Consider the following 57,031-nt stretch of genomic DNA (forward strand, 5'->3'; position numbering starts at 1 on the left):
AGCGCAGGTTGTGCTCGACGGTCCCGGAGAACAGGTACGGCCGCTGCGGCACCATGGCCACGCGCTGCGTAATCTCCGCGCGGTCCAGATTGGTAACGGGGACGCCGTCGAGCAGCACCTCACCCGATTCTGCGTCGTAGAGGCGGGGCAGCAGGGACAACAGGCTGGTCTTGCCGGCGCCGGTGGAGCCGATGATCGCGACCGTCTGCCCGGGCTCGGCGGTGAAGCTGATCCCGCTCAGCACCGGCGCTTCGGCGCCGGGGTAGGCGAAGGAAACGTTCCGGAACTCGACCCGGCCGGCTTTCCTGGCCGGCGTCACCGGGGTGAGGGCCTCGCGGATGGAGGGTTCGACGTCGAGCACCTCACCAATGCGGTCCGCGCACACCGACGCACGGGGAATCATCATCGCCATAAAGGTGCCCATCATTACGGCCATCAGGATCTGCAGGAGGTACTGCAGGAATGCCGTCAGCGAGCCGACCTGCATCTCGCCCGCGTCGACCCGCTGGCCGCCGAACCACAGCACGGCCGCGGTGGAGATGTGCAGGATCATGCCGATGGCGGGGAACATAAGCACAAACAAGGCACCGATCTTCAGCGACACGTCGGTGAGTTCCTTGTTCCCGGCGCCGAACCGTTCCGCCTCATGCGGTTCGCGGACGAACGCGCGGACAACGCGGATGCCGATGATCTGCTCGCGCAGGATGCCGTTGAGCCGGTCAATCTTCTTCTGCATGGTGCGGAACAGCGGCATCAGCCGGACCACAAGGTAGCCCACGACAGCCACAAGCACCGGAACGGCAACCCACACCAGCCAGGACAGGCTGAGGTCTTCGCGGAGGGCCATTATGATCCCGCCGATGCACATGATGGGTGTGGCCACCATAAAGTTCAGCCCCAGCAGCATAAGCATCTGCACCTGTTGGACATCGTTGGTGCCGCGCGTGATCAGGGTTGGGGCGCCAAAGACGTTGACGTCCTTTGCGGAGAAGCCCGTGACCTTCCGGAACACGCCGCGGCGCAGGTCTCGGCCGAACGCCATCGCCACCTTGGATCCGAAGTAAACTCCGGCGATCGCGGTGACCACCTGGACCAGTGCGACGACGAGCATCACCCCGCCGGTCCGCCAGATGTAGTCCGTATCGCCGCGCGAAACGCCCTCGTCAATGATCTGGGCATTCAGGCTGGGAAGATACAGCGCCGCGATGGTGGATGCGAGCTGGAAGAAAATGACTGCACCGATGGATGGCAGATACGGCCTCGAGTAGCGCCGGATGAGGGTGACAAGCATGCCCACGAGTCCTTAGGAATGATGAATAGTTGCGGCTGGAAATGAGTCCGGGAAGGGGACATTGTCTCGATGTACCCAGTATTAGCAGAGGGGGCTGACAGCCGTCGTCATCCCACTCTACGAAATGACCCGCCAGCGCGGAACAGCGGCGAGGAAAAATCATCCAATCGGCGTACTCTTCGGCCGGCTGCACGACTGAAGGCTCCGCCGCCGCCCCTGGTGGGGGCAGGCGCGGAGCCTTCAGCCGACGTTACCGGCAGGACCTGCCCGGCCGCTGCGCGTTCCTGCTGCTAGTCGGTCCGGTGCCGTCCGTGGGTGGCGATGTAATCGGCCGCAGCGCGCTGCAGCTTGCGCTGTTTGGCCAGCTGCCGGCCCAACGCCGTGAGTTCCCCGGCGACACGGGCTTGCTCCGCCGCAATCACACGCTGCTCGGCAGCCTGTTCGTTCACGGCGTGCAGCGCCTCGGCCAGTTGGAGTTGCTGCTCGGCAAGCAGCCGTTGGGTCTGCAGCAACACGGGTACTACGTCGGCTGCCTCAGGCCGGTCCTCGGCGAGCAGGGTCCGGGACCGCTGGCGGCCGCCTTCCCTATCGCCGGGCTCGGCGGACTCCCCCGGGCGGGGCGAGGAATTGGCAGCCACACCGGCCTCCCGGCGGGCGGCGTCGGGAAACCGGGATTCGGCGCGCTCCCGGCTGAGGACCTCGATAAACTCCCGGTCCAAGTCGACGATGCCGGATCCGACGGCGGGGCCAATCGTGCCAGCGTCCTTCGGACCATTCCGCGGAGCATGCCCCAGGGCAGCGTCCGCAGCTGCGTCTCCTGCCTGCGCGGCGGGCTCAGGCCGGATATCAACGGTGCGACGCAGGGGGCGTTCCTTGATAAACAGGACGGCTACAAGAGCCACGAGGCCGACGATGGCCGAAATCAGGAAAACCTCCGCGATCGCGTCACCGTATGCCGCCCGCATAATCTCACGCAGCGGTGCCGGCATGTCCTTGAGGTCCATGGTGGCCCCCGCCGACCCCGCCGGCACCTGGATTCCGGCGGAAGCGAGCCCCTCGGTGACGAGCTGCTTGACCCGGTTGCCCAGGACGGCGCCAAGGACCGAGACGCCGATGGCGCCGCCTACGGACCGGAAGAAGGCCACGGAGGCGCTGGCCGTACCGATGTCCTTGGCCTGGACAGTGTTCTGCACGGCGAGGACGAGGTTCTGCATCAGCAGGCCCAGGCCCAAGCCCAGGATGGCCGTAAAAATACCGGTCATCCACAGGTCGGTGGTGTGGTCCATGCTGCCGGCAAGGCCGAGGCCGCCCACCAGGAGGATGGAGCCGGCGGTCAGGTACCGTTTCCACTTGCCGGTGCGGCTGATGAGCATACCCGAGGCAACCGAACCGATCAGGTTGCCCGCGATCATGGGCAGGGTCAGCAGGCCGGCTTCGGTGGGGCTGGCACCGCGTGCCACCTGGAAGTACTGGCCAAGGAACGTCGAGGAGCCGAACATGCCCACGCCGACCGCTACCGAGGCGAGGATCGCGAGGGCTGTGGTCCGCTCGGAGATGATCTTGAGCGGGATGATCGGCTGGGATACCCGAGATTCCACCAGTACCAACAGGCCAAGGAGCACAACGCCGCCGCCCACCATGGCGACCGACTGCCATGACCACCAGTCGTAGTAGTCGGGGTTGCCGGCGAAGGAAACCCAGATGAGCAGCAGGCTGACGCCCGAGGTCAACAGGATCGAGCCGAGCCAGTCGATCTTGGCCGGGCGCTTGACGTGCTGGATCTTCAAGGTGACCTGGAGCAGGATCAGGGCGACGACGGCGAGCGGGACGCAGACGAAGAAGGTCCAGCGCCAGCCCAGCGGACTGTCCACAATAAAACCGCCGAGCAGCGGGCCGCCGGCTGTGCCGACGGCCATCACGCCGCCCATGTAGCCGGAGTACTTTCCGCGGTCACGTGGCGGAATCATGGAGCCGATGATGGCCTGGGCCAGGGCGGTGAGGCCACCCATGGCGATGCCCTGGATGACCCGGGCGGTCAGCAGCAGCGGGATGGTCTCCGACAGCCCGGCCATCACGGAGCCGGCCACAAAGATCACGATGCTGAGCTGGACCAGGACCTTTTTGTTAAAGAGGTCCGCCAGCTTGCCCCAGATCGGGGTGGTGGCCGCGTTGGCCAGGAGGGCAGCCGTAATCACCCAGGCGAAGTCCGTCTGGGTGCCCTTGAGCTCGGACATAATGGTGGGAAGCGCGTTGGCAACAATCGTGCTGCTCAGGATGGCGGTGAAGAAGGCAGCCAGCAGACCCGTCAGTGCTTCCATGATCTGGCGGTGGGTCATTGCCGCAGGTTCTCCGGCGGGATGGGACGGGCGCGGGGACCCCGGCTGATCATCCGACCGGGCCGGGGACGGCCCTGTCGCGGCAGCGTGGTTAGCCATGTATCTACTCCTTAACAGTTTCGGTCGTATTCGTGGGTCCGGCCGTCGTTGCCCGGGCTGAGGTCCTGAGGGACTCAGCAAGTTTCTTCAGGGTCCGCGCCGTGAGTTCGACGTCGTCCTGGTTCCAGTCCTGCAGCAGGCCCTGGATGGTTGCAGTGCGGTGGTCCTCGATGACCCGCAGCTTCTCCGCACCGGCCGCCGAGAGGGCGATCAGCTGGGCGCGGCCATCCTCGGGGTCCGGCCGGCGGACCACGTAACCTTGCTCTTCGAGCTCGGCGATATGCCGGCTGAGCACGGGGGCGCTGACGCCGAGCCGCTCCGCAAGGTGGGTGGCCCGGGATTCGCCCTCCCCGACAAAACGGAGCACTCCCTGCAGGGCCACCCCGGTGTCCTGGCCGCGAAGGTTGGCTGCGGCAACACAGCGGACGGCGCGCTGAAGGTCAAAGATCTGGTAAACGAGTTTGGCTGCGGCATTGGATTCAACGGTCATGGCGGACACCCCTCTTTTGTTTGCCCTAGGCAACTATATAGCAAAATTGGTTACTTCGGGAAACTAACCCTGTTCGGAGCGGCCCCAGGGGCGCCATAACGCGCTGGCGCGTCGAAAGAAGTGCCCGTTAAACGCCAAACGCGGGCCGGCCGCGTCGACCCATCATTTAATGAGGGAGGACGCGGCCGGTCCGCGCAGTGTGTTTACCGATTTCCGGCGTTCCGGCCGGCGTTCCGGCCGGCCGCGCTAGTCGTCCAGGTGGGTGGGGGCGAACATCTTCAGCAGGGTCTCGACGACGACCACGTTCGGGCCGTCCGCCGCAAACCCGGCCCTGAGCGCATCCCCGATGTCCTCGGGGGCAACCCGGACGGCCGGGACGCCGAAGGCCTCCGCCAGCTTGACGAAGTCAGGACGGGCGAGTTCGGTCGCGGTGGCCTTGCCGAAGGCGCCGACCATGTATTCACGCAGGATGCCGTAACCGCCGTCGTCCACAATCAGCCACGTGACCGGAACGTTGTGCTGCTTGGCGGTGGCCAGTTCGGAAATGGAGTACATCGCCGATCCGTCGCCGGAGACGGCCAACACCCTGGCAGACCCGCCGGGCTTGCCGGTGGTTTCCAGGCCAACAGCGCCGCCGATTGCCGCAGGAAAGCCGAAGCCGAGGCCGCCGGCGCCCTGGGCAGAGTGGAACTGGCCCTGGCGGGCATCCCAGCAGCTCCAAGCCCAGTACGCGGAGATGGTCATGTCCCAGAATGTCTGCATGGCGGCGGGGACGGCCTCGCGGATGTCCGCCATAAACTTCAGTTCCTTGCCGAGATCCTGGGATTCGAGGCGGGCAGTGACCTTCGCGAGGGTTTTTTTGACCAGATCTTCCGGCGAAGTGCCGTGCCAGTTGGTGCGATCGCCATATGGTTCCCGCAGGGCATCGAGGGCATCGTCGAGGGCGGCGAGCGCCTGGCCGGCGTCGGCCCGGATGCCCAGACCGGGACGGTTGGATTCGAGGACGCGAGGTTCGGCGTCGATCTGGATGATCCGGCCCCGCGGCGCAAAGGTGAAGTAGTTTGATGTGACTTCGCCGAGTGAGGAACCGATCACAATCAGCACGTCGGCGTCCTCAAGGAGCTCCGTCATGTACTGGTCCTCGATCCAGGACTGGAGTGAGAGTTCGTGGTTCCACGGGAACGCGCCGTTGCCGCCGGGCGTGCAAATCACCGGCGCCCGGAGCTTCTCCGCGATGGCGAGCAGCGACTTCTCGGCCCGGCCGCGGCGGGCTCCCCCGCCGGCGATGATGGCGGGACGTTCCGCCGACGCCAGCCATTTGACGGCTTCGCGGACCAGTTCGATCCGCGGCGGATTATCGGCGGCCTCGGCGAGTGCATCCTCCACCGGGGGCACCATAATCGGATCCAGCAGCACGTTCTGCGGAATCTCCAACCACACGGGGCCCTGCGGCGAGGAAATCGCCTCCGTCCAGGCATCCTGGATAGCCGAAGGGATGCCGGAGGCGTGCTGGATGAGGCGCTGGCTCTTGGTGACGTTGGCGGCCGAAGCCTTCTGGTCATCGAGTTGGTGCAGCATTCCCTTGCGGCGCGCACCGAGTCCTTCGAGCGGGATCTGGCTCGCGATGACCACCATGGGAACGCCGGTGGCATACGCTTCCTGCAGCCCGGCCAGGGACGTCAGCGCTCCCGGTCCGGTGGAGAGGAAAAGGACACCGACCTCGCCGGTGGCCCGGGAGTAGCCGTCCGCGGCAAAGGCGGAGTTGTTCTCCACCCGGGAGGAGACGAAGTGCAGGTTGCCCCGGCCCATCGCATCAAAAAGCCCCAGGGCGTGCTGCCCCGGAATCCCGAAGACCGTTTTGGCGCCGAGCGCTTCGAGCGTCTCGACAACGAGGTCCCCGCCATTGCGCACTCCGGTCACTGGGCGACCCCGCCCCCGACGCGGGCTGCGGCCGGAGTGGCGAAGCCGGCCGGACGGCGGGATTCCTGGCCGAGCGCCTGCGCAGCGTACCCGTTGGCCGCGCCGAAGCGGTCGCCCCCAACCGCGCTGTCCGCCATCAGGGTGACCAGTTCGTAGGCCACGTGGCTTGCGGCGACGCCGGTAATGTCCGCATGGTCGTACGCGGGGGCCACCTCCACAATGTCCGCCCCCACCAGGTTCATGCCGCGGAAGCCGCGGATGATTTCGAGCAGCTCGCGGCTGGTGATGCCGCCGGCTTCCGGGGTGCCGGTGCCGGGGGCGTGCGCGGGGTCGAGGACGTCGATGTCGACCGAGATGTAGAGCGGGCGGTTGCCGATCCGGTCACGCACCTTCGCTACTGTTTCGAGCACACCCTGGTAGTAGACGTCGGCGGAGGTCACAATGCCGAAGCCGAAGCGGTGGTCGTCGTCGAGGTCCTTTTTGCCGTACAGCGGGCCACGGGTGCCGATGTGGCTAATCGCCTCGGTGTCCAGGATGCCTTCCTCAACCGCCCGGCGGAACGGGGTGCCATGGGTGTATTCGGCACCGAAGTACGTGTCCCAGGTGTCCAGGTGCGCGTCAAAGTGCAGCATGGCGACGGGCTGGCCGGCGCGTTCGGCGGCGGCGCGCAGCAGCGGCAGCGCAATGGTGTGGTCCCCGCCGAGGGTCAGCAGCTTGCTGCCGGCGGCGGTCAGGTCCAGGGCATTCTGCTGGATTGTCTCGATCGCTTCATTGATATTAAAGGGGTTGACGGCCATATCGCCGGCGTCGGCCACCTGGATGTTCTCGAAGGGGCTGACATCCCAGGCCGGGTTGTACGGGCGCAGCAGCCGGCTGGCCTCGCGGATGTGGTTGGACCCGAAGCGGGCACCGGGGCGGTAGGAGACGCCCGAGTCGAAGGGCACGCCCACCACCGTAACGTCGGCCTTGGCGACCTGGTCCAGCCGCGGCAGGCGCGCATAGGTAGCGGCCCCCGCGTAACGGGGGATGCGGGATGAATCAATAGGGCCAAGGTTGCCATTGGCCTCGATGCGCAGCTCTTCCAAAAGAAAGCCTCTCCTTCGAGGATTGACCGACGGGTGTGATAGCCATCATACACTCGAAGTTGTCTCTTGAGCATCAAATGTTTACAAAAGGGCCATCCACGGCATCCCGACCGGCCCCCGGGCCGCACTACGCAGTGACCCGGGCCGGAACGCTAGCGGCTTGCGGCGGGGACCAGGACCCAGAGGACTTCGACGGCTTCGTCGGTCGGGTTGATCCACGTGTGCGGCTCACGGCCCGGGAAAGTCACCGTGTCGCCCGTGTGGAGTTCAAGTTCCTCGTTGGTGAGGATCAGCCGGATGCGCCCCTGCACCACATGCAGCACGTCAACGTCGCAGTCCACGGCATACAGTTCCGATTCACCGCGGCCGCGGGGCTCAATCACGGCCTGGATAATCTGCACCCGCCGTTCCGAGCGCGCGGTCAGCAGCCGCTCCACAATCCCGTCACCGCCGAGCGAGATCCTCGGTCCTTCGTCCTTCTTGGTGTGATGGGTTTCCGGGGCGGCAAACAGCTCGCCGATCGAGATGGAAAGCACTTGGCACAGCGTCACAAGCGATGCTACCGAGGGCGAAGTGAGGTCGCGTTCGACCCGGCTGAGGAATCCCTTGGTCAGCCCGGTGGCGTCGGCGACCTGCTCGATCGTGAGCCGCTGCGACTGCCGCGCGGCGCGGATCCGGGAACCGATGGCAACCGGAACATTGCTCGGTTCAACTGGCAAAGCTTTCATTTTTTGGAACCTTTCACGGCCGGCCGCTCGGCCCCATCGTTTGAGCAATACTAGCGGGACGGCCTCCCCGGCTGGCCAGATCCGGCCCTGACGCGGAATGCGTCTTGACTGTTACCAGCATCACAACATAGGGTTTGGCAACAAGTGTTGCCTATTGGGCAAAAAACCGCACCGGCTGCGGTGGTGTTGCCCGGTCCGGGACACCTTCACCGGCAACTAGTGACCGTACCCATCAGGAAGCAGCTGGATCCCGTGCGAGCCGCAATCGCGCCGACGGGTTTCAGCCCAGCTCAGAACAGCTCAAGGAGCCCTTTATGGACGCAAGTCTCGTCAACATCGCCATCGTGGTGGTGTACCTGGTCGCCATGCTGGCGTTCGGATGGTGGGGTAAATCCCGCACCAAAAACAACAGCGACTTCCTGGTGGCCGGCCGCCGCCTCGGCCCGTTCCTCTACACCGGGACCATGGCTGCCGTCGTTCTCGGTGGCGCCTCAACCGTCGGCGGTGTGGGTCTCGGCTACAAGTTCGGCATCTCCGGGATGTGGCTCGTGGTCGCGATCGGCGCCGGCGTGCTGCTCCTGAGCCTGCTCTTCGCCAGCACCATCCAGAAGCTCAAGATCTACACGGTTTCCCAGATGCTGAGCCTGCGGTACGGCAGCCACGCCACCCAGACCTCGGGCATCGTAATGCTCGCCTACACGCTGATGCTGTGCGCAACGTCCACCGGCGCCTACGCCACAATTTTTGTTGTGCTCTTCGGCTGGGACCGCGCACTCGCCGTCGCCATCGGCGGCGCAATCGTCCTGGTCTACTCGACGATCGGCGGGATGTGGTCCATCACCCTGGCCGACCAGGTTCAGTTTGTCATCAAAACAGTCGGTATCTTCTTGCTGATGCTGCCGCTGACCCTCAATGCCGCCGGCGGCTTCGAAGGGATCCGCAGCCGCGTGGACGCCAGCTTCTTCCAGATCGACGGCATCGGCATCCAGACGATCATCACCTACTTCGTCGTCTATACCCTGGGCCTGCTGATCGGCCAGGACATCTGGCAGCGGGTGTTCACCGCCAAAACGCCCACGGTCGCACGATGGGGCGGCGCGACGGCCGGAATCTACTGCATTCTCTACGGTGCCGCCGGCGCCCTGATCGGCCTGGGTGCGCGCGTTGCCTTGCCGAATATCGACGTCAAGGCCCTCGGCAAGGATGTTGTCTACGCCGAAGTTGCCACTAACCTGCTTCCGGTCGGCATTGGCGGCCTGGTGCTCGCCGCGGCCGTCGCCGCGATGATGTCCACCGCCTCCGGCGCCCTGATCGCCGCCGCCACAGTGGCCCGGGCCGACGTCGTACCGTTTGTCGCCGGCTGGTTCGGCAAAACCATCAACACCGATGACACCGAGAACCCCGAGCACGACGTCCGGGCCAACCGCATGTGGGTCCTGGGCCTCGGCATCGTCGCGATCGTCATCGCCATCGTCACCAAGGACGTCGTCGCGGCGCTCACCATCGCCTATGACATCCTCGTCGGCGGACTCCTTGTTGCCATCCTCGGCGGACTCGTCTGGAAGCGCGGCACCGGCATTGCCGCGGCTGCCTCCATGGCGGTGGGCTCCGTCATCACACTCGGCACCATGATCGTGCTGGAAATCAATGCCGAAGTCCCGCTGGACGGGATCTACGCCAACGAACCGATCTACTACGGCCTGGTGGCCTCCGCGGTGGTCTACATCGCGGTGTCCCTCCTGACCAAACCGACGGATCCCGCGGTCATGGCCAACTGGCACCGCAGGGTCGCCGGCGATGCCGCCGTGGAAGAAAAAGTACCGGCCGTCGCGCACTGAGGTCCTGAGAGCGAGTTAACGTTCGACGGCGGCGCTCCCGTCCGGGGGCGCCGCCGTCGATCGTTGCGGCCGGTGGGAGTCTTCAGTCCTCGTCCCCGGGTTCGAGGAATTCCTCCCGGTCCAGGGGCAGCACAGGCTTGTTGTCGGCCAGGAAGTCCTCTTTGTCGAGCGGAACGAGCCGATCCGCCTCTTCCAGGAGCTCGTCCTCTTCGGTCTCCGTGGCATCGCTGACCGGCGCGTCCTGGGCATAGTCGTAAGCAGGATCGGACTCAAGGGAATCCCGAGCCGGCTGGACTGAATCTGAGCCGATGTTGTCCATGAGGCACCCTCCGTGCGATGGGGTGGCGGCAACGGCACCGCCGGGCCGCCCTGGGTCTCATTCGAACACCACGAACGCGGGCGGTCAAGGGCTCCCATCGAGGCGGCCCGCCGCCCCTGCGAAGGGCACCGCAGCGACTGCGGTTTTACGGTTTACCGAAACTCCTTTCTGAGGATTACCAGCCAAAAATCCGCGGAAATTCGGGGTACGCTGGTTACGCAACGGGGCCGAACCATGCCCTTCAAGCCCAGGAGCTTCCGTGTCTCAACACGCCACATCTGACCAGTTCAACCCGGAACCCCACCGCCTGAAACCCGGCCAGGGGACCGTTCCGGAGGCGTCCGCGGCGACCCCGAGTGCTGCGGACATCAAGCGGTGGCGGCAGTACCTAGCCGACGAGCGGGCCGAAGCCGCCGTCTACCGCGATCTGGCCCAGAACCGCAGCGGCGAAGAGCGTGAGATCCTCCTCGCCCTGGCCGAAGCCGAAGGACGCCACGAGGCCCACTGGCTCCAGCTGCTCGGCGGGAGCGCCGGTCGCGCCCGCTCCGCGTCGCTCCGGAGCCAGTTCCTGGGCTTTTTAGCCCGCCACTTTGGCTCGGTGTTTGTCCTGGCACTTGCCCAGCGGGCCGAAAGCCGTTCCCCGTATGCCACCGATCCCTCCGCCACACCGGCGATGGTCGCCGACGAACAGATCCACGAGGAAGTGGTTCGCGGCCTGGCCACCCGGGGCCGCAACCGGCTGGCGGGAACGTTCCGGGCGGCCGTTTTTGGCGCCAACGACGGGCTGGTCAGCAACCTTTCCCTGGTAATGGGCATGGCGGCCTCCGGTGTGGCCAGTTCAGTAGTCCTGCTCAGCGGCGTCGCGGGCCTGCTGGCCGGGGCGCTCTCCATGGGCGCCGGCGAGTACATTTCCGTCCGCTCCCAGCGCGAACTGCTGGCTGCAACCCGCCCCACCCAGATCACCCTGGCCGCTGCACCCTCGCTGGACATCGAACACAATGAGCTTGTGCTGGTCTACCTGGCGCGAGGCATGTCGCGGGAGGCCGCCGAACACCGCGTGGCCGAGCGGATGGGCCTGCTGGACTGCGATTGCGATCCCAGCCTCTCGCTGCAGCCGGAAATTCCGGAAGCCCTCGACGAGCACGAAGCGGTGGGCACCGCCTGGGGCGCCGCGGCGTCGAGCTTCTGCTTCTTCGCATCCGGCGCGATCGTGCCGATCCTGCCCTTCGTCCTGGGTATGACCGGCGCCGCGGCGCTGGCTGTCTCCGCTGCCCTTGTGGGCCTGGCGCTGCTGTTCACCGGCGGGGTCGTGGGCCTGCTCTCGGGCACCTCCCCCTCCTCCCGCGGCCTCCGTCAGCTTGCCATCGGAATGGGTGCCGCAGGCGTGACCTATCTGCTGGGCCTGGCCTTCGGCGCCGTGGTTGCCTAGTGGCCGGTCCTGATTTCCGGGACCGGACACCGCGGCACAGCAGCGCCGGGACCATCCGGCGGATTGTCGGCCGCCTCGCCACCGTCGCCTTGATTGCGGGGGCCGCGTTCCTGGCAGTGGGCTTGATCTACGCTGATCCGCGTTTTACCGGACTTTTCGATGCCGGTCGCGGAGCCGGGCCGGGCACCGCGGTGGAGGGCCAGCCGGGGCGGCCTGCGTCCGCTGCGACAGTCCGGACGGACACTCCCCCGGCCGGATTCGAAGAGCACGACCAGCCGCTGGGCCACCCGCAGAAGCCGGCCGTGGCCAGTAGTTCATTCAAGTTCCTGGCCACGAACGAGGACGGCACCCCGGTGGGGTATTCGCCGTGCCGGCCGCTGCATTTTGTGGTCAACGCGGCACTCGCTCCCGACGGCGCCGACCAGCTCGTCGAGGACGCGATCAGAACAGTGTCCCGCGCGACCGGCATCGAGTTCGTCGACGACGGACCAACCACTGAGGCTCCCGCCCAGTCCCGAATCCCTTATCAGCCAACCGCTTACGGGGAACGCTGGGCGCCGCTGCTGATCGTGTGGACCACCCCCGACCAGGCTCCGCAACTGAAGGGCCCCGTGATCGGCACCGGAGGCAGCACCCACTTCAGCTTCGGCGACGGACCCAAAAGCTTCGTCACCGGCAGCCTGGAACTCGACGCCCCCCAGATCGGAGCGGACCTCGGCCGGCAGGACGGAGCCGCATATGCCACGGCGGTCATCCTGCACGAACTCGGACACGTGATGGGGTTGGAGCACGTGGACGACCCCGCGCAGCTTATGTACCCCGAGATCGGAACCCCCGACGGCCTGGCCGCCGGCGACTTGAACGGCCTCTTCGAACTCGGCAACGCGCCGTGCCGCAAGGACCTCTGAGCCGCTAGCCGTCCAGGACGGCGAGCGCCTCCTCTACGGTATCGACCAGGAGGATCCGCCGCTCCATCCGGCGGCCGGCGGCGAGGCTTTGCAGCAGGGGCCACGCCGGGTAGCGCCGCACCCAGTGCTCGCGCCCTACCAGTACCATCGGCGTGATGGTTCCGGAAGTGCCGTAGTAGTTCTCGCAGGCATCCTGGAAGATCTCCTGTATGGTGCCGCCGGAGCCTGGCAGGAAAACGATGCCGGCGTTGCAGAGCTCCAACAGAATGGCCTCGCGGATGGAGTTCGCGAAGTACTTGGCGATATGCGTGGCGAAGAAGTTGGGCGGCTCGTGTCCGTAGAACCAGGTGGGGATTCCCAGCGACGGTGTACCCGCCGGATGGCGTTCGACGACGGCGGCAGCGGAGCGTGCCCACGCCGAGACGGAAGGCCGGAATCCCGGCACGGCGGCAAGATCCCCCAGGGCCTGCCGGAAGTCCCGTTCCGGAGCCCCGCTCAGGTATGCACCGAAGTTGACGGCCTCCATGGCACCGGGCCCGCCGCCGGTGGCGACCATCCGGCCCTCCGTGGCCAGCAGCCTCCCCAGCCGCGCGGCCGTTTCAAAGTCGGGGGACGCGCGGCTGGCCGTGTGTCCGCCCATCACGCCCACCACGGTCCGGCCTGCACAGAGATCGGAGCGGGTCAGCTCATCGAGGGCATCGCCGATCGAGTGGTCGTGCAGCGCCGCGGCCAGGGTTGAGTCCAGCCGGTGACGCTGTCCCGGCCGGATGCTCCATTGGTAGACGAGTGCATCCGGGGTGTCCTCATAGCGGGAGTCGGAGATCCCGGCGTAGAGCTCATGCGGGGTGTACAGCTGCCCCCGGTAAGGGTTAAACGGAACCGCGTCGAGTTTCGGGAAAATCAAGGCACCGCGGCTGCGAAGCCAATCCTCCATGCCCTCGTCGAAGGTACATCCGAGGAAAATTCCGCCTTGTGCGTGCATGGCCTGGAGCTGAGCCCGCCGGCCCCGCAGGTCCAGTGACTGGGCATGCCAGCCTTGGATGGACCGTGCCCCGGCAGCGACCAGGGCGTCGAAAGTGTCCAGGCTTTCGACCTCCAGTGTGCGCGGGCTGGGGTGCAGGCTGCGGGCTGCGTTCATGGTGCCAGCCTAGACTGCGACGTCCGCTCCGCCACGGCAGCTTGCGGGAGCGCCAACACGAAGGTGCCCCCGCCGAAACCGGCGGAGGCACCTTCGTGTTGGGTACTGGTCCGGTCAAGAAACCTGGAGGCCGCCGTTGATGTCATAGGTGGCGGCCGTTATGAAGCCCGAGTCCTGCCCCAGCAGGAAAGCGATCAGGGCCGCTACGTCCTCCCGGGTGCCCACCCGGCCCACCATGATGCCCTCGGACATCTGGGCCTTGCGCTCATCGCTCAGCGCGCCGCCCATGATGTCAGTATCGATCGGGCCGGGTGCAATCGCGTTCACTGTAACGCCGAATTCGCCCACTTCGCGGGCCAGGGCCCTGGTGAACCCGATGATGCCGGCCTTGGACGCACTGTAGGCGACCTTGGAATAGGTGCCGCCGCCTCGCTGGGCAGAGATGGAGGAGATACTTACAATCCGCCCGAGCTTGCGCTCGATCATTCCCTTAAGCACCCGCTGCGAGACGATGAAGGTACCCCGCATGTTGATCGCAAATACCTTGTCCCACTCCTCGACGCTCGTTTCCATAAAGGGCGTCGGGGAGCTGATGCCCGCGAGATTGGCCAGAGCCACAATCGGCGGAAGGGAATCTTCGATCTCGGTGATGGCCCGGTCCACGGACGCCGCATCTGACACATCCGCCCCGACGCCCATGGCCTTGACTGCACGGTTGGAGCCAATTTCCGCAGCGGCGGCCTTGGCGTCTTCGGCATTGATGTCCAGAATGGCGATGGACCATCCTTCGCTCGCCATCCGGTCCGCGGCGGCGCGGCCTATACCGCGGACCGACGCAGCGCCGGTCAGGACAACTGTGCGTTCGGAGGGGAAAGTGGTTGCGCTCATGGTGTGTTTCCTTCGGGATTTCGGGATCAGGAGATCTTGGCGGCGACCGCGGACTCAGTGGTCACTTCGCCGGCAGCGCCAACTGCGGGATCCAGTGCTGCATCGCCTTCGGGGCGCTTGCGGGCATAGAGGTAGGTTGCCACGGCGGTGATGCACAGGCAGAGGGACAGGAACAGCAATCCGCTTTGGTTGCTGCCCGTGGCGTCGTTTAGGAGTCCGACGGCGTATGGGGCAACGAACCCGCCCAGGTTGCCCAGTGAGTTGATCATGGCCAAACCGGCGGCAGCAGCCGCCCCCGTCAGGGCAGCAGAGGGCATGGACAAGAAGGGCGCGATGGCGCCGTAAATGCCCATAGCCGAGGCAGTCAGTCCGATCATGGCCAGGATCGGGTTGACGGGCAGGAGGTATCCTGCGGCCAGCAGGCCCATGCCGGCCAGCACCATACTGACGGCTGTGTGCCAGGCGCGCTTGCCGGTCCGGTCCGCACGCTTGCTCCAGAAGTAGACGAAGACGGCGGCCACGGTGTACGGGATGCAGACGATGAAGCCGATCTGGGGCGTGGAGAACTTGCCGAGGGCAGCGACGATGGTGGGCATCCACAGGCCCAGTCCATAGATTCCGCAGACCAGCCCGAAGTAGAGCCCCGAGTAGATCAGGGTGCGCTTGTCCTTGAGGCCGGCCAGGAAGTTGTGGTTGCCGGAGCCGGATTTGACGGCCAGTTCGGCTTCCATCGTGCTCGCAAGCCATTCACGCTCGTCGGTGTTGAGCCATTTGGCATCCCGCGGACGGTCCGTCATAAGGATGGGGGTGAGCAGCCCCAGCATAATTGCCGGGATGCCTTCGATGATGTAAAGCCACTGCCATCCCTGGAGGCCCATAACGCCGTCCATCTGCAGGAGCAGCCCGGAGACGGGAGCGCCCAGGGCATTGGAAACCGGCTGGGCCAGAATGAAGATGCCGAGCACCGTCACCCGCTGTGCGGCCGGGAACCAAAGGGTCAGGTAGAAGAGGATTGCCGGGAAGAAGCCAGCCTCGGCCGCCCCCAGCAGGAACCGAATGACGTAGTAAGTGGTCTCACCGTTCACCAGGCACATGGCCGTGGCGAAAATGCCCCAGGTGATAAGGATGCGGGCCAGCCACTTGCGTGCGCCAAACCGGTACATGCCTGCGTTGCTCGGGATCTCAAGCAGCGCGTAGCCGAGGAAGAAAATGCCGGCGCCCAGCCCGTACGCGGCTGCGTTCAGGCCGATGTCCTCGCTCATGGTGAGTTTCGCGAAGCCGACGTTGTTGCGGTCAAGGTAGGCAACGAAGTAGAGCAGGACGATCAGCGGCATAACGCGGCGGCGGACCTTGCGGAGCGTGCGCTCGCCAAGCTCGCCGAATCCGGCGGACTTGAGGGAGAGTGAAGTCATCATCGACCTTCTGTCTAGCGGGTCCCGCACCTGCGGTGGTGGGATTCCGTGGGGATGGTGGGGCCCAGTCCTGGTGCAATGACCCGGAAAGAGCAAGATCAGATGTCAGACATCTGATTGGAGAGCATGAGGAAGAGCATAGAAGAGTGACACAGCTTACGTCAAGCCCCCGCCAGGCAGCCGCCGTTCGGTCAGGAAACCGCGCTTTTCACGTAGCGCTCGTAGTCCCGGTAGGTCTGGTCCATGTGTTCGTCCATGCTGCGGCGGGCCAGTTCGGCGTCGCCGCTAAGGATGCCCGCCATGACCTTTTGGTGGTGCTCAATGGCATGCAGCTGAATCTCCTCGACGGCTGACGTTTCGCGCCGCTTCAGGTAGAGGAGCTGGCCCAGCTGGGCGAACAGCGCCAAGACAAAAGGATTGCCCGAGGCCTTCAGCACAACATCATGGAAGCCGATGTCCGCCGCCACAAAGGCGTCCAGGTCGCCGGAATCGTGAAAGCGTTTCATATCCGCGATGCAGTCGCGCATCTGTTTGGCATGCTCGGGAGTGTGGCGTGCCGCCGCCAGCGCGGCGGCCCCGGTTTCCACCATGCGGCGCATCTCGATCAGGCCCGCACCCACCTGCTCCGCCCCGTTGCCGTGCGAGGCGGCCTTGAAGATTGCGTCCAGCCCGGTCCAGTTGTCGGACGGATTGACGAAGGTTCCGCGGCCGGCTTTTACGTAGAGGATGTTCTGCGCGCGCAGGGCCTTCAGCGCTTCGCGCACCGTGAGGCGGCTGACGTCGTAGGACTTGGCGATGTCGGCTTCGGGCGGAATGGCTTCGTGGGGCTGAAGTTTGCCGTCAAGGATGTCGGCGAGCAGGCCGTCGACGAGGTCGTCAACGAGTGTCCTGCGGCCCATCGCGGTTCCCACCTTTAGTCTTGCCGTTTGCTCCCCGTGCCATCAACCTTACAGACGCCGCCGGGCGCCGCGGGTCCCGGCGTCCGACGGCGCGGCAGCTAGCTGCGCCGCCTTGGCCTCAGGAAACCCCGGCATTGCCGGCTTGGCGCTGCCCGGAGGACAGGTAGTCGTCCAGCTTGGCGAGGGTCTGCTCGATATTAGCCGGGTGCCGGCGCAGGTAGCCGGCCAGCCGCAGGAGAATCCTGGCGCGCACCTCCCGTGCGTCCCATTGTTCGGTAACGCGGGTTCCCGGACGCCCGGCGGCATCCGTCGCGGGCTCCAGCAGGTAACGCCAGATGTGGCCCCCAAAGTGCCGCCACGCGATCTGCCGGCCCTCCTCGAATTCGCACACCGTGTTCAGGATCTTGTAGTCCAGTTTGATGTTCATCTCCATCCCGAACTTCGCACCAAGCGCGAGCCGCTCGGGGCCGCGGGGCTGGGCCCCCTTGACGGTGCCTGAGCCGTCGATCACGCTGTGCAGCGCGGGTGTGGCCAGCACTTCGAAGATGGCTTCAGGAGTGGCAGCGATGAACCGGCTGCGGGACACGAGATATCTGTTGGTCATCCGGCAATCCTAGTCCCGGCAGGTCCGCTTGAAGAATGAACCAGGCCCAACCAGCATCGCTGCGGACGGGACCGCAGCGGCGCTGGCGGACCCGCTGCGCCCGAGGCGTTGGCGCAGGGACGGCCGGAGACCCCTAAACTTCCGCGTCCGACGGGCACGTTAGGCCCGCTGCAGCTCGACGCCCGCGGCGCCCGGGCGTCCGACGCCGGCTGCCGGACCGCCGTCGGACCGGCCCGCGCGGCTGTTCCGCTTAGCCCCGGCCGCGGCACATGCCATCACACCGAGGCCCAGCAGTGTGATTCCGGCGCCGGCCCAGATGGGTGACGTGTAGCCCAGTCCGGCGGTGATGGTCACGCCACCGAGCCAGGCCCCGAGTGCGTTGCCAACATTGAAGGCGCCGATGTTGGCGCCGGACGCCAGGGTGGGAGCCGTCCTCGCGTACTTCATCACGCGCATCTGCAGCCCGGGAACGGTGGCGAAGCCGAAGCCGCCGAGCAGGACCATGGAGACGATGGTCATCGGCTGGCTGGCGGAGGTGAGGGCGAAGGCCACAAGGACCAGCACCAGTGCCGAGAGAGCCACCAGCAGGGTGCGGTCCACGTTCTTGTCGGCCGCCTTCCCGCCGAGGGTGTTGCCAATGAAGAGCCCGACGCCGAAGAGGATAAGCAGCCACGGGACGGTGGTGGCGGTGAAGCCGGTGACCTCGGTGAGCGTAAAGGCGATGTAGGTGAAGGCGCCGAACATTCCGCCGTAGCCGAGGATGGTGACGAAGATGGAGAGCCAGACCTGGCCGGAGCGGAAGGCCCGGAGTTCGCCGCGGAGTCCGCCGGGGGCGGCGTCCCCGGACCCTGCCGCGGGGACGAGCGTCAGAATGCCTACGAGGGAAATGATGCCGATGACCGTGATCGCCCAGAAGGTGGAGCGCCAGCCGGTGGCCTGTCCCAGCATGGTGCCGAACGGCACGCCGAGGACGTTGGCTGCGGTCAGGCCGGTGAACATGATGGCGATGGCTCCGGCCTTCCTGTTGGGCGCGACCATGCTCGCGGCGACCACGGCGCCGATGCCGAAGAACGCGCCGTGTGACAGCGCGGCGATGATCCGGCCGATCATCATGGTCCAGTAGTCGGGTGCAAGCGCCGAGACGAGATTGCCGGCAATGAACAACACCATCAAAACGGCCAGGACCGGCTTGCGCTCGAACCGCGTCACGGCGGCGGTGAGGACCAGCGCCCCAACGACGACGGCGAGGGCGTAGCCTGAGATCAGCCAGCCCGCGGTGGCCTCGCTGACCTGGAAGTCCGCCGCCACTTGCGGCAGCAGTCCCATGATGACGAACTCGGTGAGTCCGATCCCGAACCCGCCGAGGGCGAGTGCAATCAGGCCAATTGGCATGGCGTGCTCCTTCAAAACTGTACGGAAAGAATATGCGGGGCGTAAGCTATTAGTTGCAGACGCGCTATTTATTGTTGCACAAGCATTTATAGCGCGCAAGCAACTAAATGGTATGCCGCCCGCGCTCCGAGACTTTTCGGGGCCAGGCCAGCAGATGTAAAGGGGAAGAATGATGGGCATCAAGGACGGCGCCGTCGAGGTCCGGGCACAAGGCTGGCGGACCCTGGCGGCCCTGCACGGACTGATTGAGGCGGAGCTGGAACGGTCCCTCCAGTCGGTGGCGGGCCTCTCCGTTATCGAGTACACCGTGCTGGAAGCTCTCAGCCGGCAGGACGGCTGGCACATGAGAATGCAGCAACTGGCCCGCGCCAGCGCGCTGAGCGCCAGCGCCACCACACGTCTGGTCAACCGGCTGGAGGATCGGGGCCTGCTGACTCGGATCCTGTGCGCGGATGACCGCCGGGGAATCTACACCGAGCTCACCCCAAGTGGCATCACGCTGCTCGAGGAAGCCCGGCCAAGCCATGACGAGACGTTGGAGCGGGCCCTGGCCGACGCCCAACAAGTGCCGGAGCTGGCCCCCCTGGTTCAGGCGCTGCCAACGCTGCATGCAGCCACCTAGGGCCCCGCGGGCCCCGGAGGCGGCCAAGCTCACACCCCGCGGCCCTGCCGGGCGGGGTCAGGCGAAGGTGCCGGCCACGAATCGTCGGCTGGCTACCTGGCGGCCAGCCGCTTGAAGTGATGCTCAAGGTCTTCCAGGCTCTTGTCCTTGGTCTCTGGAATGTACTTCGCGGCGAAGGCGATAGCGCCGACGCCCAGCACGGCAAAAACGAAGAAGGTGTTCCCGAGCCCGATCGCGGCAAGGAGTTGCGGGAAGCCAAAACTCACCAGGAAGTTCACGCTCCACAGGACAAAGACCGAGGCGCCCATGCCCAGGCCCCGGATCTTCAGGGGGAAGATCTCGGAAAGCATCAGCCAGGTGACCGGCGAGATCGAGCCCTGCTGGAAGGCCAGGAACGTCACGGTCAGGGCGAGGACCACGAAGCCGCGGGTGGTGCCTTCGGGCAGGACCAGCGAACAGAAACCGATCAGCAGCAGCGCCGCCGTTGTGCCGAGCTGGCCCGTGATGAGCATCCTGCGCCGCCCCACCTTGCCCAGCAGCCAGATCCCCACGAAGGTTGCCACAACGGAGATCACTCCGTTGGCAATGTTCGCCGTCAAAGCGGCCTCCCGGCCAAAGCCGGATTGGGCGAGGATCTGGGTGCCGTAATACATAATCGAATTCACGCCAGTAATCTGCTGGATGACAGCGAGCCCGAGGCCCACCACAAAGATGCGCCGAAGCCACGGGACACCGAGATCCTTCCAGGAAACCACCGTGGACTTGTAGTCCTCCACGGCCATGGCTTTGACTTCCTCGAACTCTGCCCTGGCCTCGGACTGGGAGCGGAACCGCTGCAGCACACTCAGCGTTTCGCCAAAGCTGCCCATCGAGGCCAGCCAGCGGGGGCTTTCGGGCATAAAGCTCATGCCGATCCAAAGACCGATCGCCGGCAGCGTAGCGATCACGAGCATCCAGCGCCAGATCCCGCCGGATTCGCCGAAGCTGACGCCGAGGTAGGCGTTGAAGATGAAAGCCAGCAGCTGCCCGGTGACAATCATCAGTTCATTCCGGGTGACGACCCGCCCGCGCTGGTTGCTCGGTGAGACTTCGGCGAGGTACACCGGCACGGTGACGGAGGCGCCGCCGACGGCAAGCCCGAGAACAAACCGGGCCAGGATCATCACCTCGGTGTTCGGGGCGAAGGTACAGGCCAGGGTGCCGATCAGGAAGATGACGGCCAGCGCCATGATCATCTTGCGACGTCCGTTGCGGTCCGCCAGGCGCCCGCCAAAGAGGGCGCCGAAGGCGGCCCCAACGAGCAGCGAGGAAGTCACCAGCCCCTCGGTGAGCGGAGTGAGGCCCAGGTCCTCCTGCATATAAGGCAGGGCACCGTTGATGACGCCCGTGTCATAGCCGAAGAGCAATCCGCCAAGGGTGGAAATGACGGTGGCGGTACGGAGTGCCCGCCGGTGTTTGACCTGGTGTGGCCGTGTTGTTGCCGTCATTCGCGCACCTTCCCGCAGACGCCCAAATTCCAACCATTTTACGCGATGGCACTGCTGTTCAATCTCGGCGGCGGGCCCTTGCGGCAGCCGTCCGCCAGGCGTAGCGTTAGCAACCTATAGATTGATCAACGAAATAGTTGATTACCAGTGACTCCAGGCCGAAGCGCGTTCAAAACACAAATTATCGACGGAAGGTGGTGCATCACGTGGATAACGACGACGACGGCATGCTTGACGGAGCCTTCCTGGCGCTGGCCGACCCCGTCCGACGCAGCATCATCGCCCGGCTCAGCCGCGGCCCGGCCACCGTGAACGAATTGGCGGAACCCTTTGCGATCACCAAGCAAGCGGTTTCCAAACACATCCAGGTGCTCGAACAGGCCCAGCTGGTCACGCGCAGCCGTGACGCCCAGCGCCGGCCCGTGCATCTGAACCCCGCACGGCTGGAGGTGCTCACCGCATGGATCGACCAGTACCGGCTGGTCCGCGAGGGGCAGTTTCGCGGTCTTGACGCCGTGCTTAAAACCCGCGCCGCACCGAGCGGCACACAGGCAAAGGACGCATCATGAGGAACGCATTGACTCTGACAGTCCCCGACGGGCTGCCCTTCATCGACTTTGGGCGCGACTTCGACTTTCCCGTCTCCGAGGTCTTCCGGGCGCACCAGGACCCCGAACTCGTCGCCCGGTGGCTCGGGCCGCGGCGGGTAAGCATGAGCATTGACCACTATGACTTCAGGACCGGCGGCAGTTACCGCTACACCCACACGGCGCCGGACGGCAGTGCGTACGGCTTCAGCGGCGTCTTCCACACCGTCCGGGAGAACGACTTCGCCATCCAAACCTTCGAATTCGACGGCTACCCGGACGTGGTGAGCATTGAATTCCTCAGCTTTGAAGACCTTGGCGGCGGCCGCACCCGGCTCAGCGGCCACGCGGTCTATCCCAGCCTGGAGGCGCGCGACGGCATGGCGAAGTCCGGGATGGAGGGTGGTATGTCCGAAGGCTATGAACGCCTCGAAGAGGTTCTGGCCGGAGACCTCGGATAAGGCACAACTCAAACAACCAACGCGGGGCCACCTCCGCCCCCGTCCCAGCGAGTGGGACGGGCCGTCGGTGACCCCGCGTTGTGGTGGTGCTTGGTGGTGCTTGGCCCCTAGAGGGTCGCGAGGACTTCGCGCAGGAGCTTGGCGGTCTCGGACGGCGTCTTGCCGACCTTGACCCCCGCAGCCTCGAGGGCTTCCTGCTTGGCCTGGGCGGTGCCCGCGGAGCCCGAGACGATGGCGCCGGCGTGGCCCATGGTCTTGCCTTCCGGGGCGGTGAAGCCGGCCACGTAGCCAACAACCGGCTTGGTGACGTGTGCCTTGATGTAATCGGCGGCGCGCTCTTCGGCGTCGCCGCCGATTTCGCCGATCATCACGATCGCCTTGGTCTCCGGGTCGGCTTCGAAGGCTTCGAGTGCATCGATGTGGGTGGTGCCGATGACCGGGTCGCCGCCAATGCCGATGGCGGTGGAGAAGCCCAGGTCACGCAGTTCGTACATCATCTGGTACGTCAGGGTACCCGACTTGGAGACGAGGCCGATGGGGCCCTTGCCAGTGATGTTGGCCGGGGTGATGCCGACGAGGGCCTCGCCCGGGGTGATGATGCCGGGGCAGTTCGGTCCGATGATGCGGGTGACCTGCTTGCCGTTGGCGTCCACCTTGGACTGGGCCAGTGCCCAGAACTCGGCGGAGTCCTGGACCGGCACGCCTTCGGTGATAACAACGACCAGGCCGATCCCGGCCTCGATGGCTTCAACAACGGCGTCCTTGGTGAACGCCGGGGGCACGAAGACGATGGAAACGTCGGCGCCGGTCTCGGCCATGGCTTCCTTGACCGTGCCAAAAACGGTGATCTCGGTGTCGCCGTGGACGACAGTGGTGCCGGCCTTGCGGGCATTAACACCGCCGACCACATTGGTGCCGGCCTTGAGCATCAGGGCGGTGTGCTTGGTGCCTTCGCCGCCGGTGATGCCCTGGACGATGACCTTGGAGTCCTTATTCAGATAAATAGACATAGTCGAGTCCCTTTACTTCGCTGCGTTGGCGAGCTCGGCGGCCTTATCGGCGCCCTCGTCCATGGTGGCTGCCAGGGTAACCAGCGGGTGGTCGGCCTCGGCCAGGATGCGGCGGCCTTCCTCGACGTTGTTGCCGTCGAGGCGGACAACCAGCGGCTTGTTCGCGGAGTGGCCCAGCTCGGCCAGGGCACCGACGATGCCCTTGGCGACGGCGTCACAGGCGGTGATGCCGCCGAAGACGTTGACGAAAACGGACTTGACCTGCGGGTCCCCCAGGATAACGTCGAGGCCTGCTGCCATCACCTCGGCGGACGCTCCACCGCCGATGTCCAGGAAGTTGGCCGGCTTGACGTTGCCGTGGTTCTCGCCGGCGTAGGCAACGACGTCGAGCGTGGACATAACCAGTCCTGCGCCGTTGCCGATGATGCCCACGGAGCCGTCGAGCTTGACGTAGTTGAGGTCCTGCGCCTTGGCTTTGGCTTCGAGCGGATCAGCCGCGTCCTTGTCTTCAAGGGCCGCGTGCTTGGGGTGACGGAAGCCGGCGTTCTCGTCGAGGGAGACCTTGCCGTCCAGGGCAACGATGTCGCCGGCTCCGGTCAGCACCAGCGGGTTGACCTCCACAAGGGTGGCGTCTTCCTTTTTGAAGACATCCCAGAGCTTGAGGATGACGCCGGCGACTTTGCCGCGCAGTTCCTCGGCAAAACCTGCAGCGGCGACGATTTCGTCGGCCTTGGCCTGGTCGATGCCGACGGCCGGGTCGATCGAGATCTTGGCCAGGGCGTCGGGGCGCTCAACGGCGAGCTGCTCGATTTCCATGCCGCCTTCTACCGAGCACATGGCCAGGTAGTTGCGGTTGGCCCGGTCCAGCAGGACAGAGAAGTAGTATTCCTCGGCGATGTCAGCGCCTTGGGCGATCATCACGCGGTGAACGGTGTGGCCCTTGATGTCCATGCCGAGGATGTTGGTGGAGTGTTCAAACGCCTCGTCAGCGGTCTTAGCGACCTTAACGCCGCCGGCCTTGCCGCGGCCTCCGGCCTTGACCTGCGCCTTTACGACAGTTACGCCGCCGATTTTCTCGGCAGCTGCCTTTGCTTCTTCAGGGGTATGCGCCACGATGCCAGCAAGCACGGGTACACCGTGCGCCTCGAACATATCGCGCGCCTGGTATTCAAACAGGTCCACGGTTTAGTGTCCTTCTACGTCGAAGTAGTTTCTGTACAGCCGGACCCCACGTTATCGCGGTTACCGGGCTGCGGAATAAACGCACCCTGCGACTAGCTTGGAAACGAGCCACACGGCGCAATGCTCCTCTCGAACTGTAGCCCTTCCTGGGAAGCAGCCCGCCCCAGAGTACCCCTTATGTGAGTAAGGACACTATTCTATGGAGCGTAGAAAAACCCCTAGATTACGGGGTTTTTGGGGCTTCAAAGGGCCCCTGCGAGCCTTGTTTGCCGGCGTTGTGGATCAGTTCGTAATGGTCGCGCGACACAAAAAAGGCGACGCCGGCTGAGACGTTTCCGCAGGCGACACCGCCGTTGTAGGCCGAGCATCGCAGCCCGTTGCGCTCCAGGTTCTTGCCCTCGTCGAGGACGGGAAGCTCGGAGATGGGACCGGTGTGGGTTCCGCGGGGGCCGAACTCCGCTTCCTGCTCGGTGACACCGGATCGGCATTCGCCGTAGACCGCGCGCCCCGGGGTGAGCAACGCGACGCCGCCGAGGAAGCCGAGCCCGGTTCCGCCGCAGGTATCCGAAATGTCCGTGGCCTCCGGAGCGGGGTAGGAAGCCAGCTCACAGTGCGCCACCGGGACGGTGGCCAGCTTGTTGTTGGCGCTGTCCGCGTAGCCGTTCTGCTCATACGGCAGGTTCACGTGCTCGCCCCTGGCCGAGGTCAGGGAGCAGACCACGTTTCGGTCTGCCGAGACGAAGCTGAGGAGGTCCTGGCCGACGGCGTACTTCGACGCATCGGCGAGCGGGGCCTGTTTGAGCTGCTCCAGAACTGCCAGCGGCGCGGGCGGGACGTAGTCCGGGTCCTTCTGCGTGACGGTACACGCCGTGGCTGCCACGAGGGTAAGGCCGGCCGTGATCCCCAACAGTGTCCGTCGTATGAACTCCATAATGCCTAGGCGTCGCTCTTCGTCAGCGGGGCGTAACGGAGCAGGAGCCGTTTTTCACCGATGCTGAACTTCACCTTCGCGACGGTCTTGTCCCCCGAGCCTTCGACGGCCAGCACGGTGCCGTTGCCGAAGCTCGTGTGGTTGACCTTGTCGCCCACACCCACAGCGACGATTTCCTTCTGCGGCTGCACCCGGTTTTTGACAATGGCCGCCGGAACGTCCGCGTTGAAACCCGCTGAGGTACTTGCGTCGGCCCCGCGTGCGGTGCCGGCACCCCAGAATGAGCCACCGTAGCGGCTTGAGCCGACGGTTGCGCCGCTGCCCCAGCCGCCGGATTGGCGGGTAGAGCCTTCACGCTTCCACTCCACCAAGTCGGCCGGGATTTCTTCGATGAACTGGCTGGCGGGGTTGTACTGGCTCTGGCCCCACATGCTGCGGACCTCGGACCGGGTCAGGTACAGGCGTTTGCGCGCCCGGGTCAGGCCAACGTAGGCCAGCCGGCGTTCTTCGGCCAGTTCCTTGGGGTCGGTGGCAGAGCGCTGGTGCGGGAACAGCCCGTGTTCCATGCCGGTCAGGAACACCACCGGGAACTCCAGGCCCTTGGCGGTGTGCAGGGTCATCAGGGTGACAACTCCGAGCCGTTTGGCTTCCGCGACGGCGGCGGCCATCTGATCGGCGCTGCCCTCCGGCGCGTCCGGAATCTGGTCGGCGTCAGCGACGAGGGAGACCCCTTCCAGGAAGGCACCAAGCGAACCCTCAGGGTTGTCGCGTTCGTATTCACGCACGACGGCGACGAGTTCGGCGAGGTTTTCCACCCGCGACTCGTCCTGAGGGTCGCTGCTGGAGCGCAGGCCGGCGAGGTAGCCGGTCTGTTCCAGGACGGCTTCAAGTGCCGCGGCAGCACCGGAGCCGGACGCTACCTCGGCGAGGTCATCGAGGAGCTTTACGAAGCCCTGCACGGCGTTGACGGAGCGGGTGGCCATGCCGGGGGCCTCGTCGGCGCGGCGGGCGGCCGCCATAAAGGAGATTCGGTCGCGCTGGGCGAGGGATGCCACGGCACCCTCGGCCCGGTCGCCGATGCCGCGTTTTGGCTCGTTGAGGATCCGGCGCAGGTTGACGTCGTCATCCGGGTTGACCAGCACCCGCAGGTAGGCCAGAGCGTCCTTGATTTCCTTGCGCTCGTAGAACCGGGTGCCGCCGACCACCTTGTAGGGAAGTCCGACGCGGACCAGGACGTCTTCGATCGAGCGGGACTGGGCGTTGGTGCGGTAGAAGATCGCGACGTCGCCGGGGCGCAGATCGCCTTCATCCTGCAGCCGGTCGATTTCCTTGGCGATGAACTGGGCTTCGTCGTGTTCGTTCTCGCCGACATAGCCGACGATCTTCTCGCCGTCGCCCTCTGCCGTCCAGAGCCGCTTCTCCGGCCGATTGGGGTTGCGTGAGATGACCGAGTTGGCGGCGCTGAGGATGGTCTGGGTGGAGCGGTAGTTCTGCTCCAGCTTGATGGTGCGGGCGTCGGGGTAGTCCTTCTCGAACTCCACGATGTTGCGGATGTCGGCGCCGCGGAAGGCGTAGATGGACTGGTCCGAGTCGCCGACGACGGTCAGTTCGGCAGCGCCGGGGCCTTCGCCGACGATTCCGCGCACCAGGGCGTACTGGGCGTGGTTGGTGTCCTGGTATTCGTCTACGAGGACGTGCCGGAAGCGGCGCCGGTAGGACTCGGCGAGCGCAGGGAAGGCGCGGAACATATAGACCGTCTCTGCGATCAGGTCATCGAAATCCATGGCGTTGGCCTGGCGCAGCCGCTGGGTGTAGCCCTTAAAGACTTCGGCGACGGCCTGCTCGAAGGGGTCATTGTGATTGGCGCCGGAGGAGTAACTGTCCGCGTCGATGAGTTCGTTTTTGAGCGCCGAGATCTTGTGCTGGATGGCTTTGGGGGCAAAACGCTTGGGATCCAGGTCCAGGTTCTTGGCCACAAGTGTGACCAGCCGCAGCGAGTCGGCGGAATCGTAAATGGAGAAGTTGGAGTTCAATCCGACGTTTTTGGCTTCGCGGCGCAGGATCCGGACGCAGGAGGAGTGGAAGGTGGAAACCCACATCGTTTTGGCCCGGCCGCCAACCAGGGCTTCAACCCGCTCCCGCATTTCGGCGGCAGCTTTGTTGGTGAACGTGATGGCCAGGATCTCGCCGTGATGGGCGCGGCGGGTGGCGATCAGGTAGGCGATGCGGTTGCTGAGCACTCGGGTTTTACCCGAGCCGGCGCCGGCGACGATCAACAGGGCGCTGCCGGCGTGTTTTACGGCCTCTTCCTGCTGCGGGTTAAGTCCTTCAAGGAGCTCTGCCGGGCCGGGAAGCTGCCGGTGGTCTCCGTTTCCGTCTCCGGCGAAGTTGACGTGATGTTCACCGTTGAGCTTGGCACTTTCCGCGGGATCCCGCCCGGCCAGGCCCGTCCCGGCAGGCACTTTGGTGCCCGCCGCCGTCGTCGAGGCAGTAGCGAAGGGTCCGTCGGCGTAAGGGTCAAACAACATATCCATGGTGTTAACAAGTCTAGGCGGTGCCGCTGACACCGGCGTCCGCCCTGGCGGACATGCCCTCCCCTGCCCGCCAGCATTGGACATAACGCCACCATGTCCACACCACGCGCCCAACAATGAGCATGTCCACACCACGCGCCCAACAATGAGCATGTCCAACAGTCGTAGGAAAACCGCCCTGGCGGACATGCCCTCCCCTGCCCGCCAGCATTGGACATAGTGCCCCCATGTCCACACCACGCGCCGAACAATGAGCATGTCCTCCCGGCCCGGCAGCTACCAGACCGAGGCTATGACACGGCGCCGGATTCGAGGGCGGATCGGAGTTGGCGCACGGCCGTTGAACCGCCGGCGATGAACCAGTCCAATCCGTTGACCCGGACGACGTCGGCAGCGCCACCGGCCGCAAGGACAATTGCCTGGCCGGGTAGCCAATCCCACTCCGGACAGCTGTGCTGGAACCAGCAGCCCAGTTCGCCGTCGGCTACCCGGCTGAGGTCGCAGGAACCGGAGCCAAACATCCGCAGTGCGGCAGCTGAGGTCGCGGCGGCGTGCCACGGCATGGCGCACAGCGGGTCGGCCAGCCAGGTGGGGTGAATGTAGGTAGCAGCGCCAAGCTCGGAGAGCGGGGTGTCGGAGCGGCTGGCGCCGGGGACCCCACCGGGCCAAAAGGTAGTCAGCGGTTCACCGTTAAGCGTTGCCGGCCGCTCTCGTCCTCCGAGCCACAGCTTGTCCGCCTCCGGCTGGAAAATCCCGCCGAGCAGCACCCCGGAGGAATCCTTAAGCGCGATTGCAGAACACCAGTAGGTGGAGCCGTTCAGGAAGTTGTAGGTTCCGTCGACCGGGTCGATCACCCATGTCCTGCCGCTGGTACCCGCCACGGCCGAGCCCTCTTCGCCGAGGATGCCGTCGTCGGGACGGCAGCGCTGGAGCTGTTCGAGCACGTAGGCTTCGGCCGCGTGGTCCGCGGCCGTGACGACGTCGGAAACCGAGGTCTTTTGCCGGCCTTCCAGCCCGGCCTGGCGCATCAGCAGCGCGAGGTTTCCAGCCTCCCGCGCAAGAGCCTCGGCGAGCTGGTAGTCATCAAGTTCGGGATTGAGTTCAGCTGTACTGTGCCGGCCGAGCCGGTGTTTTCCTAGTTCGGTCACGCGCCCAGCCTATCGGTGGCCACTGGCACTGAACAGGCGGCGTGCCAGCCGAGCCGGCGGACCGTACTTTGCCCGGCGCCCGCTTGCGCAGTCATTCCGGGGCGATAATGGAGCCATGGCCAAGACACCCGCACAGCGAATAAAGAAACACGGCACCAACGCAGTCGTCCCCCAGCACCAGCTGCCGTCGGTGATCAACCCAAGCACCAGCCGGACTCCGCAGAAGGCGCAGAGCAACAGCACTCTGATCCTCATTGCCGGTGTTGTAGCGAGCCTTTTCCTCTTCTGGTACCTCCATCTCCTGACACTGAACCAGCTCACCCAGCTCAGCAATGGCCTCGCCATGCCAGACTCCCTGGTTGGGGGCTTCGACCAGGGGTTCGTGGAGCAATTGCGCGCCGCAATGGACGAGGACGCCCGCGGACAGCTGAACTACGTCCATAAGACGGCCGGCACACTCTTTCCGCTGATCTTCGGCTTCACCTGGCTGCTGCTCATTGGTACAAACGTGACCCGGAGAGGGCTGCGCTGGGCAATGTGGGCACTGCCAGTGCTTTTCGCCGCCGTCCGGCTGTGGGGCAACTCGGCCATAGACTCCATGATGTCCGCAGACACGCTCGACGCCGGCCAGGTGGCACTGGCCTCGAGCCTCACCGTCGCCGGCTGGGTGCTGTTGGTACTGAGCCTGGCGGCTGGAGTAGCTGCCGTGTTCCTGGTCCGTAAACGCGTTTCCGCACCCGCGCCAGCCGCGGGACATGTCCAGCCTTAGCCGACTCGGCCACGGGACATGTCCAGCCTTAGCCGACTCGGCCGCGGGACATGTCCAGCCTTAGCCGACTCGGCCGCGGGACATGTCCAGCCTTGCACCGGATCGCTGGGCACAATCGCACTATGTCCATTCGCGCTGGAACCGGGAGGGCATGTCCACCCGGGCAGCTGGATGGCCCGAGGGCGGGTTCACTCCTCGGCTGAGAGGAATCCGCGAGCGAGTTGGGCCCGCTGGGAGGCGCCCGCAGCTTCGAATTGATGGGCTGCCATCAGCAGGTTCTCGTTGGCCCTACCGGGCTGCGCGAGCGCAGCATGTGCCCGGCCCAGAAGCAGCCTGGCCTCGCCCACGATCTGCGGGAGGGTACTGTTCGCTTCCGCGCAAACGCCCTCGAGGACGCCGATGGCTGCCGCCGGCTCCCCGGCAAGGTAACTCCAATGGCCGCGGTTGAGGCGGAGTAGCATATGGTCCTCGGCGGAGCCCCCAATAATGTCGGTGGCCAACTCGGCACGCTCAATGCAGCGTAGGGTGTCCGCATCCGCGATGTCGGCGGCAAGCCGCATCGCTGCCGACGCCTTGTTGAATTTCGCCCAGACATCCAGATTCCTGGCCGGCGAGAACGTGGCAGCCGCTCGTTCGTGGAAATCAAGTCCGTCCTGGATTTTGTTGCAGAGGAAGGCCACGTTGCCGATCACCCAATACGCCTTGCCAACCAGTTGATCGTCTACCTCGACGGAAATTGCGTCCGCCAAATTCAGGCATTCAGCCCAGGCTTCATCAAGCATCCCGCTGTCAGCCAACGCGCCAATGAGCGCTTGCAGGGCCTTGACGCGCATTTCGAGGTCGGCTTCATCCTGCATCAGGTCGGCGGCCAATCTGGCCTCCACCACCGCGCTCTCCAAGAGGCCCGAGCCTTGACCCGCCTTGGCTTTAAGAATATGAACCTGCGCCTTGGCCTGCGGGCTGATCAGCTCCGGCTGGAGAATCAGCGAATGCGCCACAGTCGTGCAATCTTCGAACTGGCCCGCCGCAAGCAGGCTCTCCGCCTGGAGAAACGTCATGTTCCACCACGATTCCGGGTCCCCGTCCCGGCGCGCAATCGTAGCCGCGGTGTGGGCGCTGGATGCAGCTTCGCCGAAAACGTGATTGTCCCAGCGCTCGCGCGCCTCAAGCTCGGCGGCGACGTATGCCGCGGAGACAGGGTTGTGTTGCATAAATCAATTATCCGTCGGCGAGGGCGTGCGTGTGACCAAAACGCGCAAGTATAGGAAACTAAGGATTGACAAAGGTTTCGCTCAAGTGCGCGCCGTTAGCACAAGATTCATTGCCGGCTCTCTTATTGTTCGCTGCTGGCGTGTCGTAACCCCTACAATCAAATTACGCACCATGAGTCCCATCAGCCCCTTGAACCTCAGGAGTTTCCATGAAGAAGCAGCTCGCAACATTCCTTGTCGCCGGCGCAGTGATCGCAGCAGGGCTGTCCGCCGGCACCGTGGTTTCGGCAGCCGGCAGCAATTCCGCCCAAGACTCCACTGTCGCCGCGAAATCGAACACCACAAGCCCGCAGGTGGGTTGGTGGCCGAACACCACAAGCCCGCAGGTCGGCTGGTGGCCGAACGGCAACACCCCCTCCGCCGCCGCGAAATCGAACACCACAAGCCCGCAGGTCGGCTGGTGGCCGAACACCACAAGCCCGCAGGTCGGCTGGTGGCCGAACGGCACGTCAGGCGTCTAGGACCCCAGTCCGGGTCAATGCAACATCGCGCGGTGGTACCGGGATCGTCTCCGGTACCACCGTTCCTGGCTTAACGCCTCCCGGCACCGGCCAACCGGCAGCTACTCGGGCAGCTCAATCAGCGGCTCGAGTTGCGCCGCAGGCACCGGGCGGCTAAAGAAGTAGCCCTGACCACTGGCACAACCCAGCGCGGTGAGGATCTCCGCTTGCTTCGCCGTCTCGATTCCCTCGGCAACAGCCTTGAGGCCGCAGGCATGGATGAGGTGCAACACGGCACCTACAAAGCTCCCCTGTTCCTCGTCCTCCCCCAGCCCGTCGATCAGGCTCTTATCGATCTTGACGACGTTGACGGGCAGCTTCCGCAGATAGCTGATGGAAGAGTAGCCGGTACCGAAATCGTCGATCTCAAGCTGCACGCCGAGCCGGCGCAGCCCGCTCAGTGAGTATTTGTCCACGTCCCCGCCGTTGACCGCCATGGACTCGGTCAGTTCCACGATGAGGTTCGCGGCATCCACACCCGTCTCGCGGAGAATGTCGCGGACATGTTCAATAAGCTCCAGATTCTGGAGCTCCGTGGTGGAGATATTTACCCTGACGTTGAAACTGCTGTCCAAGTTCAGATTCTGTTGCCAGTCCCGCAACTGCTGCACGGCGTGCCGAAGTACCCAACGGCCCAGATCGACAATCATGCCCGTCTCTTCGGCCAGCGGAATGAACTGATCCGGCATCAGGAGCCCTCGCTCCGGATGGTTCCACCGCACCAGCGCTTCGACGCCTTCGATCCTTCCGGTAGCGAGCTCCACCACGGGCTGGTAGTGGAGAGTGAGCTGATCCTTGAGGATGGCCTCGCGCATTTCTGTGATCATGACGCTTTGCAGCCGCCGGGCGTAGAGCAACGCCGGTTCAAACACCTTGATACTGCTGTGCGGCTGGGCCTTGGCCGCGTACATCGCGGTGTCCGCCTCCATGACCAGCTCGTCCACTGACTGGCCAGGTTCGGCGACCCGCAGTCCGATGCTGGTGCCGCAGGTGACCCGCAAATCCCCGACTTCAAGGCTCTCACTGAGCGCCTTGAGAATCCGGTTGGCTACCCGCCGGGCCCGAACGAGTGTTGATTTGGGCAGCATAATCGCGAACTCGTCGCCGCCGAGTCGCGCCACAGTGTCCGTTTCCCGAACGGCTTTTTGCAACCGGCGTGCAATCAGCCGCAGAACGTCGTCTCCGGCACTGTGACCGAGCGTGTCGTTAATGCCTTTGAAGGAATCAAGGTCAAGAATCAGAAGCGCCGGCGGTTGTTCTCCACGGGTCGTCTCAGCGAGCGCATGGCTCAGGACCGAGTTAAGCGCCGTCCGGTTCGCGAGTTGGGTCAGCGGATCGGTCAGGGCCATCCGCTCCAGCTCGCCCTGGGCGTCCCGAAGCATCGCCGTCCGGCTTTCGACGCGTTCCTCGAGTTCCTGGTAGATGGTCTGCAGGTCATCAGCCATCAGGTTAATTCCGGCGATGACCGCGGCGACGTCATCCCTGGCGCCGGAGTGCGGAATCCTGGTACTCAGGTCCCCTCCGGCGATCCGCACAATGCCCTCCACGAGGGTATGCAGCCGGGGGTCCGGCCGATCAGGCTTCACTGGTGAACTGCCCTAACCACTGGACGGCTTCGGCTTCGGACGTAAAGAACTCCGCCCGAATCGTCTCGCCCGGGGATCGGAGGAGATAGTGCGCAATGACCCGGTCCACGGGGCTTACCCCCACGACGGCGAACGCGGACGGAGCAATGGAGCTCGCGTAGATGTGCCGGGCCTCAACACTGACTCCCACCACACCCGTGATGACCAGCATCACCGGCATGCGCCGGCCGTTGGCCAGTCGCCGGGCCGCGGATCCGGCGACGCGCGCCTCGGCTCCGCCGATTTCCGCGTTCGCGGGAAGCACGATTTCGAGGATGCCGCCGTCGATGACGCGGACGCCGATCGGGGCACCCGCGGGCGCGGCCAACTCCGGAAGCTCGAGGACAGCGGGCTCAGGGGGAACCCGCTCCTCAGGCCCGGCCAGGGCGTCCAGGCTCAACGGACAGCAATTCGACGCCGGCGGTCCGTGGACCCGCGAAGGTCCCTGTTCAGCCGGCGGTCGCCATGGTAGAGAATGGACTCCCAGTCGACTTCCTCGGCTGACTTCTCAACCACAAGACTCTCCCCCGTATTCTTCGGCCGCGGACTGACATACAGCCAGTTGACCATACCGAGGAATACGTCCACCACGGAGTTGAACACTCCGATGTAGGCCCGGATTGCGCCGGCGGCCAAGACGGCGTTCAGCGAGGCGAAAGCCACGTTGCCCCAGTTTCCCAGTTGGGCATCACGCCAGACGGTCAGCAGGGAGAAGGCGACGATCGCGTAGGGCGTCAGTACATAGATGGCCGGAGCTGCCGTGCGGTCCTTGACCTTGGGCGTACGGGCGAACGGAATCTTGTCCCCGGTAACTGCCTGCTGCAGCGATTTGAGCACACCGGCGAGGTTCACCGGAAGCAGCACCAGGTTGAAGCCGTAGATCCGAAGGATGTCACTGAAGCGGTGCCCGCAGTCCCGCAGATCGCTGCCCATAGCCAGGAAGTAGGGCAGGGCCGCAAGGAAGACGATGGGGCTCAGCAGCCGGCTGTCGTAAGGATAGGCCAGCAGGAAAAGCAACCCGAAGCTCGCCCAGGCGATCGACGCCATGTAATTCACGCGCAGGAGCACTTCCCGGAACAGGATTTTGCGGCGGTCCGAGCGGCTCTGGAGGAGCTGGGCCCAGAGCTTGGGAAGGATCAGGAGTCCGCCGTTGGCCCAGCGGCGGCGCTGGACCACCAAGGAACCAAAGTCAGGTGGCGTGGCGCTGTAGCTGAGGCGCTCCGGGTAGTTCACCAGGGTCCAGCCGTGCTGGCCCAGGTCGATGCTGGACTCGGTGTCTTCGATGACCGTGCGGTCCTGGATATAGGTTCTGACTTCGAAGGCACCGTTGGTTTCCACCTCAACAATGTCCTCCAGGGCACGCTTGCGGATTACCGCGTTGGCGCCCACCCAGAAGGTGGCACCGTAGTAAGTCATGCCCTGGTGGAGGATGTGTTGCAGGTCTGTGGTGGCCCCCGCGACGCGTTCGATCCGGGTCGGTGCGCCGCGAAAGGAAGAGTACGGGGTCTGGGTCACGGCGACACGCTCGTTACCGGCTGATTCGAGGAAGTACACCAGGCGCAGGCAGTAGTCACGCAGCAGCAGCGAGTCGGCGTCGAGCGTCAGGAGATACGTTGTGTTCGGGAAATCCAGGATCCGGTCAGTTCCGTCAGGTTCGGCGCCGTCCTGGATCTTGCGCAGGACTACACCGTCGGCGGTGTCTTCCTCCCGCCAGGCCTGCCCCATCAGCGAGATATAGGCGTTCAGGTTCATGGCCTTGTTCGCCTCGTGTGAGAGGCTCGCGTACTTCTTGCGTTCGAACGTTTCGGTGGAAACGTTGAAGATCCACGTCAGGCGCAGGTACAGCTCTTCACGACGCGACCAGGTCGGCGCCGTCTGCTGCGCCATGGCCGCGTTCAGGCCCAACAGCACGAGCCGCAACTCACGGGCCAGCCCCATCAGGACAAGGTCGACGAAGAACTCATCAACGTGATCCTCGACCTGCTCGTTCGCTGCCATTGTTTCCAGCCAGTCAGCGGCAGCCTCGTACTCAGCTATGAGCAAAGCCAGCTCAGCGGAGTCGTCGGCACGATCCGCCGCGGCCCGGCGTCGGACGTCCGCCAGGGCGGCGTTGAACCGTCCCGCCGGGACGCTCATGGCTGCGGAAATTTCTGCGCTGAGGGCACGGGTCTTGTCGAGCTTGGCCAGGTCTGCCGGGTCCTGGGGGTTGGGCGGATCGTCGACCAGAAGGACAACCTTAAGGGCCGGAAATTCCTGTAACGCGGCGGACCACAGCGTTGCGCGCACCACCTGGGGTTCCTCGGCGTACGAGGGTACCAGAACCGTAATGCCGTCGGAGTAGTCCGAAAAATGGCGGTCCAGTTCTCCGCGCGGCACTCTTGTGTGGTCCCGGAATCGATAGAGGGCACCCTGACGGGCCATCAGGTACATTAGTGCCGAAAATGTCAGGAATGTTACGACCACCAGATACGAGACGGTCTCAATTTGAAACCTGAACCCGGCATTCGGGTTGTCGGCCAGTTCCCGCAGGATGGTTGAAATGACGTAGGTGACCCAGGCAAGCACTGTGGTGAGAATGCCCAAACGCCCGAGGATTATCTTCCGGCGCGATGGCCGCGGGTGAACAATCGAAAGCGGCTCGGAACGCTTTTCGGCACCCCATTGGCGGCGACGCACGGCACCTTTTTGCTCGCCGACGACGTTTTCCACGTCAAGGCGCGGCAACACTAGTTGATCAGACATTGGTCCCCATAGACTGAAAATAGGCGATTCGGCGTTCGCTTACGTCGAATAGCTCCCGGTGCACCGGAATGTTCCAGTGAGTGCCCTTATGATAATGCAAGGACAGACTGTCACCAGACATCAGACACCCCGGAATATCACGAATTGATCCCGATGGCCGGCGTGTGCCCGGCAGCTCAAAACAAAAGAATTGGGGGACCCTGTGTCCGCAAGATTTCCAGGCCGGAAATTATCGATCGTTCGGCTCGGCGTTCTCACCGGAGCCGTGGTGGCACTCACCGCCGGAGGAGTGACCGCGTGGGGCAACTTCAAGGACGTGACGGCGGCCCAGGCGATTCCGTCCATTTTCTCCGGATACGTGGACGTCACCGCGACTCCCCGCTACGCCTTTGAGGCTCCGGTATCCAAGGAAGCCGAGAAAGTCCTGCTGTCCTTTATTGTGGCGGACCCCGGTGACGCCTGCACCCCGAGCTGGGGCGCCGCGTACTCCCTCGATGAGGCAGGCTCTGCCCTGGACCTGGACCGCAGGGTGGCGCGGCTGCAGCAACTGGGCGGAAGCGTCGCTGTCTCCTTCGGCGGCCAGATCAACAACGAGCTGGCCACCGGGTGCACCGACGTGGCCAAACTCGAAGACGCGTACCGGAGTGTTGTGGACCGCTACAACGTCAGCAGGATCGATCTGGACATTGAAGGCGGGGCGCTCAGCGACACCGCGTCCCTGGACAGGCGCGCCTCGGCCATAGCAGCGCTCCAGAAGGACCGCCGCAGCAGCGGCAAGGACCTGGACTTCTGGCTGACCTTGCCCGCAGACCCGAACGGTTTGACGGCGGCCGGCAGCGACGCAGTACGCCGGACGATTGCCGGCGGCGGCGACCTGGCCGGCGTCAACATCATGACCATGGACTATGGCGGAAGCAGGCTCACGGACCGTTCAATGTTTGACAATGCCGTCTCGGCCGCCGAGGCCACCCACCGTCAGCTCGCCGGCCTGTACCGCGACGCCGGAATGGAGCTTGGCAGCGAAACAGTGTGGCGCAAGATCGGGCTCACCCCGATGATTGGCCAGAACGACGTCGCCGGCGAAATCTTCACGCTCAAGGACGCCGAGGAACTCAGTGCCTACGCGAGCACCAAGGGCGTCGGCCGGCTGTCAATGTGGTCCCTGAACCGCGATCGGACCTGCAGCCCCAACTACCCCGACGTCAAGCAGGTCTCCGATGGCTGCAGCGGCGTGGACCAGGGCTCCGCCAGTTACGCCACGATTCTTGGCTCCGGGGTGACAGGTACGGCCAGTCCCTCCGCTGTTCCGGCAACCTCCGCGCAATCCACCCGAGCCCCAGCCGCCACCGATAATCCGTCCACCAGCCCCTATCCGATCTGGAACGAAACCGCCGCCTACACCACCGGCGAGCGGATCGTCTGGCACGCCAATGTTTACGAGGCCAAGTGGTGGACCCGCGCGGAGACCCCGGACGATCCGGTACTCCGGGGTGCCGCAACACCGTGGCGCATCATCGGCCCGGTCCTGCCTGGCGATCGGCCGACCCCGCAGCTCACCGCCCCGGCCGGGACGGCCCCGCAGTGGGAACCCGCCAAGATCTACCGGAAGGGTGACCGGGTGTTCTTCGAGGGCCGGGTCTTCGAAGCAAAGTGGTGGACCCAGACGAACAGCCCCGAGGCCGCCCTCCAGGGTGGGCCGGAATCACCGTGGACCAAACTCAGCGATGAGGAGCTGTTGAAGCTCATCGCTGCCGCGACGCCCTCCCCGACAGCGTCCGTTTCCCCCTGACCGGCCCCGGGCGCCCACAAGGGCGCCGGGGACCGGTCATCGGGCCGAGGCTCTCGCCGGACCCCGGCCGCACGGGCCGGGGCCTGAGCCCCGGGGTCCCGGAGACCGGAGACCCGGGACCCGGGACCCGGGACCCGGGACCGGAGACCCGGGCGGGACCGGAGAGTTTAGCGAGCCAACGCTGACCTCTTCGGTTTAGCTGCGGAACGCTGCTCCCCCATCCGCTGGGCGACCACGAGGCCTGCGGTGGCCATCCCCACGGTGATCGGATAGCCCATCAGCCGCTCCAGGGTCCCGGGCTCCGGCACCTCCATCCCGGTCACACCACCGGCGATGAGCGCTCCCAGTGATGCCAGCCCGCAGGCAAGAATGATCCAAGCCAACGGGGTTTGCCCGCGCCACAGCCAGCCCAGCACCAGCAACGCCAGGCCGCCGGCGGCGAAATACGCCACAGCGCCCGCCACATGCCACGCGGAGCCGGCGTCCTCGGGCACAAGGCCAACAATTACGGTCCCGGCTCCCCCGGCCAGCATCAAAACGCGAACAGCCGTTGCGGCCGCCCATGGGCTCCAGAGGCCGGCACGCGGGCCCATCGGCGCCCCGGGCCGCGCAGCCGTGCACAGCAGTGCCCCGGTGAGCAGCAGCGCGCCGACCATCATGCCAACGCCCTGGACCACAAAGGAGGCGTTCATCAGCCCGTGGGCCGGCGAGCAGACGTCCCTGCCGTTGAAGACCCCGCAGTCCAGGGCCCCCAGATCGCTGATGTATCCGGTCCGGCGGCTGTACGGCTGCGGGCCCGTCCAGGCACCGATGACGGCGGCCTCTGCCACAAAGTACTGCAGCACGCTAAGCAGCGCCAGTGCGCCCGCGTAGAACCGGGTGGACGGCAGGTTCGGAATTGTGACAATGTCCATGGACGGCGAATTAGCGGCTGCGGTCATGCCAAGAGCGTAGTACGGCGCCGCACCTTGTATGCTTATATCCGTGTCCGAACGGGCCGGCCCCGGCCGGCCGGCACGGATGCCCGCCCTCGTAGCTCAGTGGATAGAGCACGGCTCTCCTAAAGCCGGTGTCGTTGGTTCGATTCCAATCGAGGGCACTTGAACCCCCCATCCCTGCGCCAGGCGCCCTGCTTTGATCTCCGGGCCTATCTCCTGGGCAGCTGGACCGTAGAGCGATCCCTGCTGGACAGGTCCAACGGCACCCGCGGTACATTCACCGGCGTCGTCAGCTTCAAGGGCAGCGGAGACGGCGGCGGCCTCCGGTTCCGCGAAGAGGGGACCGCCGTATGGGCCTCCGCCGGCCACGGGCCCTTCAGCGGTAAGGCCAGCCGGGAGTACCTGCTGCGGCGCACGGGCACCCCGGACACGATGGACATGTTTTTCCCGGACGGCCGTCCGTTCCACCGGATGGGCTTCGGCCCCCAGACCAGCCGGGACCAGCACTGGTGCGACCCGGACCGGTACCGCGTGAGCTACAGCAAAGGCGGCCCGGACGATTTCTCTTACCAATGGGATATCACCGGGCCAGCCAAGGACCAACGGCTCGTCTCGGTTCTGCGCCGCATTCCGGGCTCCGCCTGATGAACCCGCTCATTGTTGTCTCCGCAGTCTGTGTCTTCGACGAGGCAGGACGCCTGCTCACCGTCCGCAAACGGGGCACGGACAAGTTCATGCATCCCGGCGGCAAACCCGAACCCGGGGAGACGCCAGCCCAGACCGCGGCCCGGGAACTGGCCGAAGAGGTGGGGATCGTCCTGGCCGCCGAGGAACTGGTCTTGCTGGGAATCTGGTTCGCGGACGCCGCGAACGAGGCCGCGACGCAGATCCGGGCCACGGTCTATACGGCTCCGGGGACCTGGAGCGCCCAGCCATCCGCGGAAATCGCCGAGATCCGCTGGCTGGACCTCGGGGCAGAGCTACCGGGCGATCTCGCCCCGCTGCTCACCGACCACGTGCTGCCCGCCCTCCTGGTCCAGCCGGACTAGACGCCGGGAACGGCCTCTTCCGCCACGGCGCTGGCCTCGGCGAACTGCGTCCGGTACAGCTCGGCGTAACGGCCATCGGCAGCCAGCAGCTTGGTGTGTGTGCCCCGTTCCACAATCCTGCCGTCCTCGACCACCAGGATGGCGTCGGCCGCCCGGATGGTCGACAGCCGGTGCGCGATCACAACGGCTGTTCTGCCCTCGAGCGCGGCACCCAGCGCCTCCTGGACCGCGGCCTCGTTTGTGGAGTCCAGGGCCGCGGTGGCTTCGTCCAGGATTACGACGCGCGGCTGGGCAATAAGCAGCCGGGCGATCGTGAGCCGCTGGCGTTCGCCGCCCGAGAGCCGGTAGCCGCGTTCGCCCACCACGGTATCCAGGCCGTCCGGGAGGGAACGGATCATGTCTTCGAGCCGGGCCTGCCGCAGCACGTCCCACATCAGCTCGTCGCTGGCTTCCGGGCGGGCCAGCCGCAGGTTGGACGCAATACTCTCGTGAAACAGGTGCCCGTCCTGGGTCACCATTCCGAGAGTCTGCCGCATGGAATCAAACGTGAGGTCACGGACGTCCACACCGGTGCCCGGGGCTGAGCCGCCAAAGCGCACGGCGCCGGAATCGACGTCGTACAGGCGCGACATTAGCTGCGCAATCGTGGACTTGCCGGCGCCCGAGGACCCAACAAGGGCAACGGTGTGCCCCGGTTCCACCCGGAAGCTGATCCCGTGCAGCACTTCTTCGCCGCCGCGGGTGTCGAGTGTGGACACATCCTCCAGAGATGCCAGGGAGACTTTGTCCGCGGCGGGATAAGAGAAGCGGACGTCATCGAACTCCACGGCGAGCGGACCGGCCGGGGACGACACCGCATCGGGTTTCTGCTGGATCAGCGGTTTGAGGTCCAGGATCTCAAAGACGCGCTCGAAGCTGACCAGGGCGCTCATGATCTCGACCCGGGCGTTGGAGAGTGCGGTGAGCGGAGCGTAAAGGCGGGTGAGCAGCAGGGCGAGCACCACGACGTCGCCCGCGGCAAGCTGCCCCTGCAGCGCCAGGAAGCCGCCGAGGCCGTAGACCAGTGCTAGGGCCAGGGCAGAGACGAGCGTCAAGGCAGTCACGAACGTAAACTGCAGCATGGCAGTGCGTACGCCGATGTCCCGGACCCGTCCCGCGCGGGACGCGAACTCGCGGGATTCCTCGTCGGGGCGGCCAAAAAGCTTCACCAGGGTAGCGCCCGGGGCGGAGAAGCGCTCCGTCATCTGGGTGCCCATCGAGGCGTTGTGCTCCGCCGCTTCTCGGCGCAGGTCGGCCAGCTTGGAGCCCATCCGGCGGGCCGGAATCAGGAAGATGGGCAGCAGGATCATGGCGAGCACTGTCACCAGCCAGGACTTCCCCAGCATCACCACCAGGGTCAAGACCAGGGCTACGACGTTGCTGACCACGCCGGACAGGGTACCGGCGAAGGCCGACTGGGCACCGATCACGTCGTTGTTCAGCCGGCTCACCAACGCCCCGGTACGGGTGCGTGTGAAGAAGGCGATCGGCATCTTCTGGACGTGGTCGAAGACCTTGGTGCGAAGGTCCACAATCACGCCTTCGCCGATGGTGGAGGACAGCCAGCGCGTGACCAGGCCCAATCCGGCCTCGGCAACCGCCACGATGGCGATCAGCACAGCCAGCCACACAACAGCCCCGGTAGCCGCGCCGGCGATTATCGCGTCAACCACCTGGCCTGCGAGGACCGGGGTGGCGACGGCCAACACGGCCATCACGACAGAGAGCAGCACAAAGGCAATCAGTCTGCGTTTGTGCGGTCGGGCGAAGCTGAACACACGCTTGAGCGTCTCCTTCGAAAACGGCTTGGAACCGCTCGAGGCGCGTGTGATGTTATAGAGGGAGCTCCAGGCTACCCGGTCCATGCTCATGTGTTTTTGCCTTTCGGGGCGGTGTGGCCCAGCAACGTCGTGACGACGCCGTTCTGCACGTTCCAGCGCGCGTCAAGGCGCACGTTTTCCAGCAGCCTGCGGTCGTGCGTGACCAGCAGCAGTGTGCCCGGATAGCTTTCCAGGGCTTCTTCGAGCTGTTCAATCGCGGGCAGGTCAAGGTGGTTGGTGGGCTCGTCGAGCACCAGCAGGTTCACGCCCCGCGCCTGCAGCAGGGCCAGCGCCGCCCGGGTTCGCTCCCCCGGCGACAACGAGTCCACCGGGCGCGCGGTGTGGTCGGCCTTGAGGCCGAACTTGGCCAGCAGGGTCCGGACTTCGGCCGGGGTCTGGTCCGGCAGTACCTCTTCGACTGCGTTTCCGAGCAGCAGCCCGCCGGCCAGCAGCCCGCGGGCCTGGTCAATCTCGCCGACGGCCACGGACGCGCCCATGGAAGCGTCACCGGAATCCGGCCGCTGGATGCCCAGCAGCAGGCGGAGCAGGGTGGACTTTCCGGCACCGTTGGGGCCGGTGATGCCGATCCGTTCCCCGGCGTTGAGCTGCAGATTCACCGGGCCAAGGGTGAAGTCCCCCTGATGCACAACGGCGTCGCGGAGGGTCGCCACAACGCCGCTGGAGCGGGGGGCCACCCCGATGCTGAACTGCAGCTGCCATTCCTTGCGGGGCTCTTCGACTTCTTCGAGCCTGGCGATGCGGGATTCCATCTGCCGGACCTTCTGGCCCTGCTTTTCGGAGGATTCGGTGCTGGCGGCGCGCCGGATCTTGTCATTGTCCGGGTTTTTCTTCATGGCGTTCCGGACGCCCTGGGAGCTCCATTCGCGCTGCGTCCGGGCCCGGGAGACAAGATCGGCCTTGGTGTTGGCAAATTCGGTGTACCGTTCCCGGGCGTGCCGGCGGGCGACGGCGCGTTCCTCAAGGTAGGCCTCGTAGCCGCCGTCGTAGACCGCTACGGAGTTTTGCGCAAGGTCCAGTTCGACGATTGTGGTGACGCAGCGGGCGAGGAACTCACGGTCGTGGGAGACCAGCACCACACCGCCTCGCAGGTCCTGCACAAAGGCCTCGAGCTTGGCCAGTCCATTGAGGTCCAGGTCATTGGTGGGTTCGTCCAGGAGCACGATGTCGAAGCGGCTGAGCAACAGGCCCGCGAGCGCCACGCGCGCCGCCTGGCCGCCGGAGAGTCCGGTCATTTCGGCGTCCGGCCCCACCTCGAGGCCGAGGTCCGCCAAAACCGCCGGGATCCGGTCTTCCAGGTCCGCTGCACCGGAGGCCATCCAACGGTCGAAAGCCACGGAGTAGGCGTCGTCGGAGCCGGGCGCGCCGGAGCCAAGCGCTTCGGCGGTGGACTCCATCTCGAGGGTGGCCTGGGCGCAGCCGGTGCGGCGTGCGATGTAGCCGGCCACCGTTTCACCGGCGAGGCGTTCGTGTTCCTGCGGCAGCCAGCCCACGAACGCGTCTGCCGGGGCCAGGCTGACGGTTCCCTCCTGCGGCTCGTCCACGCCGGCAAGAAGCCGGAGCAGCGTGGACTTGCCCGCGCCGTTGGCGCCCACAACGCCGACGACGTCGCCCGGCGCGACGGTGAGTGAAAGTTTGGCGAACAGGGTCCGGTGGTCGTGTCCACCGGAAAGGTCCTTGGCAACAAGGGTTGCAGTCATTGATCCATTCTCTCACCGCGGCCCACGCCAGCCAGCCACCGGGCGGGGGTTATCGGGTTATTTGCGCTCGCCCGCCGGCGGGCAGAAAAAGAACCCGCTGGTCCGGACTTGGGGGGTGTACGGACCAGCGGGTTCGAGCATTTAGCATAGTTGAATCAGCATCTCCGGTAAAATCAATGCAGTCCCGCACCAGCGAACTCCAAAAAAACCGCCCTTTCATTCGACTCTGCAGGAAGCCATAGATGCCCCTACCCGCCAAGGCGTTTCAACTCTGGCTCCACGTCGTTGCTCCCACCGCCAGCACTGCCGATATCTGCAGGATTGCCGGGATCAAGCGGACCACGCTCGCCCAGCAATTGGTGCGCGGAAAGGTCGCGGAAACCACTCTCGTCAGCATCAGCCGGGCGTTGCAGCGCAGCCCCTTGGAAGACCTCAGCTCCTTCGACAGCTACGGCGAGCTGGCCGGGCGGCCGCGGCCGCCCACCGCTGCTGAACTGGTCAGCCAGATATCCACGATGGACTTGCTGCGCTCCGTCATTTCCCGCTCCGCTCCGGCGTACGGCGGGTACGGGGACGAGGGCAGCTCATTGACGCCCGCGCTGGTCCCGACACCGCACGCCACCTCGGTCCGGAACTGGGTTGACGCGATCGACGACGGCGAATTGCGGCACCGGGTATCCGACGCTACCGGAGTGGCGCCGCAGAACTATTCGGCCCAGCTGACCGCCAACCGGCTCTCCCCGGAACTGGCGGTCGCGACTGCCCGCGCGGCCGGGGTAGGGTTCACCGGCGGTCTCGTCGCTACCGGCTTGATCACCGAGGCAGAAGCCGGCTGGGCCCCGCAAGCACGGCAGGGCGCGCTGGATGCCATCTCCGACGGCGAACTCACGGCGTTGGCCGGCGAGCGCCTGCAGTCCCTTGGCAGGACCCTGCGCCGCCAGGAACAGGAACACGAACAAACGAAAAAGATATGGGAGAACCTCGGATGATCGCGATGCTGCAGTGGACCACGCTGGCGGTCTGCGCTCTCGTCGCAATCGCCCGGATCCCGAGTGCGATCCGGGGGGAGAACAGATCGATGTTCTTCGTCTACGCCTTTATGACGGCCGCCATCCTCCTGAGCATCGATGCACCGTATCTTGCAGTGGATATGGTTTTGGGTGGCATAAACGTTGCCAACCTGCTGCTGCGCTTTATCATCTTCGGCACCGTCTTCGCACTTGGACTCAGGATCTCCCGGGGATTCGGCGCGGACGACGCCCTCCGGTTGCTGACCGGCCTGCCCGGAATCGCGTTTGCTGCAGCCGCGTCGGTGGCGGTGGTTGTGGTGTTCCTGATGATGGATACGGTTGGTTCGTCGGCCGGATTGATCGCGGTCTACGACAAGGACGCCTACAACGCGGCACTTGTGGAAATCTACGGAGCCGCCGGACGGCTCTACCCGGCGTACATCACGCTGGCGCTCTTCCCTGCCATGGTCCGGGCGGTCCGCAGCAGCATGCCCGGTCTCGTGCGGCTCGGCGCTGCGTTGCTGGCCCTTGGTTCCGTAGCTATTACCCTGAGCCTGCTCTCGCCGGTGATTCCAGAGTCGCTGGCGTACCTGCGGTTCATCTTCAGCTATACCGCTATCTTGAGCCTCGTACTGGGGCTCGCCTTGATCTGGCTCTCGAAGATTGCGGCCCTGAAATCCAGGACAGTGCATCCCCGCTTGACTGGATGAGGGCCGGCGGGCCGGGCAACAGGCGCCGGCTCCGATGCCGCCACCTGCTGTTTACGATCGCCATGCGGTTCCTGGTAATCCGAGGAGCTTCAGACCAAATCTGGTAACGCTTAGGCAACATTACCTAAGAACTCCCGCCAGGCATTCACAAAATCATTAGATCGTGAAAGAATCATGAATGTGTGAAAGTGGCCCAACTTCGTGAACGGCAAGAATCCGTGCGGAGTGGATGTGGCCGCCAGCGCACCATTGGGGGGATGAGTGGTAGCGGTCCGAGTGGACCGCTCCCACTCAGCCTGCTTAACGCCCCATATCCGGGTGGACAGCCAATCTCAGGCCGAGCTCAGCGGGCAAACCTCAACGTCACGAGCTGGAAGGGCCGCAGCTCCAGGTCCGCCGTGTTTGCCCCCAGGCTCACACCCGGGGCAACCACCTGACGCTCCAGCAAGTCAACGCTCTGGACGCCGCGGGCAGGGAACCTGGCCGTCACGAGTCCCGCGGACCGCTCCCCCAGCGATTCATAGACCCGCACAACCACGTCGCCGGAACCATCCTCCGCAAGCTTCAGGGCTTCCACAACCAGGGCCCGGTTAGAGACAGTTATAAGCGGTTCCACGCCGTGCGCGCCCCGAAGAATCCGCGGTGCCAGATTCGTGCGGTAGCCCTCTTCGACGGCGTCGGCAATGGCGGCGCCGGGTCGGATGGTGACGTTGAGTTCGTGCCGGCCCCTGTCCGCCGTCGGGTCCGGAAACCTGGGCGCGCGCAGCAGCGAGAGCCGCACTGTGGTGGTCGTCCCGCCGTCGGACTCCCGGATGCTGCGGGTCACGTCATGGCCGTACGTCGACGAGTTGGATATGGCCACCCCGTAGCCCGGCTCCCCGACGTGAATCCAGCGGTGGGCGCAGACCTCGAATTTCGCGGCTTCCCAGGATGTGTTGAGGTGGGTCGCGCGGAAGACGTGCCCGAACTGGGTTTCCGACGCCGACCGGTCCGCGCGGACATCAAGCGCGAACCCGAGCTTGAGCAGCTTTTCGCTTTCCTGCCAGTCAACCGCCGTCGAAATTGCCAACGAACCGGCGCCCGCCGCCAGCGAGATCCGTTGCGTGACGGAGGAGGAACCGGCCAGCCGCTCAACCACAACGACGGCGTCCCGTGCCCCCCTCTCCAGTGTCACCGACAACGCTTCCGTCAGCGGCAGGACGTTCCGGCGGTAGAACGCGTCAATGTCCCAGGCATCCCATTCGTTGGGGGTGTCCCGGTGCAGCTCAAGGAGGTTTCCGAACTGCCCGGGAACAATCGCCTCCCGCCCGCTGGTATGGTCGACCAGCGATTCGAGCAGGCCGTCGGCGTTGATGACGGCGCGGATGATTCCGTTATCCAGGATGTAGCCGCCGGCGGTTTCGCCGGCCAGGACAGGCTCTCCGGCGAAGACTGGTTCTGCCGCAGCCAGCGCGGGGACACCGTGCCGCCCGTGCGGGGCGGCGTTGAGCAGGAAGTCAGTGTCCCCCGCTCCCAGCACGGCCGCGGCCGCGTCGGCGATGATCGATTCGAGTTGCCGGCCGACGGCGGCGTAGTTCCGTTCGGCGTCCTGGTGCACCCAGGCGATGGAGCTGCCGGGGAGGATGTCATGGAACTGCTGCAGGAGCACCAGCCGCCAGAGCCGCTTGAGTTCTGCCGCCGGATAGGTATTCCCCGCGCGGATTGCTGCCGTGGCGCACCAGAGTTCAGCTTCCCGCAGGAGATGTTCGCTGCGCCGGTTGCCCAGTTTCGTTTTGGCCTGGCTGGTGTACGTGCCGCGGTGCAGTTCCAGGTACATCTCGCCGACCCAGACGGGGAGCGCCTCGTACTCGGCCTGGGCGCGGGCGAAGAAGCCGGCAGCCGACCCGAGTTCCACCTTCGGTGATCCTTCAAGGTCCGCGGTGCGTCGGGCAGCTGCCAGCATCTCGCGGGTCGGCCCGCCGCCGCCGTCGCCGTAGCCGAAGGGAACCAGCGAAGTGGTTCCGTGGCCGTGGTCCCGGTAGTTCCGCTCGGCGTGGGCAAGTTCCCTGCCGCTGAGTTCGGAGTTGTAGCTGTCCACCGGCGGGAAATGCGTAAAGAGCCGGGTGCCGTCGATCCCTTCCCAGTTGAAGGTGTGGTGCGGCATGCGGTTGACCTGGTTCCAGGAGATTTTCTGGGTCAGGAACCACTTGCTGCCCGCGGCTTTGACGATCTGCGGCATGGCAGCTGAATAGCCGAAGGTATCCGGCAGCCAGGCTTCCTGGCAGTCGACCCCGAACTCGGCCAGGAAGAAGCTCTTGCCTTCCAGGAACTGGCGGGCCATCGACTCGCCGCCGGGCATGTTGGTGTCCGACTCCACCCACATGCCGCCGACGGGAACGAACTGGCCCGCGGCCACCTTTTCCCGGATCCGCCCAAACAGTTCCGGATACAGCTCTTTGATCCAGGCGAGTTGCTGGGCCGACGAGCAGGAGAACACAAACCCTGGATCCTCGTCCATAAGTGCCACCACGTTGGCGAAGGTGCGGGCGCATTTGCGGATGGTTTCCCGGACCGGCCAGAGCCAGGCGGAGTCGATGTGCGCGTGTCCGGTCGCCAGAAGCCGGTGGGCCGAGGCATAGGCAGGCCGGGCAAGGACGTCGGCCACGGCCGCGCGCCCGGCCGCCGCTGTGCCCGGCACGTCGTCGGGATCCATCACGTCCAGCATCCGTTCGAACGCACGCAGGATTTCGTGCCGGCGGGGCAGTTCCATCGGCAGTTCGTGCATCAGGCCCCTGAGGGTCCAGATGTCCTGCTGCAGCTCCCAGACGGTCTGGTTGAGTTCTGCGATGACGATCCTGCCGAGCCGGTACTGCGGTTCGCTGCCCGAGGTCGCCTTGTCCCCGTAAGGGGTCGCCGCGAACGTCCACCCCTGCGAGAGATCAGGGTTCGCGGCCGCTTCGACATAGAAGTCGATGGCCATGCCACTGCCCAAAAGCTTCAGCGGAATGTACTGGTTCCGCGGGGAGATGGCCTTGACGATGGTTCCGTCCGGCCGCCAGGCGATTCCCTCACACTGGAAGCCGGGAAGATCGCCGTTGAAGCCCAGATCCACAAGTACTTCCACCGAGGTGTCATTTGCCGTGCCCCAGGCATCGGGAACGTCCCCCTGCAGCCGCAGCCACTTGGTGCTCCAGGGCTTGCCCCAGGCCGCTCCGGGCTCCTGCGGCGTGAACCGCTGCCGGAGCGCCTCCAGGGCCGGGACGGGTTCGTCCGGGACGTCCCAGCTGCTGAGGTTGAGCGGCACGCTGCGCGGATGGACCGCCGGTGCTATCCGTTCCCGGACAAATCGGTCCAGACGGACTTCCGTGAGGCGGCGGTCGTCGTGCAATGTGTTCCTCTTTGCGCTGGCATGGAGGACGCAAAAATGCGTCCATTCGATGGATAAAACCTACGCCGCCGTGAGCCTCAAACCAAGCGGCCGCCAGCGCAGATTAGCCTCCCGCGTGCGCGTGTCCGTCCTCGCGGGCGGGCATACCCACCCGGTGGGCGCCCGAGTAGACGTTGAGCGAGGTGCGGCGGCTGAATCCGACAAGCGTTATGCCGCTGTTCTCGGCCAGTTCGACGGCCAGGCTCGACGGCGCGCTGACCGCTGCGAGCACGGGGATGCCGGCGAGGGCGGCTTTTTGCACCAGTTCGAACGATGCCCGCCCGGAAACCTGCAGCACGGTCCCCTGCAGCGGCAGCAGTCCCTCCCGGAGGGCCCAGCCGACCACCTTGTCCACGGCGTTGTGGCGTCCCACGTCCTCACGCAGGCACAGGAGCTCGGCCGAGCCGTCCTCGGCGGTCCAGAACAGTCCGGCGGCGTGCACCCCGCCGGTGACGTCGAAGACGGCTTGGGCTTCCCGCAACTGATCCGGAAGTCCCGCAAGAGTAGCGACGGGAACCACCAAGGGGTCCTCGGCGGGGCTGAAATGTGAGGACTTGTGCACGGCCTCAATGGAGTCCGTGCCGCAAATTCCGCAGGAACTGGAGGTGTAGACGTTCCGTCCGGTGTCCGGGCGGACGACGTCGGGTCTCAGCTGGGCCTCCACAACGTTGAAGGTCTGGACGCCGTCTTCATCCTCCCCGGCACAAAACCGCAGCGAAACCAGCTGCTCATGGTTCCAGATGACCCCTTCGGAGACGAGGAAACCCGCCACGAGGTCAAAGTCGTTGCCCGGCGTCCGCATGGTGACGGAAAAGGACAGGCTGTCGATCCGGATCTCCAGCGGCTCCTCGACGGCGAGCACGTCTTCACGGTGACGGACCGGAAATTCGAGGGCCTGGGGGGATCCGTCCAGGACATATTTGTGCACCTTGCGGCGTTGCGTAACGCGGCCCATCAGGTCTTCCTAACCAACATAGTTCCATCATGGCAAGCGCCGGGCCGGGAGGCCAGCGCGTCTTCAACACCGGGCGTCAACCCAGCAGTTCACTCCAGTCCACGGGTCCGCCGGTGCCCATTGGCTTCCTGGCAGGCCGTCTGGGCGCAGGCTTGTCCTTCGCCGCGGCGGGGTCCGGCAGGGGTGCACCCCAAGGCAGCGCGAAGGCAGGGACGGCCTCCCCCAGCTGTGCGCCGTGCGGCGGGACCACCAGCACGCCGTCGGCGGCGGCCAGTCCGCGCATCATTCCCGGGCCGGTGTGCTGCGCCGGTGATGCCATGCCGTAGAGCAGCCGGAACGGCATCAGCCGGGTCCGGCCGGGGTCCGCTTCCAGGGTGGCGCCGCAGGGCACTGCTGTGACTGGCGGAACCGGCCGGTGCCCCAGCGCTGCCAGGAGCGGAGCGCCGATGGTTGATAGTGCCATCATGGCCGCCAGCGGGTTGCCCGGCAGCCCGATAATGAACCTGCCATCCGGCAGCTCGGCCAGCACGGCCGGATGTCCGGGTCGCATGGCGATTCCGTCGATCAGCAGGCGGCCGCCCAGCTCGGCCACCGAACGGCGCAGGTGGTCGGTCGCTGACATGCCGGTGCCGCCCGTGGTGATGACGACATCGGCGGGCAGCAGCTCAGCGCCTGAGGACCAGTGGTGCAGCCCGGCAGCAGCCCCCGGGCTGTCCTCCGCAGGGTCGGTGTCTTCGAGTGCGCTGAGCCATTCGGTGTAGCTGTCGCCAATCTTCGTTTCGCCGGTACAGATCCCCCCGAGCATTTCCACCACGCCTGCCAGCTGGGGACCGAAGGTGTCGCGCACTTTCCCCGGCTCCGGAATCCCGGCCGCCAGCACTTCGGATCCGGTAAATACCAGCCGGACCACGGCTTTGCCCTGCACCGGGAGGCTGTCGTGGCCGGCCAGGGCGGCAAGGGCCAGGTGGGCAGGGTTGAGCAGGGTACCGCCCTTAATCAGCACCGCGCCGGCGGCGGCTTCCTCCCCTGCTTTCCGGATGTGCTCGCCGTTTCTCGGCTCGCCGGGCTTCGCAGCTCCTCCGAGCTTTAGGACCGGAAGCCCCTCCTCGTCGGCGGCAATGGTGCCGCTTTCGCTGCGCAGCACAGCCTTCGCCCCGGCCGGGATCAGCCCGCCGGTGACTATCGGGCTTGCTTGGTGCGGAGCCAGCCGCTGGCCTGGTTCGGCAAGGATCCACGGTCCGCTTCCATTGACGGACCAGCCATCCATGGCTGAGGACGCGTAATGCGGCATGTCCACGAGCGCTTCCACGTCGGCGGCCAGGGTCCGCCCCAGAGCGGCACGGAGGGCCACGGGAGCGGCGGGGACGGGGGTTGCACAGGTGAAGGCGAGCTCCCGGGCTTCCTGCCAGGTGTGGGCCAAGTGCCGATGCGGCCCGGCTTCCGCCGCATCGGTCCTGACTGCTGGACGGTCCGCGGCCTCACCGGCCTCACCGGCGTCCACCCCGGCCAGGGGGCCGCTGAGCCCGGGCTCGGGCACTTCCCCCGCTCCAACTGCACTGCCCCGAAGGGGTGCAGTGGTCATGCGTCGGATGCTTCGTTGGCTGCGTAGTCCTTGGCGAGTTTGCTGGCCACGGCCATCGCAGCCTGCATCGAGACGGCATCCGTGGCCTGGCCGGAACCGGAGGCCAGGCCCGCGGCAAAGCCGGCGATGAAGGTCGTTAGGGGGGCCGCGGGGCGCACCACTGAGTGCGCCGCGACCCCTGCCAGGGACAGGACCTCGTTGATGTCAATTTCGACGCCGTCCAGTTCCAGGGCCTGGAGCAGGGCGCGGCACCACTCTTCCAGAGTTTCATCCTGGCTTTTCACCGTTTGCCTCCAAGTTTGAGTTCAGCCGGGGAGCCCCGGGCCGGATGCCGGGTTGTCGGCTGTCGCGGGTATGGCACCGGCCGGTTCGCTTACCCCTAACGCGGCGGCATCGCCCCATGTGTCCACATCATCGGTAGACCCCTGGGGGACGTTGACTTCCCGCACCTCCAGCCTAGCAAGAAGGGCGAACACGGACGCGTTTTCGAGCGCGCCGCGCTGCGAAGCCTCCGCGGCGCAACGTAAAAGCACAGTTGTGCCATATAGACCGACAAGTGGCTGCCGCCGACCCTCCGCTGAGACGGCCATCAGGCCATCACCAGGCGGTGCTTCCGCCGCCGCGTCCAGCAGCGCCTGGACGGCGGCACCTGCCCCGGGCATGTCAACGGCCAGGACAAGGGTGTACGGGGCCCGGGGCCGGGCGCCGCGGCTGCGTTCCAGCGCAGCCAGGCCTTCGGCGACGGCGGCGGCCGGTCCGGCAAAGGGCGGGTCCTCGCGGCAGCGCACCACACCTCGGGGCAGCGGTCCCGGGTCGGGCCCCACGACGGCTACAGCCACCGCGCCCCGCGCAGAACGCAGGGCACCCTCCAGGAGGGTGGCGCCGTCGTGGATCAGTCCGGACTTGGGGACACCTCCGAGCCGGGAGGACCGGCCCCCGGCGAGAATAACAGCATCGAATTCCACCGGCCCAGCCTAGCGCCCTCCAGGCCCGCCACCGAAGCCCACGACCGGGTCCGAGCCAACGCCGGCCGGATTCAGGCAGCGGATTCCGGCAGCAGGAAAGGGTCCCAGGCCGGTGTTGGTTTCTCCAGCTCTTTGATTTGCCAGATGGTGCCCCTCGGTGGTGCCGGGCTGAACCCGAGCTTCCAACCCATCTCCGCCGGGGTGTGGTCCCCTTTGGCGTTGTTGCACCGCAGGCAGGCAGCAACCAGGTTCTCCCAGGAATCCGCGCCGCCCCTTGATTTGGGCTGGACATGGTCGATGGTGTGCGCGGCTTTGCCGCAGTAGGCGCACCGGTGTCCGTCCCGGCGGAGCACACCGCGGCGGCTCACCGCCGTAGTGGTGTTGTACCGGGGCCTGATATACCGGTTAAGCAGTATCACTGACGGCCGGCCCAGCACATCCTGCGGCCCAACCACAGGTTCGCCGCCTTCCGCCACAACACTGGCCTTCCCGGTCAGCACAAGGACAAGCGCCCGGCGGAAGGTCACCACCGCCAGCGGCTCATATCCAGCATTAAGAACGAGAGTGCGCATCCGCATACCTCTTCACGGCCGCACCCGCCAGGGGCACGAGGGCCGGCTGCCCTGTGCATGGTCGGGCTATGGATCGACAAAACAAGAGTAAACACGGACATGGCAATTCGCCGAATCTTTTTTGCTCTCCCCTGCCCGTGTCGGCCGAAGTTCACGGATCGGCAACACAAAGGACCCCCGCCGTTTGGCGGGGGTCCTTTGTGTTGCTAAAGCTGCTGTCTTAGCCGCCGACGCGGATGAAGACCGGGCCGGAGCCGACGTTGACCGTCTGCAGGGAGGTGGTTCCACCGTTCCAGCCGCCGTGAACGGCCATGCCGTTGCCGACGTAAACGGCGATGTGGGCCATGCCGGCGCCACCGTTCTGGTAGTAGGCAAGATCGCCCGGCTGTGCCTCGGCGGCGCTCACCGTGCGGCCGAGGGACAGGTAACCTGCCGGCCAGCCGTGGTAGTTGATGCCTGCGGCAGCGAGCGCGTTCGTGGCCAGTGCGGTGCAGTCCTGGCTGACACCGAGCTGGGCATAAGCGGCAGCGGCGATCGTTGCGCCCATGCCGCTGGCGACGGCCGGCGCCTTGGAAACGGCTGCTACCGCGGTGCCGGTGGCGGCAGTTGCGGCAGCAGCGACCTGGGTACCGGCCGCTTTGGCAGCAGGCGTTTCCTGGACCTTCACAACGGGCTTCGGGGCCTCAACAACCGGAGCCGGGGTGGTGGTGACGGCCGGCTTCTCGAAGGAGATCGCGATAGTGGAAGCAGCCGAGATGGCAGCCGGGGTGCTCGACTGGACGTCGAGTGTGGAAGCGGAGGCGGATTCGCGCTGAACGTTGGCCTCAGCAGCGTTGGCTGCGATACCGCTGGTCAGGACGAGGCCGGAAGCAGCAGCGATGACTGCGGCCTGGCGACCCATGCCGCCGGCGTTGCCGCCGACAGCCTTGGCAATGACGGCCAGCGAGTTGGTCTTGGTGACCTCGGCGCGATGCCGTGCGTTTGCACGAGTAGTCATTAAGTTCTCTCTTTCGTGTTCCTGGTCCGCGCTTTTAGGCGCGGGCTGAGGACGCTCCGGCATCTTGGGGGTACGCCGGATCGCCCCGAAAATGGGTTACTTAGCGAAGGGTGTACTGCGAAGACGCGCCAAAAGCGGCAACCGTGTGGCCTGCGGTCCGGGCACCGGCAAGGCCGGCGCGATCATTGGATTCCAGCGGGCTCGAAAGAGCAGCGCAAGCGCGGTGAAGCGCGGAATTTTGGCGTGTATGCACGAAAGTAGCCTCTCCCAATGCCTGCGAGGTGAGCTGTCGGATTCGGATGGGAGTCACCCGGCCGCGCTGCTTCCTGGGAAGCTTTGCGACTTAACCCCAAGGCCTTCTTGCGAAGACCAAAATTGGTTCCCCCGCCCCTGCCAGACGATGTCATGCGAACGGACCTTGAGCGGTGGCAGAGCTAGGCAATCCACTCAAGAGCGCCAACTTCGAAAAAGTTGGCGTAGCTCAAACTTTACAGCAGTTGGACCCTAATGTCACATTCGGATCACGGCGTGTCCCCAGAATGCGAGAGTGTTCCCTCAACTTTTCAGAGCCATCCGGTCGGGTCGACGACTTCGCCGTTGACCATAACCTCGAAGTGGAGGTGGCAGCCGGTGGAGGCGCCGGTGGTACCGCTAAGAGCCACAACATCCCCGCGGGAGACCTGCTGGCCCACCTTCACGCTGGCGGAGGACAGGTGGTTGTAGGTGGTCTCCAGGCCGTTGCCGTGGTCGATCACCACGCGGTTACCACCGCCGTAGGGGTGCCAGCCGGTGAATGTCACGGTGCCGCTCGCGGCAGCGTGGACGACGGTGCCGCACTGCGCCGAGTAGTCCTGCCCGCGGTGGAACTCGCCCGAGCCTCCGGTGATGGGGCTGACGCGGTAGCCAAACGGCGACGCCGTGACCATCTGGTCCAGCGGCGCCCCAAGGCTGCCTGCGGAGGCCGCCCGGGTGATCGAGCCGGCGGACTGTGCACTGAGTAACTGCTTGAGCTTTCCGTCCGGATCGCCCTTGGTGGTTACGGCAGTGCGGCTGAAGTCGATCTTGGCCTCTGCTGCTGTCACATCCGGCTGCACGACTGCCGGGCTGGCTGCCGCGCCGGAGCCGGCGTCAGTGGCCAGAACAGGGCCAGTCGCGGGAACTGTGACGGTGAGGGCCAAGCCCGCAGCGGCCAGTGCAATACCCGCCTTTTGCCCTACACCGCTTGCGGCGGCAAAATCCGTTACTTGGCGGAAGGGGCTGCGGCGATCCCTGCGCGCGTCACGGTGCGCGTCGCGCGGACGCTCTGCCGTGATGGCAGCGGCGGGACGCGGCTCCGAGGCAGGGCCGCTCGCACGACGGCGGCCCTTGGCGGTCTGGGTGGTCAACAACGGTTCCTCTCTGGAGAGCCTGCGGAGTTAGCTGTCGGATTCGGGTCAGAGAGATCAACGACCCGGTCCGCCGTGGCAAGCAATCACGCACAGGGGCATCCGATGGATTCCGTGTTTGTGGGTACTTGCCGCTGACGGTCTTCACCCCAAGGCCGCTAAACAGCCAAAAGTGGTTCCCCCGCCCCTGCCAGGAGATGATTCTGCGACTGTTCCGCTGGCAGGGCTCGGCTTCGGATCAGATAACGCTTTGGTATCGGTACTAGTCTCCAACTATAGGCGATTAAGCCGTCCAGAGATAAATCCGTTATCAGCTTGTGGACAACTCTCGGATGGCCCCGGGCTGTCGCGGCAACCTCAGGAACCGATGGTTACAAAGACGTGGGCCGCGACCTCAGGCGGTAGTTCAAGGGCACCTTCGATGTCAGGAACGCGCACCGAAATGTACTCCCCCACGCGCTCCAGGGATACCAGGGCGCCGGGGCGGATGCCGCCTTCATCGAGCTGGACCAGCAGTTCCGGCTCCACTTGGATGGGCTCGGCCAGCCGGTCGACCCTGACACTGGAATCAGGACCATAGCCGGCCATGGCTTCGAGCAGATTCACGACGCCGTCAGGGTTGGGGTCGGCGGGCAGGCCGCCCAGTTCCGCCAGACCCGGGATCGGATTGCCATAGGGCGAGACGGTGGGATGGTTGAGAAGTTCGAAGATCCGCCGCTCCACCCGTTCGCTCATCACATGTTCCCAGCGGCAGGCCTCCTCATGGACGTAGGCCCAGTCGAGTCCGATGACGTCGGCCAGCAGCCGCTCGGCAAGCCGGTGCTTGCGCATGACTTCGATGGCGCGCTTCCGGCCAACCCCGGTCAGTTCAAGGTGGCGGTCTCCGGAGACAACCACAAGCCCGTCGCGTTCCATCCGGCCGACGGTCTGGGAAACAGTGGGACCGGAGTGGCGCAGCCGTTCGGCGATGCGGGCGCGAAGGGCGACGATGTTCTCTTCTTCAAGTTCCAGAATGGTCCGAAGATACATCTCGGTTGTATCGATCAGATCCGTCATTCAGCTCAGCTCCTCGAGCGCCGTCCTTGCGTGATTTCCACCGTACCGTGCGCTGCCGGCAACCTGGCGGGCTCCGCCGTACGTTCGCAGGCCAGCTTAGCCTAATTTGAGTTACTCCGGATAATCTCAATGACCGGACTGTGACGGTCCCTTTTGCCTCCCCCGCGGGACAGTCAGGCAGAATGAAACAACAGGCTCCGCCGCAGCCACCCTGCCGGGCCGTCACCCGAGCCACCCGTAGTACCAGCCGAAAATTGGAGCCACTGTGAGCGACACCAGCATCACGATTCCCGCAAACCTCCTTCCAAAGGACGGCCGGTTCGGCGCCGGGCCGTCCAAGGTCCGCCCGGAACAGATGGCAGCACTCGCCGCGGCGACAAAGCTGCTGGGCACGTCGCACCGCCAGGCGCCGGTCAAGAACCTGGTCGGGTCGGTCCGGAACGGGCTCAGCGCGTTCTTCCGCGCACCTGAGGGCTATGAGGTCATCCTGGGCGTCGGCGGATCAACCGCGTTCTGGGATATTGCCAGCTTCGGCCTGGTGGAGAACAAGGCACAGCACTTGTCCTTTGGCGAGTTTGGCTCCAAGTTCGCTGCCGCAACCAACAAGGCACCGTTCCTGGCCGATTCCGCCATCATCAAGTCGGAGCCGGGCACCCGTCCGCAAGCCCGGGCCGAAGCCGGCGTCGACGTTTACGCGTGGCCGCAGAATGAGACGTCCACCGGCGTCGCGGCTCCGGTGCGGCGCGTCGAAGGCGCCGATGAGGGTTCGCTCGTCCTGGTGGACGCAACGTCAGCTGCCGGCGGACTGGACGTCGACGTCGCGGAAGCGGATGTGTACTACTTCGCTCCGCAGAAGAACTTTGCTTCCGACGGCGGGCTTTGGCTTGGTTTGTTCTCCCCGGCCGCGCTGGAGCGTGCGGCCCGGATCAAGGCCGGCGGCCGCTGGATCCCGGACTTCCTGGACCTCCAAACCGCGGTTGAGAACTCCAGGCTGAACCAGACCTACAACACGCCGGCGCTGGCAACCCTCGTTACCCTCGACGCCCAGGTGCAGTGGCTCAATGCGAACGGCGGGCTGGACTTCGCCTCGGCACGGACCGCGGACTCAGCGGGACGGATCTACCGCTGGGCCGAGGCCTCGGCGTTCGCCACCCCGTTTGTGGCAAGGCCAGAGGACCGCTCCAACGTCATTGCGACGATCGACTTCGACGACTCGGTCGATGCAGCCGCGATCGCCGGTGCGCTGCGCGCCAACGGCATTGTGGACACCGAACCGTACCGGAAACTGGGCCGTAACCAACTGCGCATCGCCACTTTCGTGGCCATCGAGCCGGACGATGTCTCGGCTCTGCTGGAATGCATCGACTATGTGGTGGGCGAACTGAAAAAGTAGCA

Annotated in this window: 49 protein-coding genes, 1 tRNA gene and 2 riboswitches (1 of these 52 running past the window's edge); of the genes, 15 read left to right on the forward strand and 35 right to left on the reverse strand. The window is 65.5% G+C overall.

From position 1 onward, the window contains the following. From ABIB49_RS08045 to ABIB49_RS08070, 6 genes are all read right to left on the reverse strand, one after another. Positions 1-1,291 carry the 5' portion of an ABC transporter ATP-binding protein gene (locus ABIB49_RS08045; protein ID WP_226776427.1) on the reverse strand. The gene continues 443 nt to the left of window position 1, outside the view, so only the first 1,291 of its 1,734 coding nucleotides appear in the window; it begins with the start codon at positions 1,289-1,291; its stop codon lies beyond the left edge, outside the window. A gap of 290 nt (positions 1,292-1,581) precedes the next feature. Further along, positions 1,582-3,627: an MFS transporter gene (locus ABIB49_RS08050; RefSeq protein WP_354156910.1), complete on the reverse strand. Its 2,046-nt coding sequence runs from the start codon at positions 3,625-3,627 to the stop codon at positions 1,582-1,584. A gap of 103 nt (positions 3,628-3,730) precedes the next feature. After that, positions 3,731-4,216, reverse strand: a complete 486-nt coding sequence (locus ABIB49_RS08055; protein ID WP_354156911.1) for a MarR family winged helix-turn-helix transcriptional regulator — start codon at positions 4,214-4,216, stop codon at positions 3,731-3,733. Between the two features lie 246 nt (positions 4,217-4,462). After that, positions 4,463-6,136, reverse strand: coding sequence for a thiamine pyrophosphate-binding protein (locus ABIB49_RS08060; RefSeq protein WP_354156912.1), 1,674 nt, complete (start codon positions 6,134-6,136; stop codon positions 4,463-4,465). Next, positions 6,133-7,221: an agmatinase gene (speB, locus tag ABIB49_RS08065; RefSeq protein ID WP_226776423.1), complete on the reverse strand. Its 1,089-nt coding sequence runs from the start codon at positions 7,219-7,221 to the stop codon at positions 6,133-6,135. Before speB ends, ABIB49_RS08060 begins: the two co-directional genes overlap by 4 nt. Before the next feature lie 152 nt (positions 7,222-7,373). After that, complete coding sequence (locus ABIB49_RS08070; protein ID WP_354156913.1) at positions 7,374-7,949, reverse strand: helix-turn-helix domain-containing protein; 576 nt, start codon at positions 7,947-7,949, stop codon at positions 7,374-7,376. 314 nt (positions 7,950-8,263) lie between these two features. Here ABIB49_RS08070 and ABIB49_RS08075 point away from each other — a divergent pair, with 314 nt between their 5' ends. Next, on the forward strand, positions 8,264-9,787 hold the full coding sequence (locus ABIB49_RS08075; protein WP_354156914.1) for a sodium:solute symporter family protein: 1,524 nt from the start codon (positions 8,264-8,266) through the stop codon (positions 9,785-9,787). An 82-nt stretch (positions 9,788-9,869) separates the two neighbouring features. Here ABIB49_RS08075 and ABIB49_RS08080 read toward each other — a convergent pair whose 3' ends face one another. Next, entirely contained in the window at positions 9,870-10,106 is a 237-nt protein-coding gene (locus tag ABIB49_RS08080; RefSeq protein ID WP_354156915.1) for a hypothetical protein, read from the reverse strand. Positions 10,107-10,413: 307 nt separating this feature from the next. Between ABIB49_RS08080 and ABIB49_RS08085 the strand changes: the two genes are divergently transcribed. After that, positions 10,414-11,535, forward strand: a complete 1,122-nt coding sequence (locus ABIB49_RS08085; protein ID WP_354156944.1) for a VIT1/CCC1 transporter family protein — start codon at positions 10,414-10,416, stop codon at positions 11,533-11,535. Next, on the forward strand, positions 11,535-12,443 hold the full coding sequence (locus ABIB49_RS08090) for a matrixin family metalloprotease (protein ID WP_354156916.1): 909 nt from the start codon (positions 11,535-11,537) through the stop codon (positions 12,441-12,443). Before ABIB49_RS08085 ends, ABIB49_RS08090 begins: the two co-directional genes overlap by 1 nt. Before the next feature lie 4 nt (positions 12,444-12,447). Here the strand turns inward: ABIB49_RS08090 and ABIB49_RS08095 are convergent, their stop codons facing one another. The 6 genes from ABIB49_RS08095 to ABIB49_RS08120 all read right to left on the reverse strand — a co-directional run bounded on the left by ABIB49_RS08095 (position 12,448) and on the right by ABIB49_RS08120 (position 18,776). Further along, positions 12,448-13,581 (reverse strand): LOG family protein, encoded by a 1,134-nt coding sequence (locus tag ABIB49_RS08095; protein ID WP_354156917.1) that lies wholly within the window; start codon positions 13,579-13,581, stop codon positions 12,448-12,450. 114 nt (positions 13,582-13,695) lie between these two features. After that, entirely contained in the window at positions 13,696-14,469 is a 774-nt protein-coding gene (locus ABIB49_RS08100) for an SDR family NAD(P)-dependent oxidoreductase (protein ID WP_226776417.1), read from the reverse strand. A gap of 26 nt (positions 14,470-14,495) precedes the next feature. Then, entirely contained in the window at positions 14,496-15,884 is a 1,389-nt protein-coding gene (locus tag ABIB49_RS08105; protein ID WP_502913777.1) for an MFS transporter, read from the reverse strand. 188 nt (positions 15,885-16,072) lie between these two features. Then, positions 16,073-16,780: a FadR/GntR family transcriptional regulator gene (locus ABIB49_RS08110; protein ID WP_282360097.1), complete on the reverse strand. Its 708-nt coding sequence runs from the start codon at positions 16,778-16,780 to the stop codon at positions 16,073-16,075. A gap of 118 nt (positions 16,781-16,898) precedes the next feature. Further along, complete coding sequence (locus tag ABIB49_RS08115; protein WP_226776415.1) at positions 16,899-17,384, reverse strand: SRPBCC family protein; 486 nt, start codon at positions 17,382-17,384, stop codon at positions 16,899-16,901. A gap of 159 nt (positions 17,385-17,543) precedes the next feature. After that, complete coding sequence (locus ABIB49_RS08120) at positions 17,544-18,776, reverse strand: MFS transporter (RefSeq protein ID WP_282360096.1); 1,233 nt, start codon at positions 18,774-18,776, stop codon at positions 17,544-17,546. 172 nt (positions 18,777-18,948) lie between these two features. Between ABIB49_RS08120 and ABIB49_RS08125 the strand changes: the two genes are divergently transcribed. Then, entirely contained in the window at positions 18,949-19,398 is a 450-nt protein-coding gene (locus ABIB49_RS08125) for a MarR family winged helix-turn-helix transcriptional regulator (protein ID WP_226776462.1), read from the forward strand. 92 nt (positions 19,399-19,490) lie between these two features. Here the strand turns inward: ABIB49_RS08125 and ABIB49_RS08130 are convergent, their stop codons facing one another. Next, positions 19,491-20,885, reverse strand: coding sequence for a sugar porter family MFS transporter (locus ABIB49_RS08130; protein ID WP_354156918.1), 1,395 nt, complete (start codon positions 20,883-20,885; stop codon positions 19,491-19,493). A gap of 227 nt (positions 20,886-21,112) precedes the next feature. Here ABIB49_RS08130 and ABIB49_RS08135 point away from each other — a divergent pair, with 227 nt between their 5' ends. Then, entirely contained in the window at positions 21,113-21,454 is a 342-nt protein-coding gene (locus tag ABIB49_RS08135) for an ArsR/SmtB family transcription factor (RefSeq protein WP_354156946.1), read from the forward strand. Then, positions 21,451-21,933, forward strand: coding sequence for an SRPBCC family protein (locus ABIB49_RS08140; RefSeq protein ID WP_354156919.1), 483 nt, complete (start codon positions 21,451-21,453; stop codon positions 21,931-21,933). Before ABIB49_RS08135 ends, ABIB49_RS08140 begins: the two co-directional genes overlap by 4 nt. A gap of 107 nt (positions 21,934-22,040) precedes the next feature. Here the strand turns inward: ABIB49_RS08140 and sucD are convergent, their stop codons facing one another. From sucD to ABIB49_RS08165, 5 genes are all read right to left on the reverse strand, one after another. Further along, the gene (gene sucD / locus ABIB49_RS08145; protein ID WP_226776411.1) at positions 22,041-22,943 is read right to left on the reverse strand and encodes a succinate--CoA ligase subunit alpha; all 903 of its coding nucleotides are present in this window, start codon (positions 22,941-22,943) and stop codon (positions 22,041-22,043) included. A 12-nt stretch (positions 22,944-22,955) separates the two neighbouring features. Then, positions 22,956-24,125 (reverse strand): ADP-forming succinate--CoA ligase subunit beta, encoded by a 1,170-nt coding sequence (sucC, locus tag ABIB49_RS08150; RefSeq protein ID WP_282360094.1) that lies wholly within the window; start codon positions 24,123-24,125, stop codon positions 22,956-22,958. Between the two features lie 223 nt (positions 24,126-24,348). Next, on the reverse strand, positions 24,349-25,056 hold the full coding sequence (locus tag ABIB49_RS08155; protein ID WP_226776409.1) for a hypothetical protein: 708 nt from the start codon (positions 25,054-25,056) through the stop codon (positions 24,349-24,351). Positions 25,057-25,061: 5 nt separating this feature from the next. Further along, the gene (gene pcrA / locus ABIB49_RS08160; protein ID WP_502913782.1) at positions 25,062-27,584 is read right to left on the reverse strand and encodes a DNA helicase PcrA; all 2,523 of its coding nucleotides are present in this window, start codon (positions 27,582-27,584) and stop codon (positions 25,062-25,064) included. Between the two features lie 296 nt (positions 27,585-27,880). After that, positions 27,881-28,738 carry an inositol monophosphatase family protein gene (locus ABIB49_RS08165; RefSeq protein WP_282360091.1) on the reverse strand — a complete coding sequence of 286 codons (858 nt, stop codon included), beginning with the start codon at positions 28,736-28,738 and terminating at the stop codon, positions 27,881-27,883. Positions 28,739-28,853: 115 nt separating this feature from the next. Here ABIB49_RS08165 and ABIB49_RS08170 point away from each other — a divergent pair, with 115 nt between their 5' ends. Further along, positions 28,854-29,507, forward strand: coding sequence for a hypothetical protein (locus ABIB49_RS08170; RefSeq protein WP_354156921.1), 654 nt, complete (start codon positions 28,854-28,856; stop codon positions 29,505-29,507). A gap of 188 nt (positions 29,508-29,695) precedes the next feature. Here ABIB49_RS08170 and ABIB49_RS08175 read toward each other — a convergent pair whose 3' ends face one another. Next, a complete protein-coding gene (locus tag ABIB49_RS08175) occupies positions 29,696-30,718 on the reverse strand; it encodes a hypothetical protein (RefSeq protein WP_282360089.1) in 1,023 nt (340 codons plus the stop codon). Positions 30,719-30,927: 209 nt separating this feature from the next. Between ABIB49_RS08175 and ABIB49_RS08180 the strand changes: the two genes are divergently transcribed. Beyond that, positions 30,928-31,239 (forward strand): hypothetical protein, encoded by a 312-nt coding sequence (locus tag ABIB49_RS08180; protein WP_226776404.1) that lies wholly within the window; start codon positions 30,928-30,930, stop codon positions 31,237-31,239. Positions 31,240-31,340: 101 nt separating this feature from the next. On the opposite strand, the gene ABIB49_RS08185 is transcribed toward ABIB49_RS08180, so the two are convergent. From ABIB49_RS08185 to ABIB49_RS08195, 3 genes are read right to left on the reverse strand one after another with little or no spacing between them, the layout of a single operon-like run. Then, positions 31,341-32,864, reverse strand: coding sequence for a putative bifunctional diguanylate cyclase/phosphodiesterase (locus ABIB49_RS08185; protein ID WP_226776403.1), 1,524 nt, complete (start codon positions 32,862-32,864; stop codon positions 31,341-31,343). Then, entirely contained in the window at positions 32,854-33,303 is a 450-nt protein-coding gene (locus ABIB49_RS08190) for a DUF7793 family protein (protein ID WP_226776402.1), read from the reverse strand. Before ABIB49_RS08190 ends, ABIB49_RS08185 begins: the two co-directional genes overlap by 11 nt. Next, entirely contained in the window at positions 33,300-35,645 is a 2,346-nt protein-coding gene (locus ABIB49_RS08195; RefSeq protein ID WP_226776401.1) for a glycosyltransferase family 2 protein, read from the reverse strand. Before ABIB49_RS08195 ends, ABIB49_RS08190 begins: the two co-directional genes overlap by 4 nt. A 268-nt stretch (positions 35,646-35,913) precedes the next feature. Here ABIB49_RS08195 and ABIB49_RS08200 point away from each other — a divergent pair, with 268 nt between their 5' ends. After that, complete coding sequence (locus ABIB49_RS08200) at positions 35,914-37,434, forward strand: chitinase (RefSeq protein WP_354156922.1); 1,521 nt, start codon at positions 35,914-35,916, stop codon at positions 37,432-37,434. Positions 37,435-37,601: 167 nt separating this feature from the next. On the opposite strand, the gene ABIB49_RS08205 is transcribed toward ABIB49_RS08200, so the two are convergent. Continuing rightward, on the reverse strand, positions 37,602-38,375 hold the full coding sequence (locus ABIB49_RS08205) for a DUF998 domain-containing protein (RefSeq protein ID WP_354156923.1): 774 nt from the start codon (positions 38,373-38,375) through the stop codon (positions 37,602-37,604). Between the two features lie 85 nt (positions 38,376-38,460). On the opposite strand from ABIB49_RS08205, the gene ABIB49_RS08210 reads away from it, so the two are divergent. The 3 genes from ABIB49_RS08210 to ABIB49_RS08220 all read left to right on the forward strand — a co-directional run bounded on the left by ABIB49_RS08210 (position 38,461) and on the right by ABIB49_RS08220 (position 39,421). Beyond that, positions 38,461-38,533: transfer RNA gene (locus ABIB49_RS08210), tRNA-Arg, on the forward strand. Between the two features lies 1 nt (position 38,534). Next, a complete protein-coding gene (locus tag ABIB49_RS08215) occupies positions 38,535-39,017 on the forward strand; it encodes a DUF6314 family protein (RefSeq protein WP_354156924.1) in 483 nt (160 codons plus the stop codon). Further along, on the forward strand, positions 39,017-39,421 hold the full coding sequence (locus ABIB49_RS08220; protein ID WP_226776397.1) for an NUDIX hydrolase: 405 nt from the start codon (positions 39,017-39,019) through the stop codon (positions 39,419-39,421). Before ABIB49_RS08215 ends, ABIB49_RS08220 begins: the two co-directional genes overlap by 1 nt. Here the strand turns inward: ABIB49_RS08220 and ABIB49_RS08225 are convergent. Both ABIB49_RS08225 and ABIB49_RS08230 read right to left on the reverse strand, forming a co-directional pair. Continuing rightward, positions 39,418-41,331, reverse strand: coding sequence for an ABC transporter ATP-binding protein (locus tag ABIB49_RS08225; protein WP_226776396.1), 1,914 nt, complete (start codon positions 41,329-41,331; stop codon positions 39,418-39,420). The genes ABIB49_RS08220 and ABIB49_RS08225 overlap by 4 nt on opposite strands. Then, positions 41,328-42,998, reverse strand: coding sequence for an ABC-F family ATP-binding cassette domain-containing protein (locus ABIB49_RS08230; RefSeq protein WP_354156925.1), 1,671 nt, complete (start codon positions 42,996-42,998; stop codon positions 41,328-41,330). Before ABIB49_RS08230 ends, ABIB49_RS08225 begins: the two co-directional genes overlap by 4 nt. Positions 42,999-43,240: 242 nt before the next feature. On the opposite strand from ABIB49_RS08230, the gene ABIB49_RS08235 reads away from it, so the two are divergent. Together ABIB49_RS08235 and ABIB49_RS08240 are read left to right on the forward strand one after the other, a co-directional pair. Next, positions 43,241-43,987 (forward strand): hypothetical protein, encoded by a 747-nt coding sequence (locus tag ABIB49_RS08235; RefSeq protein ID WP_354156926.1) that lies wholly within the window; start codon positions 43,241-43,243, stop codon positions 43,985-43,987. Next, the gene (locus ABIB49_RS08240; RefSeq protein WP_354156927.1) at positions 43,969-44,718 is read left to right on the forward strand and encodes a hypothetical protein; all 750 of its coding nucleotides are present in this window, start codon (positions 43,969-43,971) and stop codon (positions 44,716-44,718) included. The genes ABIB49_RS08235 and ABIB49_RS08240 overlap by 19 nt, the downstream gene beginning before the upstream one ends. A gap of 343 nt (positions 44,719-45,061) precedes the next feature. Here ABIB49_RS08240 and ABIB49_RS08245 read toward each other — a convergent pair whose 3' ends face one another. The 9 genes from ABIB49_RS08245 to ABIB49_RS08285 form a co-directional block, all read right to left on the reverse strand. Further along, a complete protein-coding gene (locus ABIB49_RS08245; protein ID WP_354156928.1) occupies positions 45,062-48,085 on the reverse strand; it encodes an alpha-mannosidase in 3,024 nt (1,007 codons plus the stop codon). A 103-nt stretch (positions 48,086-48,188) separates the two neighbouring features. Next, on the reverse strand, positions 48,189-49,079 hold the full coding sequence (fdhD, locus tag ABIB49_RS08250; RefSeq protein WP_354156929.1) for a formate dehydrogenase accessory sulfurtransferase FdhD: 891 nt from the start codon (positions 49,077-49,079) through the stop codon (positions 48,189-48,191). 76 nt (positions 49,080-49,155) lie between these two features. Further along, positions 49,156-50,661: a molybdopterin molybdotransferase MoeA gene (locus tag ABIB49_RS08255; protein ID WP_253031187.1), complete on the reverse strand. Its 1,506-nt coding sequence runs from the start codon at positions 50,659-50,661 to the stop codon at positions 49,156-49,158. Then, positions 50,658-50,945, reverse strand: coding sequence for a DUF6457 domain-containing protein (locus ABIB49_RS08260; protein WP_354156930.1), 288 nt, complete (start codon positions 50,943-50,945; stop codon positions 50,658-50,660). Before ABIB49_RS08260 ends, ABIB49_RS08255 begins: the two co-directional genes overlap by 4 nt. A gap of 21 nt (positions 50,946-50,966) precedes the next feature. Beyond that, positions 50,967-51,626 (reverse strand): molybdenum cofactor guanylyltransferase, encoded by a 660-nt coding sequence (gene mobA, locus ABIB49_RS08265; protein ID WP_226776389.1) that lies wholly within the window; start codon positions 51,624-51,626, stop codon positions 50,967-50,969. A 71-nt stretch (positions 51,627-51,697) separates the two neighbouring features. After that, positions 51,698-52,198: an HNH endonuclease gene (locus tag ABIB49_RS08270; protein WP_226776388.1), complete on the reverse strand. Its 501-nt coding sequence runs from the start codon at positions 52,196-52,198 to the stop codon at positions 51,698-51,700. A 220-nt stretch (positions 52,199-52,418) separates the two neighbouring features. Next, positions 52,419-53,195: an NlpC/P60 family protein gene (locus tag ABIB49_RS08275; RefSeq protein WP_226776387.1), complete on the reverse strand. Its 777-nt coding sequence runs from the start codon at positions 53,193-53,195 to the stop codon at positions 52,419-52,421. Positions 53,196-53,452: 257 nt separating this feature from the next. Beyond that, a riboswitch (cyclic di-AMP (ydaO/yuaA leader) is annotated at positions 53,453-53,611 on the reverse strand. A 147-nt stretch (positions 53,612-53,758) separates the two neighbouring features. Next, the gene (locus ABIB49_RS08280) at positions 53,759-54,580 is read right to left on the reverse strand and encodes a M23 family metallopeptidase (RefSeq protein WP_226776386.1); all 822 of its coding nucleotides are present in this window, start codon (positions 54,578-54,580) and stop codon (positions 53,759-53,761) included. Positions 54,581-54,584: 4 nt separating this feature from the next. Then, positions 54,585-54,798: riboswitch (cyclic di-AMP (ydaO/yuaA leader) on the reverse strand. A gap of 139 nt (positions 54,799-54,937) precedes the next feature. Continuing rightward, complete coding sequence (locus ABIB49_RS08285; RefSeq protein ID WP_354156931.1) at positions 54,938-55,636, reverse strand: iron-dependent transcriptional repressor DtxR; 699 nt, start codon at positions 55,634-55,636, stop codon at positions 54,938-54,940. 265 nt (positions 55,637-55,901) lie between these two features. Here ABIB49_RS08285 and serC point away from each other — a divergent pair, with 265 nt between their 5' ends. Then, positions 55,902-57,029 carry a phosphoserine transaminase gene (serC, locus tag ABIB49_RS08290; protein ID WP_226776384.1) on the forward strand — a complete coding sequence of 376 codons (1,128 nt, stop codon included), beginning with the start codon at positions 55,902-55,904 and terminating at the stop codon, positions 57,027-57,029. Positions 57,030-57,031: the final 2 nt, after the last annotated feature.

The organism is Arthrobacter sp. UYCu512, assembly GCF_040547075.1.
GTDB lineage: Bacteria > Actinomycetota > Actinomycetes > Actinomycetales > Micrococcaceae > Arthrobacter.

What these genes read in the sequence shown, in the direction of transcription:
- ABIB49_RS08135 (WP_354156946.1), top strand. Translation starts at nt 21,113, where the DNA reads ATGCTTGACGGAGCCTTCCTGGCGCTGGCCGACCCCGTCCGACGCAGC.
- ABIB49_RS08220 (WP_226776397.1), top strand. Translation starts at nt 39,017, where the DNA reads ATGAACCCGCTCATTGTTGTCTCCGCAGTCTGTGTCTTCGACGAGGCA.
- ABIB49_RS08110 (WP_282360097.1), bottom strand. Translation starts at nt 16,780, where the DNA reads ATGGGCCGCAGGACACTCGTTGACGACCTCGTCGACGGCCTGCTCGCC.
- ABIB49_RS08130 (WP_354156918.1), bottom strand. Translation starts at nt 20,885, where the DNA reads ATGACGGCAACAACACGGCCACACCAGGTCAAACACCGGCGGGCACTC.
- ABIB49_RS08275 (WP_226776387.1), bottom strand. Translation starts at nt 53,195, where the DNA reads ATGACTACTCGTGCAAACGCACGGCATCGCGCCGAGGTCACCAAGACC.
- ABIB49_RS08155 (WP_226776409.1), bottom strand. Translation starts at nt 25,056, where the DNA reads ATGGAGTTCATACGACGGACACTGTTGGGGATCACGGCCGGCCTTACC.
- ABIB49_RS08205 (WP_354156923.1), bottom strand. Translation starts at nt 38,375, where the DNA reads ATGACCGCAGCCGCTAATTCGCCGTCCATGGACATTGTCACAATTCCG.
- ABIB49_RS08285 (WP_354156931.1), bottom strand. Translation starts at nt 55,636, where the DNA reads ATGACGGATCTGATCGATACAACCGAGATGTATCTTCGGACCATTCTG.
- ABIB49_RS08270 (WP_226776388.1), bottom strand. Translation starts at nt 52,198, where the DNA reads ATGCGCACTCTCGTTCTTAATGCTGGATATGAGCCGCTGGCGGTGGTG.
- ABIB49_RS08225 (WP_226776396.1), bottom strand. Translation starts at nt 41,331, where the DNA reads ATGAGCATGGACCGGGTAGCCTGGAGCTCCCTCTATAACATCACACGC.
- ABIB49_RS08240 (WP_354156927.1), top strand. Translation starts at nt 43,969, where the DNA reads ATGGGAGAACCTCGGATGATCGCGATGCTGCAGTGGACCACGCTGGCG.
- ABIB49_RS08070 (WP_354156913.1), bottom strand. Translation starts at nt 7,949, where the DNA reads ATGAAAGCTTTGCCAGTTGAACCGAGCAATGTTCCGGTTGCCATCGGT.
- ABIB49_RS08140 (WP_354156919.1), top strand. Translation starts at nt 21,451, where the DNA reads ATGAGGAACGCATTGACTCTGACAGTCCCCGACGGGCTGCCCTTCATC.
- ABIB49_RS08235 (WP_354156926.1), top strand. Translation starts at nt 43,241, where the DNA reads ATGCCCCTACCCGCCAAGGCGTTTCAACTCTGGCTCCACGTCGTTGCT.
- ABIB49_RS08195 (WP_226776401.1), bottom strand. Translation starts at nt 35,645, where the DNA reads ATGTCTGATCAACTAGTGTTGCCGCGCCTTGACGTGGAAAACGTCGTC.
- pcrA (WP_502913782.1), bottom strand. Translation starts at nt 27,584, where the DNA reads ATGTTGTTTGACCCTTACGCCGACGGACCCTTCGCTACTGCCTCGACG.
- ABIB49_RS08175 (WP_282360089.1), bottom strand. Translation starts at nt 30,718, where the DNA reads ATGCAACACAACCCTGTCTCCGCGGCATACGTCGCCGCCGAGCTTGAG.
- ABIB49_RS08100 (WP_226776417.1), bottom strand. Translation starts at nt 14,469, where the DNA reads ATGAGCGCAACCACTTTCCCCTCCGAACGCACAGTTGTCCTGACCGGC.
- ABIB49_RS08120 (WP_282360096.1), bottom strand. Translation starts at nt 18,776, where the DNA reads ATGCCAATTGGCCTGATTGCACTCGCCCTCGGCGGGTTCGGGATCGGA.
- ABIB49_RS08095 (WP_354156917.1), bottom strand. Translation starts at nt 13,581, where the DNA reads ATGAACGCAGCCCGCAGCCTGCACCCCAGCCCGCGCACACTGGAGGTC.
- ABIB49_RS08115 (WP_226776415.1), bottom strand. Translation starts at nt 17,384, where the DNA reads ATGACCAACAGATATCTCGTGTCCCGCAGCCGGTTCATCGCTGCCACT.
- ABIB49_RS08255 (WP_253031187.1), bottom strand. Translation starts at nt 50,661, where the DNA reads ATGACCACTGCACCCCTTCGGGGCAGTGCAGTTGGAGCGGGGGAAGTG.
- ABIB49_RS08050 (WP_354156910.1), bottom strand. Translation starts at nt 3,627, where the DNA reads ATGACCCACCGCCAGATCATGGAAGCACTGACGGGTCTGCTGGCTGCC.
- ABIB49_RS08075 (WP_354156914.1), top strand. Translation starts at nt 8,264, where the DNA reads ATGGACGCAAGTCTCGTCAACATCGCCATCGTGGTGGTGTACCTGGTC.
- ABIB49_RS08125 (WP_226776462.1), top strand. Translation starts at nt 18,949, where the DNA reads ATGGGCATCAAGGACGGCGCCGTCGAGGTCCGGGCACAAGGCTGGCGG.
- ABIB49_RS08170 (WP_354156921.1), top strand. Translation starts at nt 28,854, where the DNA reads ATGGCCAAGACACCCGCACAGCGAATAAAGAAACACGGCACCAACGCA.
- ABIB49_RS08230 (WP_354156925.1), bottom strand. Translation starts at nt 42,998, where the DNA reads ATGACTGCAACCCTTGTTGCCAAGGACCTTTCCGGTGGACACGACCAC.
- fdhD (WP_354156929.1), bottom strand. Translation starts at nt 49,079, where the DNA reads ATGGGCCGCGTTACGCAACGCCGCAAGGTGCACAAATATGTCCTGGAC.
- ABIB49_RS08055 (WP_354156911.1), bottom strand. Translation starts at nt 4,216, where the DNA reads ATGACCGTTGAATCCAATGCCGCAGCCAAACTCGTTTACCAGATCTTT.
- ABIB49_RS08180 (WP_226776404.1), top strand. Translation starts at nt 30,928, where the DNA reads ATGAAGAAGCAGCTCGCAACATTCCTTGTCGCCGGCGCAGTGATCGCA.
- sucD (WP_226776411.1), bottom strand. Translation starts at nt 22,943, where the DNA reads ATGTCTATTTATCTGAATAAGGACTCCAAGGTCATCGTCCAGGGCATC.
- ABIB49_RS08080 (WP_354156915.1), bottom strand. Translation starts at nt 10,106, where the DNA reads ATGGACAACATCGGCTCAGATTCAGTCCAGCCGGCTCGGGATTCCCTT.
- ABIB49_RS08105 (WP_502913777.1), bottom strand. Translation starts at nt 15,884, where the DNA reads ATGATGACTTCACTCTCCCTCAAGTCCGCCGGATTCGGCGAGCTTGGC.